Origin of the sequence: Citrobacter sp. JUb117 (assembly GCF_024809055.1) — a bacterium.
Lineage (GTDB): Bacteria > Pseudomonadota > Gammaproteobacteria > Enterobacterales > Enterobacteriaceae > Citrobacter > Citrobacter gillenii.
In genome coordinates, this window is the sequence record NZ_JANUFB010000004.1 from 173014 (window position 1) to 230684 (window position 57671).

The window sequence follows — 57671 nt, forward strand, 5'->3', positions numbered from 1 at the left end:
AAATAGCGAACATCGGGATCACCTGGCAGGTCCAGATGGCGGCGACGAATAAGACAAACGGGAAATGGCGGCGATTAAACAACTGAAGAAAGCGTGTTTCCTGCGGTGCTTCTTCGTCGAACACCACCGGCTCGCCGAACAGCTTGATCATCATCGCGTCACACTCTTTTACCCGCCCTTTACGCAGTAGCCATCGCGGTGACTCGGGAAGATCGAAACGACCAATGAGGATCAATATACAGGGGATCACCGCACTCCCCAACATCCAGCGCCATCCCCCCTCGACATCATACAGCCAGTAGCCGACCAGATCGGCGCAGGTCGCACCGACATACCACATGGCAGCGATAAAACCGATGGAAAAGGCGCGCTGTCGGGTATTGGAGAACTCGGTGATCATGGAAGTGGCTATCGGATAATCTGCGCCGATGACCACCCCGATCAACACCCGCATCACCAGCAGCTCTACGGGAGAAGAAACAAACATCGTCGCCGCCGATATCACGCCAATGGCGATGATATCGATGATGAACATTTTGCGCCGCCCGACTTTATCGGAGATGTAGCCAAACAGCGACGTGCCGACAAACAGCCCGGCCAGCGTCCCGGCACCTAACAGACCAATCCACTCCGCATCCAGCTTCAATGCCGGCGTGAGCTGCTCCAGCGCAACGCCAATCATCACCAGCACATAGCCATCCAGAAACGGTCCACCGCTTCCCCACAGCATTATTCGCCGGTGAATGGAGGTGAATTTGATGTCATCAAAGTTCCTGGGCTGCTGCATGGTGATGTCCTGTTTTATTTAACTTAATGCCTGATGGCGCTGCGCTTATCAGGCCTACGTACTGTGCCTGTAGGCCGGATAAGGCGAAGCCGCCATCCGGCACCAGGTTTAGCCGTAGCGGAACTCCACACCAAAGGTGCCGCGTGGGTATTCCCATTTCTCCAGCGCCGTATCGAGTCCGAGAATTCGACAAGTGCCGCATTCCAGGCAACCGGCGTAATCAAAGCGCACGCTGCCGTCATCCTGTTTTTTGTACAAGCCGGCCGGGCAGGCTTTGATCAGCACCTCCAGCACCTGTTTATCGGGCTGAGTTTTCAGAATGATGTGCGGGCTTTCTTCATCGACATTGAATTTATTGACGCCCAGTTTGACGTCTACATTGACGGGAGAAGTCATAATACGGTCACTCCTTTAAGGCCATCCTTCATCAGGTTGATGAAGCCCACTTTCTTCGCATGACGCAGCAATGTTTTACGCATCAGGACCGGCGCTGAACCATCCACGGTAAACAGGTCGCGGGCGATATTCACTACCATTTCTGGATAGGCGGTAAACATGCGGGGATTATCGAGGAACGCAGGCAGCTTCTGATACATGCGCATATCGCGCATCGGGCCGTCGTCCAAATGCTGGTGATATTCGGCAAGCGCTTGCTTGCTAAAGTCGTCACGCTTCATGGCTGAAAGTACCGTTTTAGCGGCCGCTTCGCCTGCCGAGATAGCCAAATCCATACCGCGAATGGTGAAGCCAAGGTTCATACACATTCCGGCAGCATCACCAGCAATCAGTACACCGTCGCCCACCAGTTCCGGCTGCATATTCATCCCGGCTTCCGGCACTACGTGAGCGGCATATTCCACCAGCTTGCCACCAGCAATCAGTGGGGCAACGGCCGGGTGCTGTTTGAAATCTTCCAGCATTTGCGGGACCGATTTTTTCGCGTCCTTCAGGTGATGAAGGCCGCATACCAGCCCTAAAGAAACAGTGGTTTCATTAGTATAGAGGAAGCCACCGCCCATCAGGCCGTCAGTTGGCGACCCAGCAAACAGACAGGCTGCGCCTTCGTTACCCTGCAGATGAAAGCGGTCTTCAATCACCGATTTCGGCAATTCAATAAGCTCCTTCACACCAACGGCCACATGTGCCGCGTCAACGCGCTTGGCCATACCCAACTTTTCTGCCAGAAGAGAATTCACGCCGTCAGCGAGGATCACCACTTTTGCTTCAAGAATATCGCCATCGGCCTCCACACCCACGACCTTGCCATCACGCTGGACGACATTATCCACGCGGATACCGGTAATCAGCTGGGCGCCCGCCTCTTCAGCCTGCTCCATCAGCCAGGCGTCAAATTTACTGCGCAATACGGAATAAGAAACCTGCGACGCCGCCGCCTCTTCTCCGTTGCAATAATCCATCGTCATCGCCCCTTTTTCAGTCATAAAGGCGAGTTTTTCGTGGGTGATCATGCGTTCAATGGGAGCATGCTCAGCAAAGCCGGGGATGATACGCTCCAAGCTGTGCGCATACATGCGCCCACCGGTGACATTCTTCGCGCCAGCAGAATTGCCGCGCTCGATAACCAGCACCTGTGCACCTTCACGAGCGAGCACCAGCGCCGCAACCGAGCCGGCCAGCCCTGCACCCACGATGATGGCATCAAAGATATCTTCGGACATATACAACTCCTCTCAGCGGCAGAGTACTTTCGTACTCTGCCCGGAATGGTTTAGCGCGCTAATGCGGCCGTCAGCGCAGGCAGGATCTTCAGCGCATCGCCAACGATGCCAAAGTCGGCGTACTGGAAAATTGGGGCATTCTTATCTTTGTTGATGGCAAAAATCGTCTGTGCGCCGTTCGCGCCAACCATGTGCTGGATCTGCCCGGAGATCCCCACCGCCAGGTACAGGTCGGGCTTGAGCATCAAGTTGGAGATCCCAACGTAGCGTTCGTGCTCCATCCACTTCTCGTTTTCAGCCACCGGACGGGAGCAAGCCAGCTCAGCGCCCATGGCCTGGCACAGCGCTTCCGCCAGCGAGATATTCTCTTTGCTGCCAATACCGCGCCCCACGCTGACCACCAGTCGCGCTTTGTCGAGATCGACGCTGTTGCTCTTGCGCGCTTGCGTGGCGGTACGGGTGACCGCGACGGCCGGAGCCTGCCACTGCACCTCATGCTTCTCACCGATGCGGGATGCCTCTGGCTGCATCGCGTCAAACGTTCCGCTGCTGAGCGTGATCACCGCAAATGGCGAGGCGATGGTTTCCGCCCCCATTGCCAGACCGCCATACACCATATGTTTGACCGCCACATTGCCGTCCTGCAACGTCACCGAGCTGGCATCGTTAGACACCGCAGCCGACAAACGAAAGCCCAGCTTTGCTGCCAGCAGTTTGCCGCGACGAGTATTCGGCAGCAGTACCGCGCCACCTTCACTGTGCTGACGAATGGTCTGGGCCATCACATCCGCATAATCTTCGATCATACGGTCATCGGGTTTACCGCTGAGCAGCCAGACATGGTTGGCGCCCAGCTGGATTGCTGCCGCACTGTCAGCCTCGCTCAGTACGAACGTGTTGATTGACTCACCTAAAGCCTGCGCACCCTTCATCAGCTCCGGCAGACGAGAAGGGGTATCGCTGAATACCCAGACACTGGAAAACTTGTTCATAACATCCCCTGATAATTAAATGATTTTGCGCAGGTTCTCGACAAACTCGGCAATCTGTTCTTCACCGTCACCTTCAATCACAACGCGCTGACGCTCGCGTTGCTTCGGTGCAGCAACCTGTTGGGCGGAATACACATCCACGCTATTTAGCGCAATATCCGCTGGCGACCAGACCTGAACCGGTTTTTTCGCCGCGCCAAGAATGGCTTTCATGGAAGGGATTTGTGGGGTATTGATGTCGGTAGAGACCGCAATCACCGCTGGCAGCGGGATGCTCAGAGTTTCAATTTCATCTTCCAGCTCGCGTTCTACCGTGAGGGTGTTATCCGCCAGTGAGAGGATCTTGCTCACACCGTTAATCGCCGGGATATTCAATGCTTCGCCCACCAGCAGACCGACCTGCTGGGCATAAAGATCGGAAGATCCATCACCGCAGATAATCAGATCAAAACCGGATTTTTGTGCCGCGGCAGCCAGTGCTGTCGCCGTCTGCTGAGGCAGCGCCTGTTCGAATTGATCGTCAATCACCACGATCAGCTCATCCGGACCGCGAGAAAGCACATCTTTGCGCCCTTTAGCATTGGTCAACGCTTTGCCACCCACGCTCAGTGCAACAACCTGAACCTCTCCCAGCTGCTGTTTTAACTGGCAAGCAGCCTCAATCGCATTCAGGTCGTACTGACTGATTTTGGCATCAGCCTTGCTGAGATCCAGCGAACCATCAGCATTATTAATCGCAATATCCTGTTCGTCAGGCACGCATTTGTAGCAAGTAATTATCTTCATTGCATCTCCAGAAATCATGAAGGAAACGTTATTCATATCGGCTGTGTTAAATACAGATATCACGCTCTTTAATTCGGAAATAAAACATTAATCACCAATATTGAAAATGTCACACATTCATATTCGTAACTTTCAATAGTGTTATGCATCTCAACAATATTGAAAATCACCTGTCAAACATGAAAGTTTTCAATATTGTTTGCTGGTTCAACAATATTGAAAGACAACGACTTATAAAACTTAAAAAATCAACATCAAGATACTGATTTAAAACAATAAATAACAAAAAATCCAACAAAGTAGCCAGCATAAAAAAGTGTGACACACATAACAGAACCACCGCTAACGAATACCCATTATGAGTTACTCACAGAGGCGCCCCAGAGGTTAAATAGTTATCAACAAATTATTAATAATAAATATACAAAACAGCACGATCGGGAACGCTAAATAAATTTCGTTTTCACACTGGAATTCACTTATGAAAAATGAAAAGAAGAAATCGGGAATAGAACCAAAGGTTTTTTTCCCGCCATTAATAATTGTCGGAATACTTTGTTGGCTAACAGTAAGAGATCTTGATGCCGCGAATGTGGTTATTAATGCGGTATTCAGTTACGTCACCAATGTCTGGGGCTGGGCATTTGAATGGTACATGGTGATCATGCTGTTCGGCTGGTTCTGGTTGGTCTTTGGCCCGTATGCCAAAAAGAAATTAGGTGATGAAAAACCGGAGTTTAGCACCACCAGCTGGATATTTATGATGTTCGCCTCCTGTACATCGGCTGCCGTGCTGTTCTGGGGTTCAATAGAGATTTACTACTATATCTCCACCCCACCCTTTGCTCTCGCGCCTAACTCCACCGGCGCGAAAGAACTCGGTCTGGCGTACAGCCTGTTCCACTGGGGGCCGCTGCCGTGGGCAACCTATAGCTTCCTTTCTGTGGCCTTCGCCTACTTCTTCTTTGTGCGCAAGATGGACGTCATCCGTCCCAGCTCCACACTGGTACCGTTAGTTGGCGAGAAACACGCTAAAGGGTTATTCGGCACCATCGTCGATAACTTCTATCTGGTCGCGCTGATCTTCGCGATGGGGACCAGCCTCGGTCTGGCTACACCGCTGGTGACCGAGTGTATCCAGTATCTGTTCGGCATTCCGCATACCCTGCAATTAGACGCCATCATCATTACCTGCTGGATCATTCTGAACGCCATTTGCGTGGCCTGTGGTCTGCAAAAAGGGGTGAAGATCGCCAGCGACATTCGTAGCTACCTGAGTTTCCTGATGCTGGGCTGGGTGTTTATCGTCAGCGGTGCCAGCTTCATCATGAACTACTTCACCGACTCCGTCGGCATGCTGATGATGTATTTACCGCGCATGCTGTTCTATACCGACGCTATCGGTAAAGGCGGCTTCCCGCAGGGCTGGACTGTCTTCTACTGGGCATGGTGGGTGATTTACGCCATCCAGATGAGCATCTTCCTCGCCCGTATTTCTCGCGGCCGTACCGTACGTGAACTGTGCTTCGGCATGGTACTGGGTCTGACTGCTTCCACCTGGATCCTGTGGACGGTCCTTGGCAGCAACACGCTGCTGTTGATGGATAAAAATATTGTCAACATCCCACAACTGATTGAGCAACACGGCGTGGCGCGCGCCATCATCGAAACCTGGGCCGCATTGCCGTTCAGCACCGCCACCATGTGGGGATTCTTTATCCTCTGCTTTATTGCCACCGTCACGCTGATTAACGCCTGCTCTTACACCCTGGCGATGTCCACCTGCCGCGAAGTTCGCGACGGTGAAGAACCGCCGCTGTTAATCCGTATCGGCTGGTCGGTACTGGTCGGCGTCATCGGTATTGTTCTGCTGGCGCTGGGCGGACTGAAGCCCATCCAGACGGCGATTATTGCCGGAGGATGCCCGCTGTTCTTCGTCAACATTATGGTCACGCTGTCCTTTATTAAAGACGCCAAAGTGCACTGGAAAGACAAGTAAGTTTAATTAACCCATTACTGAAGAGGCTTGAAGATGGATTTCAATTTGAATGACGAGCAGGAACTGTTTGTCGCAGGTATTCGTGAACTGATGGCCAGTGAGAACTGGGAAGCTTACTTTGCCGAGTGCGATCGTGACAGCGTCTACCCAGAACGTTTTGTAAAAGCGCTGGCGGATATGGGCATCGACAGCCTGCTGATCCCGGAAGAACACGGCGGTCTGGAAGCCGGTTTCGTCACCGTTGCCGCGGTGTGGATGGAATTAGGTCGCCTTGGCGCACCGACTTACGTGCTGTATCAATTGCCGGGAGGTTTTAACACTTTCCTGCGTGAAGGCACCCAGGAACAAATTGATAAAATCATGGCGTTCCAGGGCACCGGTAAGCAGATGTGGAACTCCGCTATCACAGAACCGGGAGCTGGATCGGATGTTGGCAGTCTGAAAACCACTTATACACGCAAAGATGGTAAGGTTTATCTTAATGGCAGTAAGTGCTTTATCACCAGTAGCGCCTATACCCCGTATATCGTGGTGATGGCTCGTGATGGTGCATCGCCGGATAAACCGATTTACACCGAGTGGTTTGTTGACATGACGAAAGCCGGTATCAAAGTCAATAAGCTGGAGAAACTCGGCCTGCGCATGGACAGTTGCTGTGAAATTACCTTTGATGACGTCGAACTGGATGAAAAAGACATGTTCGGTCGGGAAGGTAATGGCTTTAACCGCGTGAAAGAAGAGTTTGACCACGAACGTTTCCTCGTCGCCCTGACCAACTACGGTACAGCAATGTGCGCCTTTGAAGATGCGGCGCGCTACGCCAATCAACGCGTCCAGTTTGGCGAAGCAATTGGTCGTTTCCAGCTCATTCAGGAGAAGTTTGCGCATATGGCGATCAAACTGAACTCCATGAAAAACATGCTGCTGGAAGCCGCGTGGAAAGCAGATAACGGCACCATTACCTCGGGTGATGCAGCAATGTGCAAATACTTCTGCGCTAACGCCGCGTTTGAGGTCGTGGACACCTCCATGCAGGTACTCGGCGGTGTGGGTATTGCGGGCAATCATCGCATCACGCGCTTCTGGCGTGACCTGCGTGTTGACCGTGTTTCCGGTGGCTCTGATGAAATGCAGATCCTGACGTTGGGTCGTGCGGTACTCAAGCAATACCGCTAAGTGGGATGCCGGATGGCGCTTCGCCTATCCGGCCTACAACTAACTGCCAGGAGTTACATTATGGACCATTTACCAATGCCTGCATTTGGGCCGCTTGCCGGCGTACGCGTTGTCTTTTCAGGGATCGAAATCGCCGGGCCGTTCGCCGGACAGATGTTTGCCGAATGGGGCGCTGAGGTTATCTGGATTGAAAACGTCGCCTGGGCCGATACCATCCGCGTGCAACCCAACTACCCGCAGCTGTCACGCCGCAACCTGCACGCCCTGTCACTCAATATTTTCAAAGATGAAGGCCGGGAAGCGTTTCTGAAGCTCATGGAAACCACCGACATTTTCATTGAAGCCAGTAAAGGTCCGGCCTTTGCCCGCCGCGGTATTACCGATGAGGTTTTATGGGAGCATAACCCGAAGCTGGTTATCGCTCACCTCTCCGGCTTCGGCCAGTATGGCACCGATGAGTACACCAACCTCCCGGCGTACAATACCATCGCCCAGGCGTTCAGCGGTTATCTGATTCAAAACGGTGACGTTGACCAGCCGATGCCAGCCTTCCCGTACACCGCCGATTACTTCTCCGGCATGACAGCCACCACGGCAGCCCTGGCTGCTCTGTATAAAGTGCGCGAAACGGGTAAAGGCGAAAGTATCGATATTGCCATGTACGAAGTCATGCTGCGTATGGGCCAGTACTTCATGATGGATTACTTCAACGGCGGTGAAGTTTGCCCGCGCATGACCAAAGGTAAAGACCCCTACTACGCCGGTTGCGGCCTGTATAAATGCGCCGACGGCTACATCGTGATGGAGCTGGTTGGCATTACGCAAATCAACGAATGCTTTAAGGATATTGGTCTGGCGCACATTCTCGGAACGCCAGAAGTTCCGGAAGGCACACAGCTCATCCATCGTGTTGAGTGCCCGTACGGCCCGTTAGTCGAAGAGAAACTGGATGCCTGGCTGGCAGAACACACTATTGCAGACGTTCAGGCGCGCTTTGCCGAACTGAATATCGCCTGCGCGAAAGTACTGACGATCCCGGAACTGGAAGACAACCCGCAGTACGTAGCCCGTGAATCCATTACCCAGTGGCAAACGATGGACGGTCGCACCTGTAAAGGCCCCAACATCATGCCGAAATTCAAAAATAACCCAGGGAAAATCTGGCGTGGCATGCCGTCACACGGCATGGATACCGCCGCCATTCTGAAAAATATCGGTTACAGCGAAGCAGACATTAATGAGCTGGTCGGCAAAGGTCTGGCCAGGGTTGAGGATTAAACGCGATGCGCTGACCGGCTTTGCGGGTTAGCGCTCACGCCTGATTTCAGTGGATAAGGTAAAATGGATATCGTTGGCAGACAAAACTTACGTCAGATGTGGGACGACCTGGCCGGGGTGTACGGAGATAAAGCAGCACTTATTTTCGAATCCTGCGAAGGAAACGTTCGGCAGTTTAGCTATGCCTCGCTTAATGAAGAGATTAACCGTACGGCGAACCTTTTTCATTCATTGGGCATACGCAAAGGCGATAAGGTCGCATTACATCTGGACAACTGCCCGGAGTTCATTTTTTGCTGGTTTGGGCTGGCAAAAATTGGCGCCGTGATGGTACCGATTAACGCCCGCTTGCTGGGGGAAGAAAGCGCCTGGATCCTGCAAAACAGCCAGGTCAGCCTGCTGGTCACCAGCGCTCAGTTTTATCCAATGTACCGCCAGATAAAACGGGAAAATACCACCCCGCTTAATCACATTTGTCTCATCGGAGAGCAGGTTCCGGCTGACGATGGCGTGAGCCATTTTTCTCAGCTCAAGGACCAGCAGCCGACAACGCTGTGCTATACACCACCGTTATCCACTGATGACACGGCAGAAATTCTGTTTACCTCAGGCACCACCTCGCGTCCCAAAGGGGTGGTGATTACCCACTATAACCTGCGTTTTGCCGGTTACTACTCCGCCTGGCAGTGCGCCCTGCGCGATGACGACGTCTACCTGACGGTCATGCCCGCTTTCCATATTGACTGCCAGTGTACGGCAGCCATGGCGGCTTTTTCCGCAGGCAGTACCTTTGTGCTGATAGAGAAATACAGCGCCCGGGCCTTCTGGGACCAGGTACGTAAATATCAGGCGACGGTGACGGAATGCATTCCGATGATGATCCGCACCCTGATGGTACAGCCCGCAAGCCCGACTGACAGGCAGCACAAGCTGCGCGAAGTGATGTTCTACCTCAATTTATCGGTGCAGGAAAAAGATGATTTTATCACGCGCTTTGGCGTTAGGCTGCTGACCTCCTACGGCATGACGGAAACCATCGTCGGTATTATTGGTGACCGCCCCGGTGACCAACGGCGCTGGCCTTCCATTGGCCGCGTGGGCTTTAGCTATGAAGCCGAAATCCGCGACGATCATAATCAGCCGTTACCTGCCGGAGAGATTGGCGAAATCTGCATTAAAGGCGTGCCGGGTAAAACGATATTTAAAGAGTACTACGCACAGCCACAGGCCACGGCCAACGCGCTGGAGCCGGACGGCTGGTTGCATACCGGTGATTCCGGCTACCGGGATGAAGACGGCTTTTTCTATTTCGTTGACCGGCGCTGCAACATGATTAAACGCGGTGGGGAAAATGTTTCCTGCGTCGAGCTGGAAAATATAATCGCTGCTCACCCTAAAATTCAGGACATTGTCATTGTCGGTATTAAAGACGCTATCCGCGATGAGGCGATTAAAGCCTTTATCGTATTGAATGAGGGCGAAACATTAAGCGAAGCGGAATTTTTCAGTTTCTGCGAAGGCAATATGGCGAAGTTTAAGGTTCCCTCGTTTTTGGAGATAAGAACCGACCTGCCGCGTAATTGTTCCGGAAAAATAATCAAAAAAAATCTGAAATAAATCCTCCGCCAGGAATGCCTCCTGTCGGCAAATCTATTTTTTGGAGATGAGCTATGAGTGAATCATTACATCTGACCCGTAACGGCCCGATTCTGGAAATTACATTAGACAGGCCCAAAGCGAATGCCATTGACGCCAAAACCAGTTTTGCCATGGGTGAGGCTTTTCTTCATTTCCGCGATGACCCGGAATTGCGCGTGGCGATTATCACCGGCGGCGGCGAGAAATTCTTTTCTGCGGGCTGGGACCTAAAAGCGGCAGCAGAAGGTGAAGCGCCGGATGCCGATTTTGGTCCCGGCGGTTTTGCCGGTTTAACGGAAATATTTGATCTCGACAAGCCGGTCATCGCCGCAGTAAACGGCTATGCCTTCGGCGGCGGATTCGAGCTAGCGCTGGCGGCAGATTTTATCATCTGTGCGGAAAACGCCAGCTTTGCGCTACCGGAAGCCAAGCTTGGTATCGTGCCAGACAGCGGCGGCGTGCTGCGTCTGCCGAAGCTGCTGCCGCCTGCTATCGTCAACGAAATGGTGATGACCGGCAGACGAATGAGCGCCGAAGAAGCACTGCGCTGGGGGATTGTGAACCGCGTCGTCAGCCAGGTTGAACTGATGGACAGCGCCCGCGAACTGGCGCAGCAGCTGGTGAATAGCGCCCCGTTGGCCATCGCCGCGCTGAAAGAGATTTACCGCGCGACCAGCGAAATGCCGGTAGAAGAAGGCTACCGCTACATCCGCAGCGGCGTGCTGAAGCATTACCCATCCGTACTGCACTCTGAGGATGCGCTCGAAGGACCGCAGGCATTTGCTGAAAAACGCGATCCGGTGTGGAAAGGTCGTTAATGTGCTGAGGCCGGATGGCGCTTTGCTTATCCGGCCTACAAAAAATGCACACTCGTAGGCCGCGTTATCCGGCAAAAACAACTGAGGAATATCGTGAGTTATTATGCGTTTGAAGGCCTGATCCCGGTGGTACACCCACAGGCGTATGTCCATCCTAGCGCAGTGCTGATTGGCGATGTGATCGTCGGTGCTGGCGTATATATCGGTCCTCTTGCCTCGCTGCGCGGCGACTATGGCCGCCTGATCCTTGAAGCAGGCTCGAATCTTCAGGATGGTTGCATCATGCACGGCTACTGTGACACCGACACCATCGTGCATGAGAATGGACACATCGGACATGGTGCAATCCTGCACGGCTGCGTCATTGGCCGGGACGCGCTGGTTGGCATGAACAGCGTCATAATGGACGGCGCAACAATTGGCGAAGAGAGCATTGTCGCCGCCATGAGCTTTGTTAAAGCCGGATTTACCGGCGAGGCAAGGCAAATGCTGGTCGGTTCACCTGCCCGCGTGCTGCGAGAGGTGACAGACCAGGAGCTGCACTGGAAGCGGCTGAACACCAAAGAGTATCAGGATCTCGCGGTTCGCTGTCGGGTAGGGTTACGCGAAACACAGCCGTTAACGCAGATTGATAAAAACCGCCCGCGTCTGAAAGGCACGACGGATGTGAAGCCCAAATCAGCACAGTAATTGATGCCGGATGCGCTCACGCTTATCCGGCCTACGAGTCAATTACCGTTTATGCCGCCATCAGGCAAACTTACAATTAGCGACGCATACTTTTTGACAGCATCATCTGCCATTTCTGCTCGCGATTAAGCTCTGTTGGCGGTACAGCCGACATACGCGGCATTTTCCCTACGCTCACTTTTTTATCCTGCAAATTGTGATTCAATCTGCTGTAGAGATGAGAATCAATACTCACGACTTTCACCAGACGCTGGCACTGACAGCCCCGGCCTGCAATCTGGTTAGGGATCATCTTAACTTCACAAACAATTTCTCCCACTTCAGACAGAATATAGGAGAGCGTATTAATTGCTTTGCAGTGTTCAATATTAAAATGGAGGGAGATTTCTTTTGCCGTGACCCAACGATCTTCAGCCCTGATCCAATCGGCAATTAACAAATAAAGCGGTCTTTCAACATATTCTTCACACATAAGCACACCATTTCACAAATTAAAAATCTGGCTACGGCCTGTCTGGATAAATAAAAACAAAGCCCTATTAAAATTGTGTATATGAGAGATAGTATGCGACTTGAATGTTGATTAGTGTGAGCAACATCTTGCTTATTACATTGAAAATGTGGTTATCACAGCGCTATTTGCCTGTAATGACCTTAATAGATAAAAAAAACGGTTTCTTTACAGAAACCGTTTCTTATTTAATTGCAGACCCGACCCGCTCAGAAGCGGGTGGGTCATTGTCGATTACTTCGCGATCTGTGCGTGCATTTCCTGAACGGAGGTCACCTTCTCGGTAGCATCCGCATTCAGCGCCATCGCCGTGGCGAAACCGCCGTTCAGCGTGGTGTCATAATGAACTTTGTACTGCAGCGCGCTGCGGCGAATCAGCTTGGAGTCTTCAATCGCCTGACGACCTTCAGTGGTGTTGATGATATAGGTATATTCGCCATTCTTGATACGGTCCTGAATATGCGGACGACCTTCATGCACCTTGTTTACCAGACGCGGGTTGATACCGGCTTCCCCCAGTACAATTGCCGTACCGTGGGTTGCGTCCAGCTCGAAACCAAACTTCAGCAGCTTCGCCGCCAGGTCAACGACGCGCTCTTTATCGCCTTCACGCACGGAGAGCAGTGCGCGGCCCTGTTTCTTCATGGTGGAGCTGCTGCCCAGCTGCGCCTTGGCGAATGCTTCCGCAAAGGTGCGACCTACGCCCATCACTTCGCCGGTAGAGCGCATTTCTGGCCCTAACAGGGGGTCAACGCCCGGGAACTTGTTAAACGGCAGCACCACTTCCTTCACCGAGTAGTACGGCGGGATAATTTCCTTGGTGACGCCCTGCTGTGCCAGCGTTTGACCGACCATCACGCGCGCTGCCACTTTTGCAAGCGCAACACCGGTGGCTTTGGAGACAAACGGTACGGTACGCGCCGCACGCGGGTTGACTTCAATCAGGTAAACTTCGTTGTTCTTCACCGCAAACTGGACGTTCATCAAACCACGAACCTGCAGTTCGAAGGCCAGTTTCTGCACCTGCTGGCGCATCACGTCCTGAATTTCCTGGCTCAGCGTGTAGGCTGGCAGGGAACACGCGGAGTCACCGGAGTGAACGCCCGCCTGCTCAATGTGCTCCATGATGCCGCCAATCAGCACCCTTTCGCCGTCGCAGATAGCGTCCACGTCCACTTCTACTGCGTCATCCAGGAAGCGGTCCAGCAGCACCGGCGCGTCGTTGGAGACGCTGACCGCGGTCTGGAAGTAGCGACGCAGGTCGGCTTCGTCGTACACAATTTCCATTGCCCGACCGCCAAGCACGTAGGACGGGCGCACCACCAGCGGGTAGCCAATCTCTTTTGCCTTCTCGACCGCCATTTCAATGGCGGTGACGGTGGCGTTGGCCGGTTGTTTTAGCTTCAGACGGTCAACCGCCTGCTGGAAACGCTCACGGTCTTCAGCGCGGTCAATCGCGTCCGGGCTGGTGCCGATAACCGGCACGCCTGCGGCTTCCAGCGCACGCGCCAGCTTCAGCGGAGTCTGCCCGCCGTACTGCACGATAACGCCTTTCGGCTTCTCGATACGCACGATTTCCAGCACGTCTTCGAACGTTACCGGTTCAAAGTACAGACGGTCGGAGGTGTCGTAGTCGGTAGAAACCGTTTCCGGGTTACAGTTGACCATAATGGTCTCGTAACCGTCTTCGCGCAGCGCCAGCGACGCGTGTACGCAGCAGTAATCGAATTCGATACCCTGACCGATACGGTTCGGACCACCGCCCAGCACCATAATTTTGTCGCGATCCTGAGTCGGGTTCGCTTCGCACTCTTCTTCATAGGTGGAGTACATGTAGGCAGTGTCGGTGGAGAATTCTGCGGCGCAGGTATCCACACGTTTATAAACCGGGTGCAGCTTATACTGTTCGCGCAGTTTGCGGATTTCCGCTTCGCGCACGCCAGCCAGTTTTGCCAGACGCGCATCGGCAAAGCCTTTACGCTTGAGCTGGCGCAGGAAATCAGCGTCGAGGCCGTTAATCCCCAGCTCTGCAACTTTTTCTTCCAGACGCACCAGTTCTTCAATCTGTACCAGGAACCAGCGGTCAATGTTGGTCAGGTTGAAGACGCCATCAACGGACAGACCAGCACGGAACGCATCGGCGATGTACCAGATACGCTCAGCGCCTGCATCTTTCAGCTCGCGACGAATTTTGGTCAGCGCTTCCGGGTCATCCAGGCTCACTTTCGGGTCGAAACCGGTGGCGCCCACTTCCAGACCGCGCAGCGCTTTTTGCAGCGATTCCTGCTGTGTGCGGCCAATCGCCATCACTTCGCCGACGGACTTCATCTGCGTCGTCAGACGGTCGTTAGCACCGGCAAACTTCTCGAAGTTAAAGCGCGGGATCTTAGTCACAACGTAGTCGATAGACGGTTCGAACGACGCTGGAGTACGGCCGCCGGTGATGTCGTTCATCAGCTCATCGAGGGTATAACCGACCGCCAGTTTCGCCGCCACTTTGGCAATCGGGAAACCGGTCGCTTTCGAGGCCAGCGCCGAGGAGCGGGAAACGCGTGGGTTCATTTCAATGACAATCAGGCGGCCGTTTTTCGGGTTCACCGCAAACTGCACGTTAGACCCGCCGGTTTCTACGCCGATTTCACGCAGTACCGCCATCGAGGCGTTACGCATGATTTGATATTCTTTGTCGGTCAGCGTCTGGGCAGGTGCCACGGTAATGGAGTCACCGGTATGAATGCCCATGGCGTCGAAGTTTTCGATGGAGCAGACAATAATGCAGTTATCATTTTTGTCACGTACCACTTCCATCTCGTACTCTTTCCAGCCAATCAGCGATTCATCAATCAGCAGCTCTTTCGTTGGGGAAAGATCCAGACCGCGTTCGCAAATCTCTTCAAACTCTTCGCGGTTATAGGCAATACCGCCGCCGGTACCGCCCATGGTGAAGGACGGGCGGATGATGCACGGGAAGCCGACGTCAGCGGCAACCGCCAGCGCTTCTTCCATGGTGTGGGCGATACCAGAACGCGCGGTGTCGAGACCGATTTTCTTCATTGCGATGTCGAAGCGACGGCGATCCTCTGCTTTATCAATCGCATCGGCGGTGGCACCGATCATGGTCACACCGAACTCTTCAAGTACGCCCTGACGCTCAAGCTCCAGCGCGCAGTTCAGCGCCGTCTGGCCGCCCATGGTAGGCAGTACCGCATCCGGGCGCTCTTTTTCGATAATTTTGCGTACCACTTCCCAGTGAATTGGCTCGATGTAAGTGGCATCGGCCATTTCCGGGTCGGTCATGATAGTCGCCGGGTTGGAGTTGACCAGAATAACGCGGTAACCCTCTTCACGCAGGGCTTTACACGCCTGCGCGCCGGAATAGTCAAACTCACACGCCTGGCCGATAACAATCGGACCCGCGCCCAGAATCAGGATACTTTTTATGTCTGTACGTTTTGGCATGGCTCTTTTAACTCCTGATTATTTCGCGGACTGACGGTATTGCTCAATTAACTCGATAAAGTGGTCGAACAGCGGCGCAGCATCGTGCGGCCCCGGGCTCGCTTCAGGGTGGCCCTGGAAGCTAAACGCCGGCTTATCGGTGCGATGGATACCCTGTAGGGTGCCATCGAACAATGATTTGTGTGTGACGCGCAAGGTAGCAGGCATCGAGGCTTCATCCACCGCAAAACCGTGGTTCTGCGCGGTAATCATCACGGTGTTGTTATCGATATCTTTCACCGGATGGTTGCCGCCGTGGTGGCCAAACTTCATCTTGATGGTCTTCGCACCGCTCGCCAGCGCCAGCAGTTGATGGCCGAGACAGATGCCAAACACCGGAATATCGGTTTCGAGGAATTTCTGAATCGCGGCAATCGCGTAGTCACACGGTGCCGGGTCGCCAGGACCGTTGGACAGGAAGATACCGTCCGGACTCATCTTTAATACGTCTTCTGCGGAGGTCTGCGCAGGCACAACCGTCAGGCGGCAGCCGCGATCCACCAGCATACGCAGAATGTTGCGTTTCGCGCCGAAATCGTAGGCAACCACGTGGAACGGGAGTTCTTCAGCGGATTTTGCTTCCGGCAGGTCGCCTTCCAGCGTCCAGCTTCCCTGGGTCCAGCCATACGGTTCTGCCGTAGTGACTTCTTTCGCCAGATCCATGCCGTTCAGGCCCGGGAAGGCTTTCGCTTTTTCCAGCGCCAGCTGTGCATCCAGGTTATCCCCTGCGATGATGCAGCCGTTCTGAGCGCCTTTCTCGCGCAGCAGACGGGTCAGCTTACGGGTATCAATATCGGCAATCGCCACTATGTTATGGCGCTTCAGGTAAGAAGAGAGGTCTTCGGTATTGCGGTAATTGCTGGCAATCAGCGGCAGGTCGCGGATGACCAGACCTTGCGCATGTACCTGAGAAGATTCTGCATCGGCTTCATTGGTGCCGACATTGCCGATATGAGGATAAGTAAGGGTGACGATTTGGCGGGAATAGGAAGGATCAGTGAGGATTTCTTGATAACCGGTCATTGAAGTATTGAAAACGACTTCCCCAACCGCCGAACCTGTTGCCCCTATGGCCCGACCGTGAAACTGGGTTCCGTCTTCCAGAACCAATAGCGCTGACTTAATCAAAACACCCTCCAGAGAATATTCACTCACTTTATTTGCATATTAATTCATTAACACAGTATGAATCAATGCAAATTTGCTTACCTATGGATTTCTGGCAAACGGCGGCATTCTAGAGACAGCCCGGGGAAAAGTCTACCCAAAAGGGGATTTTTTATTATTATTTTACGCCACTGGGACAAATCATGTGATTTAACAGGCAAAAAGATCAGCTAAGTAACGGTAGAAAACGCTTGCGGGAGGTCAAGAATGTAAAAATGAATCATGACAGACAAAAAAGTGGACCATTTGGTCAAAATTTACATTGAGGCAACAAAAACACATTACAAAACATCTTAAAATAAGTATTTTAATTGAAAATTATAAAAACAATGGAAAAATAAAAGGGCAATAAAATATTGCCCTATGTAATCAATAAATTATGATTACCATAACCACATCACGAAGGGTAATAAAACCTTATAAACTGCCTAAATCAAGCACATCTTTCATATCAAAAAGACCGTTTGATTTACCTTTCAACCACATCGCCGATCTTACCGCACCGTTGGCAAACGTCATGCGGCTGGACGCTTTGTGCGTAATCTCGATACGTTCGCCAATATCGGCGAACATCGCCGTATGTTCCCCGACGATGTCACCAGCACGCACCGTGGCAAAACCGATAGTGCCAGGCACACGTTCACCGGTGTAACCTTCACGCGAGTAGACAGCACAGTCCTTTAAATCTTTGTCCAGCGCCCCGGCAATCGCCTCCCCCATCGCCAGCGCCGTCCCTGACGGTGCGTCGACTTTATGACGGTGGTGCGCTTCAATAATTTCGATGTCGGTATAGTCGCCCATCACCTTCGCCGCTTTCTCCAGCAGTTTAAGCATCACGTTCACGCCAACACTAAAGTTGGCGGCAAACACAATGCCGATATCCTGCGAGGCATCGCGAATGGCCTGCTTACCGGCATCATCAAACCCGGTCGTGCCAATCACCATGCCTTTTGCATGCTGCCGACAAAATGCCAGATGCGTCAGCGTGCCTTCCGGGCGGGTAAAATCGATAAAGACATCGAAATCGTCTTTTACCGCTTCGAGGCTGCTCTGAACGGTTACGCCAGATTTTCCAACGCCCGCCAGCTCACCAGCATCGCTGCCCAGTAAAGAGGAGCCGTCACGCTCTAGTGCCGCCCCCAGTTGTACTCCTTCCATCGCCATCGCAGCCTGAATTAACTGCCGTCCCATGCGGCCACCGGCGCCTGCAATGGCGACGCGGATTTGTGCATCATGCATAGCTATTCTCTTTTGTTAAAATTGCGTAAATCGTTTTCAGAGTAACCAGCCCGCGACAGGGTCGCCAGCCGAAAACGTCCATAATTAGAAATTAATGATAAACAGAGAGGAATATCAGTAAAAGACATGATTCACCCCGCAGGATGAATCATTGCCGCAGTCGGGGAAAGAAGTCAAACTCGCTCAGAATGGCGACAGACGATAAGAAAAGCACTTTAAAACCCAACGGTAGGTAGCCAATTCGCGTGACCGTTTCTGCCAGCCCATTTTCAGGCCGCTAGAGTATAGCTCACCACCATCTGCCCTTTTTTCAGCTTAACCTGTGTAATGATCACCTCACCCAACTCGGATAAACGGGCCACGTGCGTACCGCCACAAGGATATCCCGGTAGGTCACCAAAACCGACCTGGCGTAAGCCACCGTCAAAGGTAATTCGGCGCGCAAGATTGTCGGTCTGCCATTGGCCAATTTTCGCCATCAGTTGTGCCGCTTCCGGCAAAGTGCTGCCCTCGCCTGTCGCAAAAGTAATGCGCCCTTCATTCGGCCAATGGTGCGCTTTAACCGGTCGCCAACCAAATATTTCACCGGCCTGACCAATCATGTGCCCGGCTGAGTGCAGACGGGCGTGAAGATGGCGGACAGCAGCATCAATATGCAGCGTCGTTTCGCCAGGCGGCAGCGGTTGCGCCACAATATGCACCACCTCTTCACCGCGCGTCATCACGCCTTCAACCGGGACGCCACCGATCGCGCCACTGTCCGAGGGTTGTCCGCCGCCCTGTGGATGAAACAGCGTGCTATCGAGCGTAATCGCAAAGCACCCATCGGGTTCTGCCGTGCAGTGTGTGATCGTCGCATGGCCTCGGGTGTCATCGCTGGTGTAATAAAGACGTTCAGTCATGGTTGTTCTCCTCTTGATGAGCAGAGTATATTCACTTTACCAGCACCGATAATCCCATCAACATTCAATGCATCTTTGCCCGGTACGCACAAATGAATCCCAACCTGCTTCCTGACCTTGCCACCTTTGTGTTGATTGTCGACCAGGGGAGTTTCTCCGCCGCCGCCAAAATATCCGGCGCAACGCCTTCCGCTATCAGCCGCAGCGTCTCGCGGCTTGAGCAGGCATTAGGCAGCAAACTGCTGCACCGCACCACCCGTAAGCTGGCGCTAAGCGAGACCGGGAAGATGGTTTATGAACACGCGCAAGAGATGCTAAACGCCGCGCAAATGGCGGTAGACTCCGGCAGCAGCCGCCAGACCATTGCCCAGGGGAAGCTAACGGTCAGCGTGCCAAAGGCGGTCGGGCGTTTTGTTATTCACCCTTTAATGGCGGAGTTTTTCACCCGCTTCCCGGACGTGGATGTCTGTCTGAGGCTGGAAGACCGCTATATGGACTTGATTGATGATGGCGTGGATCTGGCACTGCGCATCAGTCAGTCGCCGTCGCCGGGTTTGTACGGCAAGCCGCTGATGCCGGTCAGTCACGTTATCTGCGCCACACCGGAATATTTGCGCCAGCACGGTACGCCCGATACCCCACAAGCCCTGCGCGATCATAGCTGTATTAGCCTTGGCGAAACGCCCGCTGATTCGCGCTGGAAGTTTCGCCGTGGGGATAAAATTGAAACTCTGCAAACTCATGGGCGTTATGCTGCCAACCATACCGGCGTGCGGCTGGACGCGGTAAAGCATCATCTGGGGATTGGCAGCCTGCCGCTGTTTACCGCCCGTGAAACGCTTGCCAGCGGCGAGATTGTCCAGGTATTACCGGAGTGGGAGTTTATCAGCGATTACAGCGGCGATCTGTGGCTCTTATGGACACGCAACCAACATATGCCCGCCAGAATGCGGGCCATGATTGATTACCTTAGCGAGAAATTGCCTCAATCTGGCCGTTGATTATGGCGCGCGTGACAGCACCTCAGCGACCCACTGGCGGAAGCCGTCAACATCCAGCGCCAGCGCGACCTGCGCGTTGGCGGGCTGCCCAAGGCGACCCTCGATATCCACTACCGTCGTTCCCGAGGTGTATTCCCCCTGGGTTTCCACCGCCACAAAGCAGGGCTGGAGCGTGAACAGATCCGGGCGGACCAGCCAGGCAATGGCGCAGAGATCGTGCATACGCAGACCGGTATTCATGCTGCCGCTACGATAATGACTGAACAGCGCGTGCAGCATTTTCCCCGTCTGATTAAGTGCGGGTAATGTTGCCAGGTACTCTGGTGCCAGCATGGCCTGGTTGGTGACATCCAGCCCGCACATGACTATCTCCAGCCCACTGCGAAAGACCTTCGCCGCCGCTTCGGGATCGACAGCAATATTAAACTCCGCATTGGGCGTAAAGTTACCGCGCCCGGCTGAACCGCCCATCATCACCAGGCGGCGAATATTGAATACGCATTCAGGATAGTGGGTAAGCAACAGAGCAATATTGGTCAACGGGCCAATTGCCACCAGCGTAACGGGCTGCGGGGCATGCATCAGCGCATCTCGAATTGCCTGGAAGGCGGGTTTCGCCAGCGGCTGCCGATTGTGTTCGACAAAATCATACCCTGCCATACCGGACTCACCGTGCACTGAAGCCGCATCACGCAGCGGCCGCACCAGCGGCATAGCTGCCCCCTGCGCCAACGGAATATCCGCATTCCAAAAGTGCAGCAACTGCAACGCATTACGGGTCGTTTTTTCCACCGACACGTTGCCTGCCACCGTCGTCATCAGTTGCAGATCCAGCTCGGGGGAAAACAGTGCAGCGGCAATCGCCGCCGCATCATCAATGCCGGGATCGGTATCAAGAATGATCGGTAAGCGCATGGTTTCTCCAAAAAAAATGCCAGACGTTAAGTCTGGCATCTTCTCATAATCATGACGCGAAAGAGTTACTCTACTTCACGAACATCCACACGCAGCTCTTTCGGCACTTCGAAAACGATGTTCTCTTCACGGCCTTCCAGTGGGATAGCATCCCCACCGCCGAGCTCCTGCAGACGGACAATCACGTTCTGTACCAGAATATCCGGCGCAGAAGCACCGGCCGTCACGCCGACGCACGCCGCATCTTTCACCCAGGCTTCCTGGATATCGGTCGCATCGTCAATCAGATACGCGGCCTTGCCCATACGCTGGGCCAATTCTGCCAGACGGTTGGAGTTAGACGAGTTTTTCGAGCCGACAACCAGTACCACATCCGCTTGCTCCGCCAACGCACGAACCGCTTCCTGACGGTTGGTGGTGGCATAGCAGATATCGTCTTTGCGCGGCCCAACAATTTTTGGGAAGCGTTGACGCAGGGCATCGATCACATCAGAGGTGTCATCAACCGAGAGCGTAGTCTGGGTCATGAAGGAGAGCTTACCTTCATTTTTGACATTCAACGTCAGGACGTCTTCCGGCGATTCCACCAGGTACATCCCCCCCTGCGGGTTGCTGTACTGGCCCATCGTACCCTCAACCTCCGGGTGTCCGGCGTGACCAATCAGAATCGACTCTTCGCCACGGCGGCTGGCGCGCGCGACTTCCATATGCACTTTGGTCACCAGCGGGCAGGTGGCATCAAAGACCGTCAGATCGCGGCCTTTGGCTTCGTTACGCACGGCCTGAGACACGCCGTGGGCGGAGAAAATCAGGATCGCACCGTCCGGTACTTCACTGATTTGCTCAATAAAAATAGCGCCGCGCTCGCGCAGGCTATCCACCACATAGCGGTTATGCACCACTTCATGACGGACATAAATCGGCGCGCCGTAGATAGCCAGCGCGTTTTCCACAATGCTGATAGCGCGGTCTACGCCAGCGCAAAATCCGCGCGGGTTAGCCAACAGGATCTGCATTTTACGCCTCCAGTGCCGGTTCGACTTCCAGCACTTCAATATCAAAATGAACGGTATGCCCAGCCAGCGGATGGTTGAAGTCAACCGTGATGGAATCACCGTTGATTTCGCGGATCACGCCAGGCATCTCACTGCCGTCCATTGCGGTAAAGAGCATGATAGCGCCAATTTCTGGCTCACCCGCGTCCATAAACTCCCGACGCGAGAAATACTGAATGAGGTCCGGGCTTGATACGCCAAAAGCAGCATCAGGCTCCAGAGCAAAAGTGGTTTTATCGCCCTCTTTTAACCCCAGCAGGTGTTGTTCCAGTCCTTCAGACAGAGAACCGTCGCCCAGGCGAAACAGCGCAGGCTTGCCGTTGCTGCGGGTTGACTCTGCGGTGGAGCCATCGTCGAGCTTTAAGGTGAAGTGCACCAGCACCGCACTGTTACTCTGTACTGATTTAGACATGCAGGTTGCTCTTTAAAAGTGCTGCCGCCTGTTTGCCCGGTGGCACTACGCTTACCGGGCCTACAAGATTCGCAGTAGAGTGTAGGCCGGATAAGCATAGCGCCATCCGGCATATTTTTATGCGGCTTTTTTCTCTTTCGCCGGTAAGAAGCCTTCCAGCACAATCAACGCCGCACCGATACAAATCGCCGTATCGGCAAGGTTGAAGGTGGCGAAATGCCAGTCACCGACGTAAAAGTCAATCATATCCACGACGAAGCCATGCCACAGGCGGTCAAACAGGTTGCCCAGTGCACCGCCAATGATTAACGCATACGCGATGTTATTCAGCTTCTGCGTCGCCTTCGAGCGATACATCATCACCATTAGAATGACGCAAATACCGATCGCGATACCGGCAAAGAACCACCGCTGCCAGCCACCGCTGTCAGCCAGGAAGCTAAACGCCGCGCCATAGTTACGCGCATAGTGCAGATTCAGTGACGGGAACAGCGACACCGTATCCCCCAGAGCAAAATTCTGGAGGATCAGGTACTTGCTGCCCAAATCAATAATCAGCACGACTACCACCAGCCACAGCCAGCGGAGTCCTGTTGAACAAAGAGGCTGACTCATCAGGCAAACTTACGTTGTTCGCCATCACCGGCGATGTTGCTGACACAGCGTCCGCAGATTTCTGCGTGTTCCGCCACCTGACCCACGTCGGTCGTGTAATGCCAGCAGCGCGGGCATTTCTCGCCTTCGGCTTTGCTCAGAGCAATTTTCAAGCCTTTGAGCAGTTCGCTCTGCTGAGCATCGGCCGGTGCTGCAGCATAGTCCGCAACGGTCGCACCCGAGGTCAACAGAACAAAGCGTAACTCTTCGCCCAGCGCTGTCAGCTTGGCAGCCAGTTCAGGTTCAGCGTACAGGGTCACTGCCGCTTCCAGAGAACCGCCCACTTTCTTGTCTGCACGTGCCTGCTCGATGACCTTGTTCACTTCGCCACGCACTTTCAGCAGCTCGTCCCAGAACGTATCGTTCATCGCTTCGGTATCGGCCAGGCCAAACAGCCCCTGATACCACTCACCGGTGAAGACGTATTTTTCACGATCGCCCGGCAGGTAGCCCCAGATTTCATCTGCGGTGAAGGACATGATCGGCGCCATCCAACGCACCAGCGCTTCAGCAATATGGAACAGCGCGGTCTGGCAGCTACGACGCGCCACGCTGTCCGCTTTCGCGGTGTATTGACGGTCTTTGATGATGTCAAGGTAGAACGAACCCATTTCGACGGAGCAGAAACGCATCAGGCGCTGTACCACTTCGTGGAAGTCATAGGCTTCGTAGGCTTTGAGGATCTCGTCCTGCGCCGCTTGCGCACAGCCCACAGCCCACCGGTCCAGAACAACCATCTCTTCCGGTTTCACCATGTCTTTCACCGGATCAAACCCGTTCAGGTTTGCCAGCAGGAAGCGCGCGGTGTTACGGATACGGCGATAGCTGTCGGCAGCACGTTTCAGGATTTCGTCAGAAACGGCCATTTCACCGGTATAGTCGGTAGACGCCACCCACAGGCGCAGAATATCCGCACCCAGCTTGTTCATCACGTCCTGCGGAGAAACGGTGTTACCGATGGACTTGGACATCTTGCGGCCCTGACCATCAACGGTAAAACCGTGGGTCAGTACCTGACGGTACGGCGCTTTGCCCTTCATCGCAGTGGAGATCATCAGCGAAGACATGAACCAGCCACGATGCTGGTCAGAGCCTTCCAGATACATATCTGCCGCATGCCCCGAAAACTCAGGACGCACGTCGACGACGGATGAGTGGGTAGAACCAGAGTCGAACCATACGTCCAGGGTATCCGGTACTTTGACGTACTGATCGGCTTCATCACCGAGGATATCTTTGGGATCGAGATCCCACCACGCCTGGATACCGTCAACTTCAACGCGTTTAGCCACTTCTTCCATCAGTTCGATGGCGCGCGGATGCAGCTCTTCAGTGTCTTTGTGGACAAACAGAGACATCGGCACACCCCACGTACGCTGACGGGAGATACACCAGTCAGGGCGGTTGGCGACCATCGATTCAATACGCGCCTGGCCCCAATCGGGGATCCACTGCACGCCTTTGATCTCTTTCAGCGACTGCGCACGCAGGCCTTTCTGATCCATGCTGACAAACCACTGCGGGGTGGCACGGAAGATGATCGGTGACTTGTGACGCCAGCAGCACGGATAGCTGTGCTGCATCTTCTCAACGTGCAGCAGTGCACTTTTTTCAGTCAGCAGCGCCACGACAACATCGTTCGCTTTGAAGACGTTAACCCCATCCAGGGTCGGGTACGTACCCGGCAGATAGGTACCATCTGGCCCTACCGGGTTTGCGACTTCCAGGCCGTATTTCTGACCAATCACATAGTCATCCGGACCGTGGCCAGGCGCGGTGTGTACCGCACCGGTACCGGCATCCAGCGTCACGTGATCGCCCAGGATCGCCGGAACATCAAAGCCCATGAACGGATGGGTAAAGCGCAGCAGTTCCAGCTCAGCGCCTTTTACCGTGCCCAGAATGGTGTAATCCGCCGCGCCGAGACGCTGCATCACACTTTCGACCAGATCTTTTGCCAGAATCACGGCCTGACCGTCAATCTGCACCAGTGCATAGTCAAAATCAGGGGCCAGAGAAATCGCACGGTTAGCCGGCAGGGTCCACGGGGTGGTGGTCCAGATAACCAGAGAGATCGGGCCATTCACGTCAGAAACGCCAAATTTCGCTTTCACCGCATCCTGATCGGCGGCGTGGAACGCAACGTCGATAGACGGGGAGGTTTTGTCGTAATACTCAACTTCCGCTTCCGCCAGCGCGGAACGGCAGTCTACACACCAGTGCACCGGCTTCGCGCCTTTATGCAGATGGCCGTTACCGATGATTTTTCCCAGCGCGCGAATGATGTTGGCTTCGGTTTTGAAGTCCATCGTCAGGTACGGCTTCTGCCAGTCACCCAGCACGCCCAGACGGATAAAGTCTTTACGCTGACCGTCAACCTGCGTTGCGGCGTATTCGCGGCACTTGGCGCGGAACTCTGCGGCAGTGAACTTTTCACCCGGCTTGCCGAACTCCTGCTCTACTTTCAGTTCGATAGGCAGGCCGTGGCAGTCCCAGCCAGGGATATAAGGGGAGTCGTAACCGGAAAGCCCTTTGGACTTCACGATAATGTCTTTCAGAATCTTGTTAACGGAGTGACCAATATGAATGCTGCCATTCGCATAAGGAGGGCCATCATGCAGAATAAAGGTTTTTTTGCCTTTTTTAGCCGCACGAATGATGCCGTACAGGTCATCATCGGTCCAACGCGCCAGCATTCCCGGTTCACGCTTGGCGAGATCGCCGCGCATCGGGAACCCTGTTTCCGGCAAATTCAAGGTTGATTTAAAGTCACTCATCAGATTCTCGGTTCCGTATTTAAAACTCGTATAGGCGTTAAGCCGGTTTTGATAGCCCATAAAATTCGCGGGCAGTTAACTCATCACGCGCAATCTGCGCTTTTAGTTCATCCAGCGAGGCAAATCGCTGCTCGTTGCGTATTTTTTTACGCAGCACGACATCTATATGGCGACCGTAGAGGTCCATTACAACGTCCAGTAGATGCACTTCTAACTGCTGGCGTACACCGGCCACCGTTGGGCGGGTTCCGATATTCGCGACACCGGGTAAAGGCGTTTCGCCCAAGCCCATCACCTCAACCGCGTACACCCCTTTAACTGGAGAAACCTGGCGACGAAGCGGTAAATTCGCCGTGGGGAACCCGATGGTCCGCCCTAACTCGTCGCCGTGTACCACCCGTCCTGATATGGTAAACGGATGGCCCAGTAAGCTTTCGGCTAACAGCAGATTATCTTCTGCTAGCGCCTGGCGCACAGCAGTGCTGCTGATTCGCACCCCGCCCTCACAGAAGGTCTGGGTGCTGGTGATATCAAAGCCATACTCCGCGCCCGCTTCCTGTAATAACAAGAAATCGCCCGCGCGGCTAGCGCCAAAGCGGAAATCATCACCTACGGCAAGAAATTGTACGCCAAGGCGCTTCACCAACAGGTCGCTGATAAAGTTCTGCGCCGTTAATGCGGCAAAACGCCGGTCAAAACGCACGCACAGCACGTAATCAACACCACATTCCGCCAGATAACGCAGCTTTTCCCGCAGGCGGGTCAGTCGCGCAGGTGACTTTTCAGTCGCAAACAGCTCCAGCGGCTGCGGCTCGAAAATCATCACCATGACCGGTAAATTTCGTTTGCGCCCTTCTTCCTGTAAGCCCTGCAACAACGCGCGATGACCACGGTGCACGCCGTCGAAATTACCAATAGTCAGCACACACCCATGCGGGGCCTGACTGAGATTATGTATGCCTCGTATCAGCTTCATGTCTGGCTCAAAACAGTGAAAATCGTGAAAGTATACCCTGTACAGCGGTCAAGGTTAACCGGCGATTGGTTCTGCGAAACAGAAAGAAGATTGTTTTCATTGTTATGAAACAAAATGCGGTCCTCCGCTGACCAATCAATTCAACTTTTCTCGTGGAAAAGCTGTATTCACAGCACGCAAGCTGGTAGAATCCTGCGCCATCACTACGCAACGAGTGCTGCAATTTAAACGGCGCTTATTTGCACAAATCCATTGACAAAAGAAGGCTAAAAGGGCATATTCCTCGGCCTTTGAATTGTCCATATAGAACACATTTGGGAGTTGGACCTTGGCTAATATCAAATCAGCTAAGAAGCGTGCCGTTCAGTCTGAAAAGGCCCGCAAGCACAACGCTAGCCGTCGCTCTATGATGCGTACTTTCATCAAGAAAGTATACGCAGCTATTGAAGCTGGCGACAAAGCTACTGCACTGAAAGCATTTAACGAAATGCAACCAATCGTGGATCGTCAGGCTGCTAAAGGTCTGATCCACAAAAACAAAGCTGCACGTCATAAAGCAAACCTGACTGCACAGATCAACAAACTGGCTTAATCGCCTGCTTGCTGTCGCTTTGTGAAAAAACCCGCGTAAGCGGGTTTTTTTATGTCTGTTTACTTACTCCCCGGCGCAAACAATGCCGAGTAGTTAGCATTGCAAATACGCTGCACCGCCGGATGCTGGATCATCCTCTCCGCAAAAATGGCATGGTACTCCTCCATCACATTCTCCACGCGTCCAATCTCAATGATGGAATCATCAGCGTAGAAATTGTTCGAATAGAGCGTAGGGGCGACGAAAATAGCATTGTGCGTAGCGCCAAAGGCTTTCATCAAGGCGGCATCGTCAAACTCCCCGAGGATCTCAACGTTCAGTCCCTGCGAGTTAATCCAGTTCAGCAGCTTGCGTCCGAGCATTGAGCGACGTCCTGGTATCAGCAGGCGACGCTCCTCAAGGCAGGCTGGAAACGGCTTCTCCGGCAGCGGATTGGTGCACCAGAAACTCACGCAACACTCGCCGATTTTTACCGAGAACAGCCCTTCCTGCTGCGTTGAGTCGATTGGGCAGTCGGAGATAATCATATCCAGCTTGTGCTGGCTGAGCTGCTCCAGCAGCATCTCATGCGTGGATTCAAAGCAGCGTAGATGGATTTGTTCATCGTCAACGACGGCAGCGTCGAGCACGCTACTGACCAGCTGTTTAGATAACGCATCCGCCACGCCCACATCGAACAGCAAGTTAGACTCTTTGCGGTAGTTCACGATATCCAGCATCTCCTGGCTTAAAGTGAACATTTTGTCCGCATAACGAAAAACTAATTCGCCTAGCTCACTAGGCTCCAGCCCTCGCCCCTTACGCTTAAACAACTTCCCCTGTAAGCGCTCCTCCAGCGCTTTGATCTGCCCGGTAATGGTTTGCGGTGTCAGATAAAGCGCTTCTGCGGCCCCCACCACCGAACCTTCTTTATACACATGCCAGAAGTAATACAGGTGGTTGTAATTTATATGAGACATACTCTCTCCCTGAAAATTGTCACCAAAGGGTTATCGGCTCAGGCTGACGCGTTTAACCGGGTACGCAGCCAGCTATAACCGATCACCGCCGATAGCAGAGAACCAATCAGGATCCCCAGTTTCGCCCAGTTAATCAGCTCCGGATCAACGTTACCAAACGCCAGGCTGGCGATGAAAATAGACATCGTAAAGCCAATCCCGCAAAGAATACCCACCGCCATGATTTGCTGGAAGTTCGTGCCTTCAGGCAGCTGCGCCACCTTGAGGCGTAATGCCAGCCAGCAGAACAGGCTAATCCCCAGCGGTTTACCGATAAGCAGGCCGGCGATAATCCCTAGCGGCAGGATGGAGGTCAATCCGTCCATCGTCACACCCTGCAGTGGAACCCCCGCATTGGCGAAGGCAAACAACGGCAGAATCAAATAGGCCACCCACGGATGCAGCACATGCTCCAGACGTTTCGCCGGAGAACGGCCATGCTTTTCCTTCAACGGGATGAAGAAACCGACAATCACACCCGCCAGCGTCGCATGCACCCCTGACTTCAGCACTGCGGTCCATAGCACGACGCCCACCAGGATATAAATACCGGTACGTCTGACACCACACAGGTTCAACGCCGCCAGAATAAGAATCGCTAATGCGGCAACCCCCAACGACAGCAGAGAGAGATCGCTGGTATAGAACAGTGCGATGATCACAATCGCGCCAAGATCGTCAATAATCGCCAACGCCATGAGAAAGATTTTCAGCGCCAGCGGAACACGGCTGCCCAGCAGCGCCAGTACGCCGAGCGCAAAAGCGATATCCGTTGCCGCCGGGATCGCCCATCCTTCACGTGTGATGGGGTCGGCATAGTTGAATGCCAGATACAACAGCGCCGGGACAATCATCCCGCCAATCGCGGCAATCACCGGAAATGCCGCCTGGCGTAAACTGGCCAGAGATCCCTGCATCAGCTCACGCTTAACTTCCAGACCAATCAGCAGGAAAAACACCGCCATTAAGGCGTCGTTGATCCACAGCAGCATATTTTTATTGATCTCAAGCGCGCCGACCCGCAGTTGAACCGGGGTCTCCAGAAAGTCGTGGTACCATCCACTGGTTACGCCGATATTGGCCATCAACATTGCTACTACCGCAGCGATGATCAAAATAATGCCTCCCGAGGCATCGCTACTAAAAAAACGATGTAGATGTTTCACTTTTATTCTCTCTATTGGGTGAATACTTCGTAATTACTATCTTACTCCGCATAACTCATCGTTAATATTAGATTATTTATGATAAATAGATCGGTTTTTACGATCTAACAATCTGGGGATTGTTTCGTTCCTGTTCAGGACGGATCCGAAAAAATAAAAAAGCCTGAGACTCTTCAGTCCCAGGCTTTTTATCAAATTTATGGCGGTAAATTAACGCGTCAGGTCGTCAAAGAATTTCTTTACGCCGTCGAAGAAGCTTTTAGAACGCGGGCTGTTTTGTTCCCCCGTCGGGCCACCAAAACTGTCCTGCAGATCTTTCAGCAACTGTTTCTGCTTGTCGTTCAAACCAACCGGGGTTTCAACTACCACGCGACACAGCAGATCGCCCTGAGCACCACCGCGTACCGACTTAACGCCTTTACCACGCATACGGAAAAGTTTACCGGTTTGCGTTTCGCCAGGGACTTTTAACTTCACGCGGCCATCCAGCGTCGGGACTTCAATCTCGCCGCCCAGCGCAGCCATCGCAAAGTTGATCGGCACTTCACAGTACAGGTTATTTCCTTCACGTTCGAAAATCGGGTGCTGTTTCACCTGCACCTGAACGTACAAATCGCCTGACGGTGCGCCATGCTCACCCGCTTCGCCTTCACCAGATAAACGAATACGGTCACCGGTATCAACCCCTGCCGGGATTTTAACGGACAGTGTTTTGCTCTTCTCTACGCGGCCATGCCCGTGACATTTGTTGCACGGATCTTTAATCAGCGTACCGCGGCCCTGACAGTGTGGACAGGTCTGCTGTACGGCAAAGAAACCCTGACGCATCTGCACCTGACCGGAACCGTGACAGGTCGGACAGGTCTGCGGCTGAGTCCCGGATTTCGCGCCGCTGCCGTGGCAAACGTCACACTCTTCCAGCGTAGGAATACGGATCTCTTTGGTGACGCCACGCACGGCTTCTTCCAGAGTGAGATCCATGTTGTAACGTAAATCCGCACCACGTGAGGCGCGCTGACGGCCACGACCACCGCCAAAGATATCGCCAAACACGTCACCAAAGATATCGCTGAAGTCAGCACCGCCGCCGAAACCGCCACCGCCGCCCATACCGCCTTGCTCAAACGCAGCATGACCGTACTGATCGTAAGCCGCGCGTTTTTGCGCGTCGGTCAGGATCTCGTAGGCTTCTTTGATCTCTTTGAATTTGGCTTCGGCCTCTTTATCACCCTGGTTACGGTCCGGGTGAAATTTCATGGCCAGGCGCTTATAGGCCTTTTTGATTTCACGCTCTTCCGCTGTTTTGGAAACGCCCAAAATCTCGTAATAGTCTTGCTTAGCCATCTCTTTTTATCTGCCCCTAACATGCGTGCACGGGCGGAGAGGAAACCTCTTCGCCCGTGCCAGTGTTTTACCCGTTCAAAGGGCGATTATTTTTTGTCTTTCACTTCTTCAAACTCAGCGTCGACAACATCGTCATCTTTCGCGTTGTTCGCGGAAGCATCAGCTGAACCCGCCTGCTGCTGTGCATGCTGCTGCTGAGCGATTTCCATCAGTTTCTGGGAAACCTGTGCCAGCGCCTGCATTTTCGCTTCGATATCTGCTTTGTCTTCGCCTTTCAAAGACGTTTCCAGCGCAGTCAGAGCGGACTCGATAGCAGTTTTGTCGTCAGCCGGCAGTTTATCGCCTGCTTCTTCAACCTGCTTGCGAGTGCTGTGCAGCAGATGGTCACCCTGGTTACGGGTCTGGACCAGCTCTTCAAACTTACGGTCAGATTCTGCGTTCGCTTCTGCTTCGCGAACCATTTTCTGAATTTCTTCTTCGTTCAGACCAGAAGACGCCTTGATGGTGATCTTCTGCTCTTTACCGCTGTTTTTATCTTTCGCAGAAACGTGCAGGATACCGTCAGCATCGATATCGAAGGTCACTTCGATCTGCGGCATACCGCGCGGTGCCGGGCTGATACCATCCAGGTTAAACTGACCCAGATCTTTGTTATCAGCAGCACGTTTACGTTCACCCTGCAGCACATGGATGGTTACCGCAGACTGGTTGTCTTCAGCGGTAGAGAACACCTGGCTGTGCTTGGTCGGGATAGTGGTGTTTTTCGCGATCAGCGGAGTCATCACGCCGCCCATGGTTTCGATACCCAGAGACAGCGGGGTAACGTCCAGCAGCAGTACGTCTTTAACATCACCGGTCAATACACCACCCTGAACAGCAGCACCGATTGCCACAGCTTCGTCCGGGTTAACGTCTTTACGCGGTTCTTTACCGAAGAACTCAGCAACTTTCTTCTGTACCATCGGCATACGAGTCTGACCACCGACCAGGATAACATCCTGAACGTCAGAAACAGACAGACCAGCATCCTGCAGAGCAACTTTCAGCGGCTCGATAGAACGGTTAACCAAGTCTTCTACCAGGCTTTCCAGTTTCGCACGAGTCACTTTGATGTTCATGTGTTTCGGACCAGACGCATCTGCAGTGATGTACGGCAGGTTAACGTCGGTCTGCTGCGCAGAAGACAGCTCAATTTTCGCTTTCTCTGCGGCTTCTTTCAGGCGCTGCATTGCCAGCGGGTCGTTACGCAGGTCAATGCCCTGATCTTTCTTAAATTCATCAACGAGATAGTTGATCATGCGGCTATCGAAGTCTTCACCACCGAGGTGGGTATCACCGTTGGTTGCCAGAACTTCGAAGGTTTTTTCACCGTCAACTTCGTCGATTTCGATAATAGAGATATCGAAAGTACCACCACCGAGGTCGTAGACCGCGATAGTACGGTTGCCGACTTCTTTGTCCAGACCGTAAGCCAGTGCGGCAGCGGTCGGTTCGTTGATGATACGTTTGACTTCCAGACCTGCGATACGGCCGGCGTCTTTCGTTGCCTGACGCTGAGCATCGTTGAAGTATGCAGGTACGGTGATAACAGCTTCAGTTACCGGTTCGCCCAGGTAATCTTCAGCCGTTTTCTTCATTTTTTTCAGCACTTCAGCAGAGATCTGCGGCGGTGCCAGTTTCTGACCTTTTACGTCAATCCATGCATCACCGTTGTCAGCACCGATGATTTTGTACGGCATGATGGCTTCATCACGCTGTACTTCTTCGTCCTGGAAGCGGCGGCCAATCAGGCGTTTAATCGCAAACAGGGTGTTTTGCGGGTTTGTCACTGCCTGACGTTTAGCCGGCTGACCAACCAGAGTTTCACCATCCTGGGTATAAGCAATGATAGAAGGCGTGGTGCGATCGCCCTCGGCGTTCTCCAGCACACGTGCAGTAGTGCCATCCATAATCGCTACACAAGAGTTGGTAGTACCCAGGTCGATACCAATAATTTTACCCATCTAAACGTCTCCACTAAAAATTCTGTCATCAGGTGGTTGTGAATCTGTAATAAGGGCGAAACGTGCGGTTTCAACTACCCTGAATCGTTTTTTTTCAGACTCACCACTGCGGTTGTCTACAAGATGGGGTCGTAACCCACGTCATCAAGGGGGGCATGCAAATTTTTTTTAGCCCGATCGTAATAAAATGAGAGATAACGGGCAGAAAAACAGGAAAGTAAATAGTCACCACCCCAAAATAATTCATAAAACCAATATTAAAAATACCAGTCATTCACTTGAAAATTGTAATAAAAAGAAAAGATTACCTGCATGAACCGTTTTTCCAACGGCGGTATTATGGTCACTCGTCACTCACTTTTGAACCCGTCAAAGAGAAATTTCATGAAATCCCTGTTTACCCTTCCCACCAGCCTGTTGATAGGCCTGCTGCTGAGCAGCGCTGCACAGGCTAACGATCATAAAGTTCTGGGAATGATTGCCATGCCCAGAAATGCAAGCAACGATCTCACGCTAAGAATCCCTGTTTGTCGTGTCGTGAAGCGTATTCAACTGACGGCAGACCGTGGTGATATCACACTAAATGGCGCTTCCGTTTATTTTAAAGCCGCGCGCATGTCCAGCCAGAGCCTGAATGTTCCTTCCTCCATCAAAGAGGGGAAAACCACCAACTGGATTAACATCAATAGCGACAACGACAACAAACGCTGTGTGTCTAAAATCACCTTCTCTGGCCAGTCAGTAAACTCCTCCGACATGGCGACCTTAAAAGTCATTGGTGATGACTAACCCCCTGACTTCTCGGCCATGATATTCAGTACTGGGGAAAAAAATTCGTTTTCCCCTCATCAGATCATAGACAGCCCCCTCTCCCCTGATTATCATGCCGCGCCCCGAAGTCCGTGATCGTTTTTCGGGGAAATTATTTCACCATTCAATCAATGATGATTTTGAGGAATTATGGGCAACACTAAGTTGGCTAATCCGGCACCGCTGGGCCTGATGGGCTTCGGCATGACCACCATTTTGCTTAACCTGCATAACGCGGGTTTCTTCGCCCTTGACGGTATTATCCTGGCGATGGGACTGTTCTACGGCGGTATCGCGCAAATTTTTGCCGGTCTGCTGGAGTACAAAAAAGGCAATACCTTCGGCTTAACCGCCTTCACCTCTTACGGCTCGTTCTGGCTGACGCTGGTCGCGATCCTGTTAATGCCGAAAATGGGCCTGACAGAAGCACCGAACGTGCAGTTCCTGGGCGTGTATTTGGGTCTGTGGGGCGTGTTCACCCTGTTCATGTTCTTCGGCACACTGAAAGCAAACCGCGCGCTGCAGTTTGTCTTCCTGAGCCTGACCGTGCTGTTCGCCCTGCTGGCTGTGGGCAATATTGCAGGTAACGAAGCGATTATTCATGTTGCTGGCTGGATTGGCTTAGTGTGTGGCGCAAGCGCCATTTACCTGGCGATGGGTGAAGTGCTGAACGAACAGTTTGGCCGCACCATCCTGCCAATTGGTGAAATGCACTAATTCTGTCTGTATCCCCCCGCAAGGGGGGATAATCCTTACAGACGCTGTAATTCTCCCTCAGCATCCGTATCACGATGATAAATATCCTGCCGTAGCCAAATCCCCAGCCCTAAACCCACCAGCGAAAGCGCCAGCACATACCAGGCCGGAGCCATCGGCGACACACTCATCAACATCGTGACCGCGATTGGCGTCAAACCACCGAAAATGGCATACGAGACGTTATAGGAAAAAGAAATACCGGTAAAACGGACTTCCGCCGGGAACGCCCGTACCATCACGTAAGGCACCGCGCCAACCACGCCAACGCACAGCCCAACCAGACCGTACAACAGGAACAGGTGCTCAGGATGACTGCCGATCAGGTGATAGAAAAACCAGCTGGAACAGGCCAGCAGCAGGCTACCGACAATAAAGGTTTTGCTGGCACCCACTCTGTCGACCACGAATCCCGCCAGCAAGCACCCGATGCACAGCATAATGGTGGCCACGCTGTTGGCCTGTAACGTCAGCGCAGGTGCAAAACCATACTGTTTTTGCAGCCAGACGGGCGACATCAGGATCACCACCACAATCCCAGCTGAGAGCAGCCAGGTCAGTAGCATCGACACCGCCACTGCTTTTTTATGCTTGCTGACGACCGACTTCACCGGCAGTTCCTGCGCCAACGCTTTGCGCTGCTGCATCTCGAGAAAGATCGGCGTCTCCTGCAACCAGCGGCGCAAATACATTGCCACCAGCCCAAACGCACCTCCCAGCAAGAAAGGTATACGCCAGCCGTACTCATGTACCGCCTGCTGCGTCAGGCTGGTATTCACCAACGTGGCCACCACCGAGCCCAGAAGGATCCCCACCGTTAACCCGGCGGTCAGCGTTCCACAGGCAATGCCGATACGGCGCTCCGGCACGTGTTCGGCAACAAATACCCACGCCCCCGGCACTTCTCCTCCAATGGCGGCACCTTGCAGAATACGCATCAGCAACAGCAACAGCGGGGCCAGGATCCCCATCGAGGAATACGTCGGCAGCAGACCTATCGCCAGCGTCGGTATCGCCATCAGTAAAATGCTCAGAGTGAACATTTTTTTGCGCCCGACCAGATCGCCAAAATGCGCCATGATGATGCCGCCTAACGGGCGCGCCAGATAGCCCGCGGCAAAAATACCGAAGGTTTGTACCTGACGTAGCCATTCGGGAATGTCCGCGGGGAAGAACAGCTCACCCACAACGGCGGCAAAGAAGACAAAGATAATAAAATCATAAAACTCGAGCGCCCCACCGAGAGCAGCGAGCGAAAGGGTTTTATAATCCTGGCGATTCAGCGGTCGAGAATGTTGTGACATAGCAAACCATGCGTCAGTGGAGTGATTGAAGGTGTTTAGCGATACGTGTAAATCAAAAATTACTATATCGTAAACAATTCAATACTCCACCGGCATTGCGCTTTATGTCACGAAAAGGCTACTTTCAGGCATTTGTATCGCGTATCGCGCTTTTAGGCCGAAAAGATGCTACCACTTCCGGGGCGGTTTCCACATACGGCCCATCCAGCAGCTGTATACAATATGGTACACTTGCAAAAATACCCGCCACAATAACGTTACCGTCGGCGTCTTTCACCCCTTCCAGCGTTTCTTTGATCGATTTCGGCTGGCCAGGCAGGTTGAGGATCAGTGCCTGCTTGCGAATAACCCCAACCTGACGGGAGAGGATCGCCGTCGGCACAAAGTGCAGGCTAATCTGGCGCATTTGTTCACCAAAGCCGGGCATCTGCCTGTCGGCTACCGCCATCGTAGCATCTGGGGTTACATCACGACGCGCTGGGCCGGTGCCGCCGGTGGTCAGCACCAGGTGACAGCCCATTTCATCAACCAGTTCACACAATGTTTGTTCAATGATCGCCTGCTCATCCGGGATCAACCGGGTTTGCAGTTCAAAAGGCGTTGTCAGGGCGGACGCTAGCCACTCTTCAAGTGCGGGAATACCCTTATCCTGATAAACACCGCTGGAGGCACGGTCAGAAATAGAAACTAAGCCAATGCGTAAAGTATTCATGATTATTCCGTTTAAACAGTCTCGTTAAACAGAATGATACACTGCGAAGGGAAGGACAGACAGATTTCAGAAGAGGTAGCGTGACCCCCGTCAGGGCCACGCGCAAATGATTACAGCAGATCGCCGATCATTTTTTCCAGTTTGCCCTGGTCTACAGCAAACTTACGGATACCGTCCGCCAGTTTGTCTACAGCCATCGGGTCCTGGTTGTGCTGCCACAGGAACTCAGCTTCAGTGATACGTGCAGGACGCGCTTTCACTTCGCCAGAGAAGGACAGTTTACGTTCGAGCGCGCCTTCGCTTTCAGCCAGCTCTTTCAGCAGTGCCGGGGCAATAGTCAGACGATCGCAGCCCGCCAGCTCAATGATTTCGCCAATGTTACGGAAGCTCGCGCCCATCACCACGGTTTCGTAACCGTGCTGTTTGTAGTACTCATAGATTTCCGTGACGGAAACCACACCCGGATCTTCTGCCGGTGCGTACTCTTTCTTATCGGTGTTGGCTTTGTACCAGTCCAGAATACGGCCAACGAACGGAGAAATCAGGTAAACGCCTGCTTCTGCACATGCACGCGCCTGCGCGAAGGAGAACAGCAGAGTCAGGTTACAGTTGATGCCTTCTTTTTCCAGCTGCTCCGCGGCACGGATACCCTGCCAGGTAGAAGCCAGTTTGATCAGAATGCGATCGTTGCTGATGCCAGCATCGTTGTACATTTTGATCAGACGTTTCGCTTTCGCGATAGACGCTTCGGTGTCGTAGGACAGGCGCGCGTCAACTTCAGTAGAGATACGACCCGGGACCAGTTTCAGGATCTCCAGGCCGATGTTTACCGCCAGTTTGTCCGTCGCGTCGACGACCTGCTGCGCGCGGTCGTTGCTCTGCTGCTTAGCCCAGGCCACAGCGTCATCAATCAGCTTGCGGTATTCCGGGATCTGCGCTGCGTTAAGAATGAGAGAAGGGTTAGTTGTGGCATCCTGAGGCTGATACAGCTTCATTGCCGCGATGTCTCCGGTGTCGGCCACTACAGTGGTGAACTGACGAAGGGAGGTCAATTTGTCCGTCATGATAGCGTTTCTCTTTAAACAGCGTGTTAGGGGGATGTAACCGATCTTTCCTGATGATAGCACGACGCACTCTCAGCGCAACCGCCGGGAGTGCCTCACCTGCCGTTCAGCCCTGATTACGCATCTCAGAGCCTATAGTGCGCAATTAAAGAGTCGACCTGATGTTATGGTAAACTCCCGCTATCAATCTCATTACAAGGTTTATACTGTTCGATAATTGGTAGCGCTTACATCAGGATATTAGCGCGTGCCGGCATCAACAAGAGGGATGTTAATGCCTGATTTTTTCGCATTTATTAATGAAATACTGTGGGGCTCGGTGATGATCTATCTCCTGCTGGGCGCAGGATTTTGGTTCACTTACCGTACCGGTTTCGTCCAGTTCCGCTACGTTCGCCAGTTTGGCAAAAGTCTTAAAAATAGCATCAACCCACAACCTGGGGGTTTAACCTCATTTCAGGCTCTGTGTACCAGCCTCGCCGCCCGTATCGGCAGCGGGAACCTGGCAGGCGTAGCCCTGGCTATCGCGGCTGGGGGGGCGGGTGCCGTCTTCTGGATGTGGGTCTCGGCGGTGATCGGCATGGCAACTTCATTTGCCGAATGCTCACTCGCCCAACTGTATAAAGAACGCGACAGTAAAGGCCAGTTTCGCGGCGGACCCGCGTGGTATATGGCGCGCGGGCTGGGCATGCGCTGGATGGGCGTTCTGTTCGCCATCTTTTTACTCATTGCCTATGGCTTAGTTTTTAACAGCATCCAGGCGAACTCGGTCTCGCGTGCGCTGGAGTTTGCTTTCGACATCCCGCCCCTCGTATCCGGGATCTCGCTGGCAGTGCTGTCTTTGCTCGTCATCGTCGGCGGTATTAAAGGCGTTGCCCGCCTGATGCAATGGATCGTGCCCTTAATGGCCCTGCTGTGGGTCGGCTGCAGCATCGTCATCTGCCTGTGGCATATCGGACAGATCCCTGAGGTCATCGTCACTATTGTGAAAAGCGCGTTTGGCTGGCAGGAAGCCGCCGCCGGCGCCGCCGGGTATACGCTAAGCCAGGCCATTGCCAGCGGCTTTCAACGCGGTATGTTTTCTAATGAAGCGGGCCTGGGTTCAACGCCTAACGCCGCGGCCGCGGCCGCGTCATGGCCTCCGCATCCCGCCGCACAAGGCATTGTGCAGATGATTGGCGTGCTGGGCGATACGTTGGTTATCTGTACGGCCAGCGCAATGATTATTCTGCTGGCAGGCAATGGCACCACGTACGTTCCAATGGAAGGTATTCAACTGGTCCAGAAGGCCATGGTAACGCTCACGGGGGAATGGGGTGCCGGGTTCGTTGCGCTGATTGTGGTTCTGTTCGCCTTCAGCTCTATTGTCGCTAACTACATTTATGCAGAAAATAATCTGATCTTTCTGAAACTGGACACCATTCGCATCATCTGGATTTTGCGTATTACCACCGTCTGCACCGTGATCGGCGGAACACTACTCCACTTTCCGCTCGTGTGGCAGCTCGCCGACATTATTATGGCCTGCATGGCCATCACGAATCTGACGGCGATTTTGCTGCTTTCCCCGGTTGTTCATACTCTTGCCAGCGACTACCTGCGCCAGCGAAAACTCGGCGTGCGACCGGAATTTGATCCGCAGCGTTATCCTGATATCAGACAACAGCTTGCACCTGATACCTGGGATGAGCCGCCGCGCAGCTAGCGCGGCAATCGCAACCATCGATCAATTCTGTCGTTTTTTTTGCTACAGTCGCAGTAAATCTCCCGCAAGGACTGGATATGCTGATTCTGATTTCACCTGCAAAAACGCTCGACTACCAAAGTCCACTGGCCACCACGCGCCATACGCTGCCCGAGCTGCTGGACCATTCCCAGCAGCTTATCCACGAAGCGCGTCAGCTGTCTGCACCGCAAATAGGTAAGCTGATGGGGATAAGCGACAAGCTGGCGGACCTGAACGCCACCCGTTTCCACGACTGGCAACCTGACTTCACGCCCGATAATGCGCGTCAGGCCATCCTGGCGTTTAAAGGCGACGTCTACACTGGGCTGCAGGCAGACACCTTCAGCGAGGCCGATTTTGATTTCGCCCAACGGCATTTACGCATGTTGTCCGGGTTGTACGGCGTGCTGCGCCCGCTGGATCTGATGCAGCCTTACCGCCTCGAGATGGGCATTCGCCTTGCCAACACCAAAGGCAAAGATCTCTACCAGTTCTGGGGGGACATCATCACTGACAAGCTGAACGAAGCGCTGGAAGCACAAGGCGACAACGTGGTGATTAACCTCGCCTCGGATGAGTATTTTAAGTCCGTGAAACCGAAAAAACTGAACGCGGAGCTGATCAAACCGGTCTTCCTCGACGAGAAAAATGGCAAATTCAAAGTGATCAGTTTCTATGCTAAAAAAGCGCGCGGTCTGATGAGCCGCTATATCATTGAAAACCGCTTAACCCAGCCAGAACAGCTGACCGCCTTTAACAGCGAGGGCTATTTCTTTGATGAAGAAGCTTCCGATAAAGGCGAGTTGGTGTTTAAACGTCACGAGCACTAGTGTACATGCCGGATGGCGGCTAACGCCTTATCCGGCCTACGACACAAAACGAATGCCCGTAGGCCGGATAAGACGCGCTAGCGTCACCATCCGGCACAACAATTATCCGCGGGTCATCATCAGTTGACGCAGCGCGGCAAAATCAGCCGGTAGATGATGCGACAGCAGCGGCAAGTCCGCACGCTCCGCCAGCTCTTTTGGTAGATCCAGCGTCACATCAAGGATCTGTTCAACGCTTTCTTTAAACTTCGCCGGGTGCGCGGTCCCAAGGAACAGGCCATATTCGCCTGGGTTCAGTTGATCACGCAGCGCGCGGTACGCCACCGCCGCGTGCGGCTCTGAGGTGTAGCCAATCGCCTGCAGCTCACGCATCGTTTCCTCAGTGGTCGCATCGTCAACGGCCGCATAGCCCAGTTCGTTCAGACGCCAGATTTTACGACGGAACAGCTCTTCCACGCGCGGCCAGTTGTTCGGCTGGCTGACATCCATGGCATTCGATAAGGTCGCCTGGGTGGCTTTCGGCGCCCACTCGCCTTCTTCAAGGAAACGCGGAACCGTATCGTTGACATTGGTTGCCGCGATAAAACGCTTCACCGGCAAACCGAGTGATTTTGCCAGCAGTCCAGCGGTCAGATCGCCAAAGTTGCCGCTCGGTACAGAAACCACCAGCTGATTGCGCGCCTCCTGCGGCAGTTGCGCCACGGCCTCAAAGTAGTAGCAGATTTGCGCCAGCAACCGGCTGATGTTGATCGAGTTAGCCGAATTTAATCCCAGCGCCACCTTCAGTTCTTCGTCATCAAACGCCTGTTTCACCAGCGCCTGGCAGGCATCAAAATCACCGTCAATGGCGACAGTTTCAATGTTTCCACCCAGCGTACAGAACAGTTTTTCCTGTAACGGGCTGATCTTACCGTTAGGATAGAGGATCACCACGCGCACATTTTTCAGGCCATAAAAGGCATGCGCGACCGCCGCCCCGGTATCGCCGGACGTGGCCGTCAGGATGGTTACCGGCTTGTCGCCGCTGATGTGCGTCAGCATCTGCGCCATAAAGCGCCCGCCAAAGTCTTTAAAGGCCAGCGTCGGGCCGTGGAACAGCTCCAGACAACCGACATCCCCCGTCACCTGAGCAACCGGCGCAGGGAATGCAAACGCCGCGCGCACGCGATCTGCGAGGACGTCATTCGCTATTTCATCACCAATAAAGGCGGACAGGATCTTTGCGCTACGGCTGACAAAATCCAACTTCAGCATTTCATCGATTTCGGTCAGGCTAAATTCCGGCAGATCGTGCGGAAAAAATAACCCCTGTTTTCTACCCAACCCTTGGGTGACGGCCTGCGCGAAACTGACCTGCTCGTTATGATCTTTTAGATTGTAGAGTTTCATTTATTTTCCCAGTACCCGTGCGCCCGCCGTGTCCAGCCGGCAAATATGAACAAAGCCTTCCTGATTTTGCAGGTAATTTTTACCCAGCCAGTCTGCAACCCGCTGCGCCGTCTCCGGTTTATCGCACAGAGCAAACAGCGTCGGTCCAGAACCGGAAATACCACTGGCCACCGCGCCGATTTCCGCCACCGCCTGACGCGCCTGGCTGAAGCCGGGCAGCAAGCGGGTGCGATATGGCTCGGCAATCACATCTTTCATCAGCTTTGCCGCTAACCCTGGCTGACGGGAATAGCAAGCATGAATGAAGCCCGCCAGATGTCGCCCGTGGGCGATACAGTCCTGGCGACGGTATTGCGCCGGTAAAATCGCCCGCGCTTCAGCCGTTGAAACCTTAATTCCCGGATAGGCCAGCACCCACAACCACTCATCAAAGCCTGGCACCTGTTGGCTGATAATGCCGTTTTCCTCAATCATCAACTGCATACCGCCCAAAAAGCAAGGCGCCACATTATCGTAGTGAACACTGCCGGAGATACGCCCTTCCAGCTCACCCATGATCGCCAGCAGGCGGGTGTCGTTGAGCGGTTTACCGCAGTGCTCATTCATTGCCACCAGCGCGGCCACAACAGAACAGGCGCTGGAGCCTAAGCCGGAGCCAATCGGCATATTTTTTTCCAGCGTCATCGTCACCGGAACGGCTTTCCCCAGCTCCTGACAAAATCGCTCCCAGCACTGGTAGACGATATTTTCCCGCGGCTCTGACGGCAGTTTGCTCGCAAAGCGCCCCAGGTTGTTGAGGCTAAAGCTGTCAGCGGCTTCCACAGAGACAACATCACCTAACAAAGAACCATCAACGGGCGTAACCGCCGCCCCGAGCACATCAAACCCGACGCTCATATTGGCACTGGAAGCCGGGGCATAAACTCTCACCATGTTAAACTCCTAACTTCCATGAAAGGGTGCGTAGCAGATCGGCAAAGACGCCCGCCGCCGTGACATCATTACCTGCACCGTAACCACGCAGTACCAGCGGTAATGGCTGGTAGTAGTGACTGTAGAACGCCAGCGCGTTTTCGCCATTTTTCACTTTATACAGCGGATCGTTGCCATCCACTTCGGCGATTTTCACCCGACACACACCGTCTTCTTCGATATTGCCAACATAGCGCATGACTTTCCCCTCATCACGGGCTTTCGCCACGCGCGCGGCAAACGCATCATCAAGCTGCGACAGCTTAGCCATAAACGCAGAGACATCGCCAGAATCATCAAAATCTTGCGGTAACACCGGCTCAATAACGATATCGCTAAGCTCCAGCTCGCGACCGGTTTCGCGGGCGAGGATCAGCAGTTTGCGCGCCACATCCGTCCCGGAAAGGTCATCGCGTGGATCGGGCTCGGTATAGCCCATTTCGCGTGCCAGCGTGGTGGCTTGCGAGAAGCTCATGCCTTCATCCAGCTTGCCAAAAATAAACGACAGCGAACCGGACAGAATCCCCGAGAAGCGTTGCAGTTCATCACCTGCACTGAGCAGGTTTTGCAGGTTTTCGATAACCGGTAATCCCGCGCCAACGTTGGTGTCATAGAGGAATTTACGTCGGGACTTCGCGGCGGCAAAACGTAGCTGATGGTAGTAATCCATCGACGAGGTATTCGCCTTTTTATTCGGCGTCACGACGTGGAAGCCTTCGCGCAGGAAGTCCGCATACTGATCTGCCACGGCCTGACTTGACGTACAGTCCACAATCACCGGGTTAAGCAGATGGTATTCTTTCACCAGGCGAATTAAGCGACCGAGGTTGAAAGGTTCCTTGGCTTCCGCCAGCTCCGCCTGCCAGTTTTCCAGATTCAGACCGTGAACATGGGTCAGCAGGGCCTTCGAATTCGCCACCCCGCAAACGCGTAAATCAATATGCTTGCTCTTCAGCCAGGTTTGTTGCCGCTTAAGCTGTTCAAGCAGCGCAGACCCGACGCCACCGACGCCTATGACAAAGACTTCTATCACCTGATCGGTATTGAACAGCATCTGATGCGTCACGCGCACGCCGGTGGTGGCATCATCATTGTTCACCACCACCGAAATAGAGCGCTCAGACGAGCCCTGGGCGATAGCCACGATATTGATGTTGGCACGCGCCAGCGCGGCAAAGAATTTTGCGGAGATACCGCGCAGTGTACGCATACCGTCGCCAACTACTGAGATGATCGCCAGGCGCTCAGTGACCGCCAGCGGCTCCAGCAGTCCTTCTTTCAACTCGAGGTAGAATTCATCCTGCATCGCACGCTGTGCACGCGCACAGTCGCCCTGCGGGACGCAGAAGCTGATGCTGTATTCAGAAGACGACTGGGTGATCAGTACCACCGAAATCCCTGCGCGAGACATCGCGGCAAACACGCGGGCCGCCATGCCGACCATCCCTTTCATTCCCGGACCCGACACGCTGAACATCGCCATATTGTTGAGATTCGAAATGCCTTTTACCGGCAGATCATCTTCATCGCGGCTGGCGCCAATCAGCGTACCCGGCGCTTGCGGGTTACCGGTATTTTTAATCAGGCAAGGGATCTGGAACTGGGCAATCGGGGTAATGGTGCGCGGGTGAAGCACTTTGGCGCCGAAATAAGACAGCTCCATCGCTTCCTGATAAGACATTGACTTCAGCAGTCTGGCATCGGGGACCTGACGCGGGTCGCAGGTATACACGCCGTCAACGTCCGTCCAGATCTCACAGCAGTCTGCACGCAAACAGGCAGCCAGCACGGCGGCGGAGTAATCAGAGCCGTTACGTCCCAGCACCACCAGCTCACCTTTTTCATTCCCGGCGGTAAAGCCTGCCATCAACACCATATGGTCTGCCGGAATACGGCTGGCGGCAATTCGACGCGTAGACTCGGTAATATCAACGGTCGATTCGAGGTAATGGCCCACCGCTAACAGTTTCTCAACCGGATCAATAACCGTCACTTTGTGGCCACGTGCTTCCAGCAGCCCGGCCATAATTGCGATCGACATTTTTTCACCACGGCAGATAAGCGCGGCGTTGATGCTGTCCGGGCACTGTCCCAGCAGGCTGATGCCGTGCAGGACATGCTTAATTTGGGCAAATTCTTGTTCAACAAAGGCTTTGAGTTGCGCCAGCGGGAAACCGGGCTGAACCGCGGCAAGACCGACCAAAAGCTCAGAGAAAATACGTTCGGCGTCGCTGATATTGGCTAAAGCATCCTGGCCACCGATGGTCTTCTCAATCATCGCCACCAGATGGTTAGTGATTTTTGCCGGGGCAGAGAGGACGGTCGCAACCTGCCCCTGCCTGGCATTGCTTTCCAGAATATCGGCAACCCGCAGAAAGCGCTCTGCATTTGCCACTGATGTACCGCCAAACTTCAACACTCGCATGGTTTACCTCGTTGCCTCTGGTCGAAAAAAAAGCCCGCACTATTTAGGTGCGGGCTTTTTTCTGTGTTTCCTGTACGCGTCAGCCCGCACCGTTACCTGTGGTAATGGTGATGGTTGTAGTAATGGTGGTGCCGATGCGTTTCATGATGTTGTGTGCTCTGTAATTATTATCTGTCTGTGCTCTATTCTTTTAGGGTTAAAGTATCTCGTGACCTAAGTCAATAAATTTCTAAATTGATCACGTTCCGAAACTTGTTCACGAGTCACTGCTTACCGTTTTACTTTCAACCAATACGGCGCGTCAGGCACGCTTGAAGTCAGAATAAAAAACCCACAAAGAATAGATTGGCAATATTTTATTTTGTGATATTTTTTTCAATATCATGTAAAAAACGGTGCAACATTGCCGTGTCTCGCTGTCCTAACAGGCCCATTCGTTGTTGCAACCAGTCCGTGAGTTTGATGTCATCGGCAACATCCAGCGTGGTCAATAAACGTAAAACACGCGTCCGTAATGCCTGGAGCTGAAGCTCATCCGTCACCTCAGCGGTTTTAGCGGGCTGTTGTATTAAACCGGCTAATTGATAGCAATACACCATCACCGCCTGCCCCAAATTCAGTGAAGGATAGTCAGCCACCATCGGTACGCCGGTCAACACGTCTGCCAGCGCCAGTTCTTCATTCGTCAGGCCAGAATCCTCACGGCCAAAAACCAGCGCAGCGTGATCCATCCACGCCGATTTTTCCTCCAGCAACGGAACCAATTCGACCGGAGTAGCGTAATAATGAAACTTTGCGCGACTGCGCGCCGTGGTAGCAACGGTAAAATCCACGTCGTGCAGCGCCTCGGCTAACGTTGTAAAAACGTTAATATTATCAATAATGTCACCCGAACCGTGGGCCACCCAGCGCGTGGCCGGTTCCAGGTGTGCCTGACTGTCAACGATCCGCAACTCGGTGAATCCCATGGTTTTCATCGCACGGGCTGCCGCACCAATATTTTCCGCTCTGGCAGGGGCCACCAGAATAATTGTTAAACGCATTTTGCTACTCTTTTTGGTCAGTTTGCCGATAATAATGTGATGCACATCAACATATTACGCAGCGCGAATTTACATATTTTTAACAGAGATCACTGAAAAAGCATTTTACATTAAGTAAAAAATGCTAAACTGTTTCGTACCTGTACTATTGCTTTTTATGTTAACAGAAGTTGCATATCCTTCTGTTTATTCATGATAATTTAATTTAAAATGGATCTCATTCGTAGGATTCATTACATTTATTAGTTAGCACGTGCAACTAGTTGTATTATTGCAATTTTGTGATGAAAGCTAACATTTGGATACGATGATTTCATCAAACTGTTAACGTGCTACAATTGAACTTGATATATGTCAACGAAGCGTAGTTTTATTGGGTGTCCGGTACGTCTTAGCCTGTTATGTTGCTGTTAAAATGGTTAGGATGACAGCCGTTTTTGACACTGTCGGGTCCAGAGGGAAAGTGCCCACGACCAAGCTAATGATGTTGTTGACGTTGATGGAAAGTGCATCAAGAACGCAATTACGTACTTTAGTCATGTTACGCCGATCATGTTAATTTACGACATGCATCAGGCAGGTCAGGGACTTTTGTACTTCCTGTTTCGATTTAGTTGGCAATTTAGGTAGCAAACATGCAGACCCCGCACATTCTTATCGTTGAAGACGAGTTAGTAACACGTAACACGTTGAAAAGCATTTTCGAAGCGGAAGGCTATGATGTATTCGAGGCGACAGATGGCGCGGAAATGCATCAGATCCTCTCTGAATATGACATCAACCTTGTGATTATGGATATCAATCTGCCAGGTAAAAACGGTCTTCTGTTAGCGCGCGAACTCCGCGAACAAGCTAACGTTGCGCTGATGTTCCTGACGGGCCGCGATAACGAAGTCGATAAAATTCTCGGCCTCGAAATCGGCGCGGATGATTACATCACCAAACCGTTTAACCCGCGTGAACTGACTATCCGTGCTCGTAACTTGCTGTCCCGTACCATGAACCTGGGCACGGTCAGCGAAGAACGTCGTAGCGTCGAAAGCTACAAGTTCAATGGTTGGGAACTGGACATCAACAGCCGTTCTCTGATCGGTCCTGACGGCGAGCAGTATAAACTGCCACGCAGCGAATTCCGTGCCATGCTTCACTTCTGTGAGAATCCGGGCAAGATCCAGTCTCGCGCAGAACTGCTGAAAAAAATGACCGGTCGCGAACTGAAGCCGCATGACCGTACCGTTGACGTGACTATCCGTCGTATTCGTAAGCATTTCGAATCTACGCCGGATACGCCAGAAATCATCGCCACCATTCACGGTGAAGGCTATCGTTTCTGCGGCGACCTGCAGGATTAATCTCATCCTTGCGGGAACAAAAACGGCGCGTAAAGCGCCGTTTTTCATTTTATCTCCACCCTACTTCCACAAACGAAATTCATCGTTTTCCACGGGTTGCGTCTCTTTTGCTTTGGGCCGAGCCAGTGCGTGCCAGTCAAGATGACGCGTCAGGAACATAATCCCGCACAGTGCCAATAACAGCACGCCGGTTCCCAGTAGCAAAGAACTGTCCTGCGAACGCAGTAACACCCACATCACCCCGTCCAGTGCCAACAGCGCCAGGGTGAACAGAATACTGTTACGCCACCCTTGTAATACCGCCTGTAAATACACGCCGTTCATCAGGGCACCAATCAGGCTGGCAATAATCCACGCCGCGGTAAAACCAATATGTTCTGACAGTGCCAGCAACAGCAGATAAAACATCACCAGCGATAACCCTACCAACAGATACTGCATGGGGTGCAGGCGCAGACTGGTCATACTCTCAAGCACAAAGAAAGACATAAAAGTCAGTACGATCAGTAAGATGGCATACTTCGTTGCTCTGTCGGTCAGCTGATATTGATCGGCCGGTGTAGCTACCGCCACGCTAAACGCTGGCATTCCCTGCCAGCCAATTTTTTCCCCATCAAAACGATCACCGAGGTTATTGGCAAACCAGCTGCTTTGCCATTGGGCCGTAAACCCTGATGCACTAACTTCACGCTTCGTGGGCAAAAAATCCCCCAGAAAATTGGGATGCGGCCAGTTACTGGTTAGGGTCATTTCGCTGTTACGTCCAATGGGGACAACGGAAAAATCCCCGGTACCGTTCAGATTAAGCGACAGCGCCAGACTAAGGTTTTGCTTCGTCCATTCCGCATCCGGCAGCGGAATGTGGATCCCCTGCGCACGCCCATCAAGCCCCGTTCCCGGCTCAACGGCCAGCGACGTCCCGTTAATCTGCGGCACTTTCACCACGCCAATCCCGCGTGCGTCGCCGACGCCAACCACAATAAACGGTTTCCCTAACGTTATATTAGGGTGATGCAATTCACTCAGCCGTTCCGCATTGAACTCCGCGTTCAACGACACATCGTTATGCCAGACCTGGCCCTCATAAATGCCGACTTTACGTCCTTCAACATTTTGATTGCCCTCAACCATCAACGACTCCGGCAGCCAGAAATGGATATAGCTGCGCTTTTGCGAGACTTCTTTACCGTCTTCCAGCGAGGTATAAAGTTCGGTCACGGGGATAGCAATTAGCGGCCCAACTAACTTCTGCGGCCCACTGGTACTCTGCCGGATAGCATCTTCGACCTCATTACGGTAATCCGATCGCTCAACGATTATCTGCCTGACCATCGTCAGAGGAATTAACAGCAACAGCATGGCGCCACCTAAGGTGACGATTTTCCAGAATAGGGGGGATTTCAACATAGCGTTCTCCTTTGCAATGACGACAAGGTAGAACGGCTATGTGCGCAGAATTTGAAGTTATGTGAAGTGACGGTGAAGTGTGAACGACGCCTGTACCCCGCCTTCGGGGCGATTACTCAGCGTCACATCGCCGTCAAACAGACGGGCGACTTCGCTGACAAACGCCAGCCCCAGACCGCTGCTCTTGTGACCATTCTTGCGGGGCAGTGAATAAAATCGTTCAAAAATGCGCGGTAACGCAAAATCAGGGATCCCGCTGCCGCAGTCCGTCACCTGCAATGAGACCTTTTCTCCTTGCTGCTGCGCACTCAGGACAATGGTCCCCTGTTCAGGGGTAAAGTCGATGGCGTTATCCAGCAGATTACCCATGGCCTGCTCCAGCAGCGCAGGTTCAGCCGCAACCACCCATGATGAGGGCACAATGTTGAGCGTGATATGTTTAGCAGCCAACTGGACGCTACGCGACTCGCGCAACTGAGCAAACAGTACATCAACCGCAACGGGCGTAAACGCAACATCCTGCCGGTTTTCCAGCCGCGCCTGGCGCAACAGGGTTTCGACCAGTGCCTGCATACGCGCATTTTGCGTCAGAATATTTTCGGTAAAACGTGCCACCACGTCAGGTGGCGGCCCTTCACGTAAAATCTCCGCCGCGCCACGAATAGCCGCCAGCGGGCTTTTCAGTTCATGGGTTAAGGCATACACATACTGCTCAATGTAATTCTTACCCTCCAGCTTCAGGCGCATACTTTCCAGCGCCTGCGCCAGTTTTCGCAATTCACTGCTGCCTAAATCCGGTAACGCGACGGGCCGATTCTCCGTCACCGAGTCAGCATAGCGCGCCAGGCGGGCAATAGAGCGGTTGATCCACCATACCATTCCCACGCCAATCACTAATGCGATCCCCAGCAACACCGCGCTCGCCCACAGCATCCGCCGCTCGCTGCGTTTAATTACCGGTGCCATTGCCGCATTGGGCTTCCCGACGCTAAGCACCCCAATAATGCGCTCACCGTCGATAATCGGTGCCGCAACGTACATCACCGAGCTTTCCGGGTCAGCCGGATTTTGCAGCGTACTGCGCGCACCATATTGCCCGCGCAGCGTTAACCACACGTCGTTCCAGCGGGAATAATCTTCCCCTACTGCTTTATTGGCGGAATCAAACAACACCTTGCCCTGAGCATCAGTCATGTAGACGTGATACTCATTGCGCACTTTGTTAATGCCGCTGATGTTGGCACGAAAAGGGCGGTTATGCAGTTGCGAGAAGGCCTGCGCCAACTTGCCGTTGGCAGCAGAGCCAGAGAGTACGTCGTCGCGTGCCAGCGCCGCTAACAGCGTGGCGGTGTCAATCAGCGTGCCTTCGGTGGCCCGGCGTACGCCAGGTTTAATCTCCTGCACAAAAATAGACAGAACAAACCAGGCGGCAACGGCGACAATCAAAAAGTAGCCCAGCAGCAGTCGCATGCCAATGCGCATCAGGCGTTCCTCAGGCTGTATCCCATCCCGCGATGCGTGTTAATCGGCGAGAGATCCGGATTAATAGCCCGCAGTTTGGCGCGCAGTGTTTTGATGTGCGTGTCCACCGTTCTGTCGTAGGTATCCTGCGCATCGGCCCAAACTAAATCCATCAGTTGCTGGCGCGAGTAGATACGCCCCGGCGACATCAGCAAGGTTTTCAGCAACAGGAACTCATAGCGCGTCAGGTTTAACGGACAGCCAAACCACGCAATCTGCGCGGCGGGTTCATTGAGTTCAAAATTGCCAAAACGCGCTGCCGATGGCGGTGCTGCAAATTTCCTCACCCGCCGCAGCAGCGTGCGCACTCGGGCGCACACCTCGCGCGGCGAGAAGGGTTTGGCGACGTAATCATCCGCGCCGATCTCCAGACCTAACAGGCGGTCCACTTCATCGCTGCGGGCGGTCAGAAAAAGAACCGGCAGCGCCGGGTGGCGCTCCAGCAGACGTCGGCACAGTTCAAAACCGCTGATATCAGGCAGTCCGACGTCGAGGATTATCGCATCCGGGCATCGCTGACGCGCGCTTTCCAGCACCGGCAGTCCACGCTCAAACGCTTCCACGCTAAAACCTTCCTGTTGCAGCATGTAGATAAGCGTATCCGCGATACCCTGCTCATCCTCAACCAACCAGATCAACGCCTGTTGCATTTTGCTTCCTTGTTACTGCCGCCACGGCATGATGGGCACCGCGCTGATGGCATTTTTCGGCGAACCGTCGACAACCTTGTCGGAATAGGCCAGATACGCCAGCGTGTTGCGTTTTTCATCATAAAAACGCACCACCTGTAATGATTTAAACACCAGCGACGTCCGTTTCTTAAAGACGACTTCGCCCTGCGCTTTACCGTTCTTGATTCTGTCACTCAGCTCAACCGGCCCCACTTGCTGGCAGGAAATGGCGGCATCGGAGGTATCTTCAGCCAGCCCTAACCCGCCCTTAATGCCACCGGTTTTTGCGCGGCTAACATAGCAGGTCACATTGGTTACATCGGGATCGTCAAACGCTTCGACGACGATTTTATGATCCGGCCCAAACATTTTAAATACCGTATCGACAGAACCAATCTGCTCCGCATGGGCCACCTGCGCCAACAACAGCAAAATTGAGGAAATGACTAAGCTCTTATATTTCATATTGTTACCATTTTTAAAAGTTGCCCTGAGCAATTATTCAACATTCTAAAATAAAATGTATACAGATCACAGGATTACAATAATCACGCTTTCGTATGTCCGAAAACAGCATTTATGAGCAAAAAAAACACTGAATGCTAAAACAGCAAAAAATGCTATTATCCTCTTACCTGACGTCAGGTACTCGCTGTTGAAAGGATGAGGATATTTTATGGATCAGGCTGGCATTATTCGCGACCTATTAATCTGGCTGGAAGGTCATCTGGATCAGCCTCTGTCGCTTGACAATGTGGCGGCAAAAGCAGGCTATTCCAAGTGGCATCTGCAGAGAATGTTTAAGGACGTGACGGGCCACGCTATTGGTGCCTACATCCGCGCCCGTCGTTTATCGAAGTCCGCTGTGGCGCTACGCCTGACTGCGCGTCCGATTCTGGATATTGCCCTGCAATACCGTTTTGACTCTCAACAGACGTTTACCCGTGCGTTCAAAAAACAATTCGCTCAGACGCCTGCACTGTACCGCCGCTCGCCGGAATGGAGCGCTTTTGGTATTCGCCCACCGATGCGACTCGGGGAATTTGCGATGCCAGCGCATCAGTTCGTGACGCTGGAAGACACGCAGTTGCTCGGCACCACGCAAAGCTACTCTTGCTCGCTGGAACAGATTTCCGACTTCCGTCATGAAATGCGTATTCAGTTCTGGCGCGACTTCCTGAGCCAGGCTCCTGCCATTCCGCCGGTGCTGTACGGACTCAACGAAACGCGTCCGAGTTTTGAAAAAGATGACGAGCAGGAAGTCTTCTATACCACCGCACTCACACCGGAACAGGCCAGCGGCTATGTACCGTCCGCGCAGCCAATCCTGTTGCAGGGCGGCGAATATGTCATGTTTACCTATGAAGGCCTGGGAACGGGCGTGCAGGAATTTATTCTGACAGTGTATGGCACCTGTATGCCAATGCTGAACCTGACCCGTCGTAAAGGTCAGGATATAGAGCGATACTACCCGGCAGAAGATGCCAAAGCAGGCGATCGCCCTATTAACCTACGCTGCGAATTCCTGATTCCTATTCGCCGTTAACGCTGTAGCTCATCCAACGCAGGGGCGTCCAGATGCGAGATATCCCCTGCCGTTTCGACCACCCAACCCGGCGCAAGCCATAAACTTTCCTGATAATCGACGCGGGAAATCGAGCAGTTGCGCAGACGCAGCCGACGCTCAGCCCAAGCGGGCAGTCCCAGAATCGTACTCACCAGGCAACCCAGCGCAATACCGTGGCTTACCAGCAATGGGCGGCTCCCTTGCGGCAGTTCCAGACAAGATGCCAGCGCGGCGTTAACACGATCGGCCAGTTCCTGCATGGATTCCCCATCCGGAATACGACCATCAACCGTGCCGTTGACTAACTGGCGACGCCAGCCCTCTTCCTCTGGCGTCAGAGAGTCGATGTGGCGCTTTTCCAGCACCCCCATATTCAGCTCGCGCAGGCGGGCGTCGAAGGTGATATCACAGCCACACGCCTGGGCGATGATTTCTGCGGTGCGTCGTGTACGACCTAAATCGCTACTGATGACGTGAGTAATGCCAAGCGAGCGGGCGCGTTCGCCAACCTGCATAGCTTGCTGTTCACCTTTAGCGGTCAGCGGGCTGTCTGACTGGCCTTGAATACGTCGCTCGGCGTTCCACTGCGTTTCACCGTGGCGAACAAGGTATACCTGTAACATGCGTTTTTTCCGTTATACTGCGATGCGATGAATTTTCAAACTGAGCTTAATTATGCACAAGGTTATCTCTGCGACCACCAATCCTGCCAAAATTCAGGCAATTCTTCGGGCATTTGAAGAGATTTTCGGTGAAGGATCCTGCCATATTGAACCCGTCGCCGTCGAGAGCGGTGTGCCGGAACAACCTTTTGGAAGTCAGGAAACGCGCACTGGCGCACGAAATCGCATAGATAACGCACGCCGCCTGCATCCGCAGGCCGATTTCTGGGTGGCCATTGAAGCTGGCATTGACGATGACGCGACCTTCAGCTGGGTGGTGATTGATAATGGCGTTCAGCGCGGTGAAGCGCGTTCCGCTACGCTGCCGCTGCCGGCGGTGATTCTCGACAGAGTCCGTCAGGGAGAAGCGCTCGGTCCGGTGATGTCACAGTACACAGGCATTGACGAGATAGGCCGTAAAGAAGGGGCGATTGGCGTGTTTACCGCCGGGAAGTTAACCCGTGCCAGCGTCTATCACCAGGCGGTGATCCTGGCGCTCAGCCCGTTCCATAACGCGGTGTATCGGTAATTATTTGCGCTACGTTATAGGCCTGATAAGCACTGCGCCATCAGGCAATTCAATCTTTTCCGAGCAGCACCTGTTCCAGCCACTGACGCAGCTCGACCGGCGCAGTTTTGAGGCTATTGGACCCACGCGTTATGGTCGCAATACCGGCCCCAAGCTCGTTTTTCAACTCGCGTTGGCTCATCTCGCCGCGCAGCAGTTCTTCAATAATGCGCACGCGAGTCCCCAGCGCTTCGCGCTCATCAGGCGTTAACATCAAATTGAGCAATGGCTGGTGTAAATCTTGCTCATAAGCGTGTTTAAGCAGGTCGACAAAACGTAACCACTCCTGGTGACGCTGTTCTGCCATCTCTGCTGAATAGGGTGATTGCTGAGTCATAAGATATCGCCATCGTTGCGGGGGAGGCGCGATTGCCTCCCCCTTTGTACTCTTTAACGAGTACGATAGCATAACACACTCACCACGATCAGTAACGGCGTTGCCATTCTGCGTCGTTCATCAATTCCGGCTTATCACCGAGGAAGTAACGATAGTAGGCATCGTAAGCCAGCACGTTTTTCACGTACCCACGGGTCTCGGAGAACGGGATGCTTTCTACAAAGGCCACCGCGTCAATGCGCCCTGCACTGTTGCCAAGCCAGGTACGAACGCGACCCGGTCCGGCGTTATAGGCTGCTGAAGCAAAGATGCGGTTATTGCCAAACTGTTGATACACATACTGTAAATAGCTGGTGCCGATGTTGATATTGGTCTCAGGATCCAACAGCTGATTAGGACTGCTGTAACCCGGAATCGAGAACATCTTCACTGTATGCGTCGCCGTACCCGGCATAATTTGCATCAACCCGCTGGCACCCACCGGCGATTTTACCTTCGGGTTCCAGGCACTTTCCTGACGGGCAATGGCCATCGCGTAGCTTGGCTGAATGTCTTTCCCGCTGGTGTAACGGGTAAACAGATCTTTGTAGGCCAGCGGGAAACGCTCTTCCAGATGATCCCAGAGTTTGCCAGCGATCGTGGCCTGCACGCTCAGATCCCACCAGTGGTTGTTAAACGCATAACGCGCCAGCTGCGCCTGCTCAGACTTGGTGCGGCTGGTGACCAGATTCGCCCACTCGCTGCGCGCGGTGTTGTCCATGTTCCAGTACATCAACTCACGTACGCGCGCCATCTCCGGTCCCTGCGTCAGGGCAGCGTCAACATCCGCAGGCGCTTTGTCGATTTTCAGCGTGTATTCTTCACCAAGGCGCTGTGCCGCCACCATCGGATAGAAGCCACGCTGCTGCATCAGCGCATGCAGGATCTCTTTCGCTTCGGCGTCACGTCCACGCTCCAGCAGCAGATCCGCCTGCCAGTAACGCCATTCATCTTTTTCCTTCGCGTCCATCGGCAGGCGCGCCAGCCAGGTATTCAGCCCTCGACGATCGCCAGTTCCCAGCGCCATCCGCACGCGGCGCTCCACAAGCGTGGTGGATTGTGAGCGCATAATCGCGTCATCGCGCCATTTGGCCTGCTCGTCAGTAACGTCGTTGCCCATCAGACGCCAGGCGACGATATCGCGCAGCTCCTGAGTTTGATCGTCATTTAACTGCTGCGCCTGCGCCAATGAAGGGATCATCAAACGTGCATTTTCCGCGTCCTGACGCGCTACGCTGGCAAACGCCACCGCCGCCATCTGACGGGTAAAATCCGTAGCGCCGGTGGTGCGCGCAAACGTCATCACCGAATTAGGGTTATTTGCCAGTGCAATAATCGCTGAAGCAATGGTCTGATAATCCGCTGGCATTTGTCCGGCCAGCGCGGTAACCAGTCCGGTATTACCCGCCTTCATCGCCAGGCGAATACGTTCAAGATACGCTAACGGATCCTGAGTCCCCGATGCCCGCCATACGCCGAATAATTTGTCACAGGCGTTAGGCTGACTCTTCCCGGTCAGCCAAAGATCTTTTGCACCTTGCCAGGCTTCTTCGGCCTGCCCGGTACTCCATTTCGCATAGTAGTAATTACATTGCGCTTCGGTGGTGCCGGGCTTATCCGGGCTGAATGCTAACAACCCTCGCCAGTCTTCCCGACGTGCCAGTTCGTTCACGAAGCGCGATTGCAACGTGCGTGCAGGCGGCAGCGTTGGATTAGCGCGCACAAAATTGGTGACGGTAACGGTGGGCTGATTCATCAGATCGTCAGTAATCTGGCGATATTCAAGGTAGGGATACAGAGGGTAGCTTTTCAGGCCCGGCATCATCTGCTCGACGACGTCCATCTGCCGGTTATCCCAGGCCTGCTTAATTTGTGCATAGCGATTGCGCTGTTCATCCAGAGAATCCGCTCGCGCCACTTGACTGACCGTCAGCAGACATACGCTGGCTGCCAGCAGGCGCCAGGCTACGTGTTTGGCTTTGTCCACAAGCTCTTCCTCTTATCGTGTTACGACTGTGCAGCATCATGCCGCTTAATAGATTCATGCTAATCAGACATTGCAGAAAGTGCCACGTTCCGGACACTTTTTTACTTTTGTTGCGAGTGAGATCTGCTGGCTGGGATTGAGCAATGAAAAAGGCTACACTTCGCCTTTGATAACTATTCATCACCCTACTCAAAATCATTCTGGCTGCATCAAGGCGGCAAGAGAGAAAATCCCTGCGAGCATAGATGGCTATGTGACCAGGGTTTTCGAATGCAGCCAACACAGAGGCAGCCTGAAGGATGAAGAGTATATAAAAGAGGCGAAGTCCAACGTGGCTCAATTCGTTTATACCATGCATCGTGTCGGCAAAGTCGTTCCGCCGAAACGTCATATTCTTAAAAACATCTCTCTGAGCTTCTTCCCGGGTGCCAAAATCGGTGTACTCGGTCTGAACGGCGCGGGTAAATCCACCCTGCTGCGCATCATGGCCGGTATTGATACCGACATCGAGGGCGAAGCTCGTCCACAGCCGGGCCTCAAGATCGGTTACCTGCCTCAGGAGCCGAAGCTGAATCCGGAACATACCGTGCGTGAGTCCGTTGAAGAAGCGGTCGCCGACGTGGTTAACGCCCTGAAAGGCCTGGATGAAGTGTACGCGAAGTACGCCGAGCCGGATGCCGACTTCGATAAGCTTGCCGCACAGCAGGGTAAATTCGAAGAAATCATTCAGGCACACGACGGCCACAACCTGAACGTACAGCTGGAGCGCGCAGCTGACGCACTCCGTCTGCCGGACTGGGATGCCAAAATTGAGAAGCTGTCCGGGGGTGAACGCCGCCGCGTCGCGCTGTGCCGCCTGCTGCTGGAAAAACCAGACATGCTGCTGCTCGACGAACCGACCAACCACCTGGATGCAGAATCCGTGGCATGGCTGGAACGCTTCCTGCACGACTTCGAAGGGACCGTGGTGGCAATTACCCACGACCGTTACTTCCTCGATAACGTGGCTGGCTGGATCCTGGAGCTTGACCGTGGTGAAGGTATTCCGTGGGAAGGTAACTACTCTTCCTGGCTGGAGCAGAAAGATCAGCGTCTGGCGCAGGAAGCCTCTCAGGAAGCGGCTCGCCGTAAATCCATTGAGAAAGAGCTGGAGTGGGTACGCCAGGGTGCAAAAGGCCGTCAGTCGAAGGGTAAAGCCCGTCTGGCACGCTTTGAAGAGCTCAACAATACCGAATACCAGAAGCGTAACGAAACCAACGAACTGTTTATCCCACCAGGACCTCGTCTGGGCGATAAAGTCGTTGAGGTTACCAACCTGCGTAAATCCTACGGCGACCGCGTCCTGATCGACGACCTGAGCTTCTCGGTACCGAAAGGCGCTATCGTCGGGATCATCGGTCCGAACGGCGCGGGTAAATCCACCCTGTTCCGCATGCTCTCCGGTGAAGAACAGCCAGATAGCGGCACCATTGAACT

53 protein-coding genes and 1 other annotated feature (2 of these 54 only partly in view) are annotated in these 57671 nt (G+C 53.4%); of the genes, 16 read left to right on the forward strand and 37 right to left on the reverse strand.

The genetic code is table 11. The annotated features are described in order from the left end of the window. From M2374_RS10785 to M2374_RS10805, 5 genes are all read right to left on the reverse strand, one after another. A protein-coding gene (locus M2374_RS10785) for an MFS transporter (RefSeq protein WP_117342332.1) crosses the window boundary here: on the reverse strand, positions 1-787 show its 5' portion. The gene continues 557 nt to the left of window position 1, outside the view; only the first 787 of its 1344 coding nucleotides appear in the window; the start codon lies at positions 785-787; the stop codon falls past the left edge of the window. A 108-nt stretch (positions 788-895) separates the two neighbouring features. After that, the gene (fixX, locus tag M2374_RS10790; RefSeq protein WP_096758345.1) at positions 896-1183 is read right to left on the reverse strand and encodes a ferredoxin-like protein FixX; all 288 of its coding nucleotides are present in this window, start codon (positions 1181-1183) and stop codon (positions 896-898) included. After that, positions 1180-2466: an FAD-dependent oxidoreductase gene (locus tag M2374_RS10795; RefSeq protein WP_259154785.1), complete on the reverse strand. Its 1287-nt coding sequence runs from the start codon at positions 2464-2466 to the stop codon at positions 1180-1182. Before M2374_RS10795 ends, fixX begins: the two co-directional genes overlap by 4 nt. 50 nt (positions 2467-2516) lie before the next feature. Further along, a complete protein-coding gene (locus M2374_RS10800; protein ID WP_115259489.1) occupies positions 2517-3458 on the reverse strand; it encodes an electron transfer flavoprotein subunit alpha/FixB family protein in 942 nt (313 codons plus the stop codon). A gap of 15 nt (positions 3459-3473) precedes the next feature. Further along, positions 3474-4244 (reverse strand): electron transfer flavoprotein FixA, encoded by a 771-nt coding sequence (locus tag M2374_RS10805; RefSeq protein ID WP_153880715.1) that lies wholly within the window; start codon positions 4242-4244, stop codon positions 3474-3476. Positions 4245-4725: 481 nt separating this feature from the next. On the opposite strand from M2374_RS10805, the gene caiT reads away from it, so the two are divergent. The 6 genes from caiT to caiE all read left to right on the forward strand — a co-directional run bounded on the left by caiT (position 4726) and on the right by caiE (position 11843). Further along, entirely contained in the window at positions 4726-6243 is a 1518-nt protein-coding gene (caiT, locus tag M2374_RS10810; protein ID WP_096758349.1) for an L-carnitine/gamma-butyrobetaine antiporter, read from the forward strand. Between the two features lie 33 nt (positions 6244-6276). After that, positions 6277-7419 (forward strand): crotonobetainyl-CoA dehydrogenase, encoded by a 1143-nt coding sequence (gene caiA / locus M2374_RS10815; protein WP_096758350.1) that lies wholly within the window; start codon positions 6277-6279, stop codon positions 7417-7419. A 60-nt stretch (positions 7420-7479) separates the two neighbouring features. After that, positions 7480-8697 (forward strand): L-carnitine CoA-transferase, encoded by a 1218-nt coding sequence (caiB, locus tag M2374_RS10820; RefSeq protein ID WP_115259491.1) that lies wholly within the window; start codon positions 7480-7482, stop codon positions 8695-8697. Between the two features lie 63 nt (positions 8698-8760). After that, on the forward strand, positions 8761-10314 hold the full coding sequence (gene caiC / locus M2374_RS10825; RefSeq protein ID WP_115259492.1) for a crotonobetaine/carnitine-CoA ligase: 1554 nt from the start codon (positions 8761-8763) through the stop codon (positions 10312-10314). A 53-nt stretch (positions 10315-10367) separates the two neighbouring features. Continuing rightward, positions 10368-11153 (forward strand): crotonobetainyl-CoA hydratase, encoded by a 786-nt coding sequence (caiD, locus tag M2374_RS10830; RefSeq protein WP_115259493.1) that lies wholly within the window; start codon positions 10368-10370, stop codon positions 11151-11153. Positions 11154-11246: 93 nt separating this feature from the next. Continuing rightward, complete coding sequence (gene caiE / locus M2374_RS10835; RefSeq protein ID WP_117342338.1) at positions 11247-11843, forward strand: carnitine operon protein CaiE; 597 nt, start codon at positions 11247-11249, stop codon at positions 11841-11843. Between the two features lie 76 nt (positions 11844-11919). Here the strand turns inward: caiE and caiF are convergent, their stop codons facing one another. From caiF to M2374_RS10860, 5 genes are all read right to left on the reverse strand, one after another. Further along, positions 11920-12315, reverse strand: coding sequence for a carnitine metabolism transcriptional regulator CaiF (caiF, locus tag M2374_RS10840; protein ID WP_096758355.1), 396 nt, complete (start codon positions 12313-12315; stop codon positions 11920-11922). Positions 12316-12588: 273 nt separating this feature from the next. Beyond that, the gene (carB, locus tag M2374_RS10845; protein WP_117342339.1) at positions 12589-15813 is read right to left on the reverse strand and encodes a carbamoyl-phosphate synthase large subunit; all 3225 of its coding nucleotides are present in this window, start codon (positions 15811-15813) and stop codon (positions 12589-12591) included. Between the two features lie 18 nt (positions 15814-15831). Then, the gene (carA, locus tag M2374_RS10850; protein ID WP_115259495.1) at positions 15832-16980 is read right to left on the reverse strand and encodes a glutamine-hydrolyzing carbamoyl-phosphate synthase small subunit; all 1149 of its coding nucleotides are present in this window, start codon (positions 16978-16980) and stop codon (positions 15832-15834) included. A gap of 456 nt (positions 16981-17436) precedes the next feature. Continuing rightward, positions 17437-18258, reverse strand: coding sequence for a 4-hydroxy-tetrahydrodipicolinate reductase (dapB, locus tag M2374_RS10855; protein ID WP_181688483.1), 822 nt, complete (start codon positions 18256-18258; stop codon positions 17437-17439). 269 nt (positions 18259-18527) lie between these two features. Then, positions 18528-19160 carry an alanyl-tRNA editing protein gene (locus M2374_RS10860; protein WP_181688484.1) on the reverse strand — a complete coding sequence of 211 codons (633 nt, stop codon included), beginning with the start codon at positions 19158-19160 and terminating at the stop codon, positions 18528-18530. A gap of 92 nt (positions 19161-19252) precedes the next feature. Between M2374_RS10860 and M2374_RS10865 the strand changes: the two genes are divergently transcribed. Further along, positions 19253-20161 (forward strand): LysR family transcriptional regulator, encoded by a 909-nt coding sequence (locus tag M2374_RS10865; RefSeq protein WP_135912612.1) that lies wholly within the window; start codon positions 19253-19255, stop codon positions 20159-20161. Here M2374_RS10865 and rihC read toward each other — a convergent pair whose 3' ends face one another. From rihC to M2374_RS10900, 7 genes are all read right to left on the reverse strand, one after another. After that, positions 20162-21076 (reverse strand): ribonucleoside hydrolase RihC, encoded by a 915-nt coding sequence (rihC, locus tag M2374_RS10870; RefSeq protein ID WP_096759472.1) that lies wholly within the window; start codon positions 21074-21076, stop codon positions 20162-20164. It lies immediately after the preceding gene. Positions 21077-21141: 65 nt separating this feature from the next. Then, the gene (ispH, locus tag M2374_RS10875) at positions 21142-22092 is read right to left on the reverse strand and encodes a 4-hydroxy-3-methylbut-2-enyl diphosphate reductase (RefSeq protein ID WP_115259499.1); all 951 of its coding nucleotides are present in this window, start codon (positions 22090-22092) and stop codon (positions 21142-21144) included. A 1-nt stretch (position 22093) separates the two neighbouring features. Next, positions 22094-22543: an FKBP-type peptidyl-prolyl cis-trans isomerase gene (gene fkpB / locus M2374_RS10880; protein ID WP_115259500.1), complete on the reverse strand. Its 450-nt coding sequence runs from the start codon at positions 22541-22543 to the stop codon at positions 22094-22096. Between the two features lie 117 nt (positions 22544-22660). Next, a complete protein-coding gene (gene lspA / locus M2374_RS10885) occupies positions 22661-23158 on the reverse strand; it encodes a signal peptidase II (protein ID WP_096758363.1) in 498 nt (165 codons plus the stop codon). Next, the gene (ileS, locus tag M2374_RS10890; RefSeq protein ID WP_117342342.1) at positions 23158-25974 is read right to left on the reverse strand and encodes an isoleucine--tRNA ligase; all 2817 of its coding nucleotides are present in this window, start codon (positions 25972-25974) and stop codon (positions 23158-23160) included. Before ileS ends, lspA begins: the two co-directional genes overlap by 1 nt. A 37-nt stretch (positions 25975-26011) precedes the next feature. Beyond that, the gene (gene ribF, locus M2374_RS10895; RefSeq protein ID WP_181688485.1) at positions 26012-26950 is read right to left on the reverse strand and encodes a bifunctional riboflavin kinase/FAD synthetase; all 939 of its coding nucleotides are present in this window, start codon (positions 26948-26950) and stop codon (positions 26012-26014) included. A gap of 7 nt (positions 26951-26957) precedes the next feature. Then, positions 26958-27173 carry a DUF2575 family protein gene (locus M2374_RS10900; protein ID WP_096758366.1) on the reverse strand — a complete coding sequence of 72 codons (216 nt, stop codon included), beginning with the start codon at positions 27171-27173 and terminating at the stop codon, positions 26958-26960. Positions 27174-27278: 105 nt separating this feature from the next. Between M2374_RS10900 and rpsT the strand changes: the two genes are divergently transcribed. Beyond that, positions 27279-27542, forward strand: coding sequence for a 30S ribosomal protein S20 (rpsT, locus tag M2374_RS10905; protein WP_003018940.1), 264 nt, complete (start codon positions 27279-27281; stop codon positions 27540-27542). A gap of 59 nt (positions 27543-27601) precedes the next feature. Here rpsT and nhaR read toward each other — a convergent pair whose 3' ends face one another. The 4 genes from nhaR to dnaK form a co-directional block, all read right to left on the reverse strand. Beyond that, entirely contained in the window at positions 27602-28501 is a 900-nt protein-coding gene (gene nhaR / locus M2374_RS10910) for a transcriptional activator NhaR (protein WP_115259503.1), read from the reverse strand. 38 nt (positions 28502-28539) lie between these two features. Then, positions 28540-29706 (reverse strand): Na+/H+ antiporter NhaA, encoded by a 1167-nt coding sequence (gene nhaA, locus M2374_RS10915; RefSeq protein WP_115259504.1) that lies wholly within the window; start codon positions 29704-29706, stop codon positions 28540-28542. Between the two features lie 210 nt (positions 29707-29916). Then, positions 29917-31050 (reverse strand): molecular chaperone DnaJ, encoded by a 1134-nt coding sequence (dnaJ, locus tag M2374_RS10920; protein WP_115259505.1) that lies wholly within the window; start codon positions 31048-31050, stop codon positions 29917-29919. 86 nt (positions 31051-31136) lie between these two features. Next, a complete protein-coding gene (gene dnaK / locus M2374_RS10925) occupies positions 31137-33053 on the reverse strand; it encodes a molecular chaperone DnaK (RefSeq protein WP_096758373.1) in 1917 nt (638 codons plus the stop codon). Between the two features lie 384 nt (positions 33054-33437). Between dnaK and M2374_RS10930 the strand changes: the two genes are divergently transcribed. After that, positions 33438-33842: a DUF2541 family protein gene (locus M2374_RS10930; protein WP_181688486.1), complete on the forward strand. Its 405-nt coding sequence runs from the start codon at positions 33438-33440 to the stop codon at positions 33840-33842. Positions 33843-34013: 171 nt separating this feature from the next. Next, on the forward strand, positions 34014-34580 hold the full coding sequence (gene satP, locus M2374_RS10935) for an acetate uptake transporter (protein WP_096758375.1): 567 nt from the start codon (positions 34014-34016) through the stop codon (positions 34578-34580). A gap of 35 nt (positions 34581-34615) precedes the next feature. On the opposite strand, the gene M2374_RS10940 is transcribed toward satP, so the two are convergent. The 3 genes from M2374_RS10940 to tal all read right to left on the reverse strand — a co-directional run bounded on the left by M2374_RS10940 (position 34616) and on the right by tal (position 37699). Then, positions 34616-35923: an MFS transporter gene (locus M2374_RS10940; RefSeq protein WP_137362035.1), complete on the reverse strand. Its 1308-nt coding sequence runs from the start codon at positions 35921-35923 to the stop codon at positions 34616-34618. 124 nt (positions 35924-36047) lie between these two features. Continuing rightward, on the reverse strand, positions 36048-36635 hold the full coding sequence (gene mog, locus M2374_RS10945) for a molybdopterin adenylyltransferase (RefSeq protein ID WP_117342344.1): 588 nt from the start codon (positions 36633-36635) through the stop codon (positions 36048-36050). A gap of 110 nt (positions 36636-36745) precedes the next feature. Beyond that, complete coding sequence (tal, locus tag M2374_RS10950; protein WP_096758378.1) at positions 36746-37699, reverse strand: transaldolase; 954 nt, start codon at positions 37697-37699, stop codon at positions 36746-36748. Between the two features lie 274 nt (positions 37700-37973). Here tal and M2374_RS10955 point away from each other — a divergent pair, with 274 nt between their 5' ends. Both M2374_RS10955 and yaaA read left to right on the forward strand, forming a co-directional pair. Further along, positions 37974-39404, forward strand: coding sequence for a sodium:alanine symporter family protein (locus tag M2374_RS10955; RefSeq protein WP_181688487.1), 1431 nt, complete (start codon positions 37974-37976; stop codon positions 39402-39404). Positions 39405-39481: 77 nt separating this feature from the next. Continuing rightward, the gene (yaaA, locus tag M2374_RS10960; protein WP_096758380.1) at positions 39482-40255 is read left to right on the forward strand and encodes a peroxide stress protein YaaA; all 774 of its coding nucleotides are present in this window, start codon (positions 39482-39484) and stop codon (positions 40253-40255) included. A 102-nt stretch (positions 40256-40357) separates the two neighbouring features. Here yaaA and thrC read toward each other — a convergent pair whose 3' ends face one another. From thrC to yjjY, 6 genes are all read right to left on the reverse strand, one after another. Then, entirely contained in the window at positions 40358-41644 is a 1287-nt protein-coding gene (thrC, locus tag M2374_RS10965) for a threonine synthase (RefSeq protein WP_096758381.1), read from the reverse strand. Further along, entirely contained in the window at positions 41645-42577 is a 933-nt protein-coding gene (gene thrB / locus M2374_RS10970) for a homoserine kinase (RefSeq protein WP_096758382.1), read from the reverse strand. 1 nt (position 42578) lies between these two features. Then, a complete protein-coding gene (gene thrA / locus M2374_RS10975; RefSeq protein ID WP_137362037.1) occupies positions 42579-45041 on the reverse strand; it encodes a bifunctional aspartate kinase/homoserine dehydrogenase I in 2463 nt (820 codons plus the stop codon). Between the two features lie 23 nt (positions 45042-45064). Continuing rightward, positions 45065-45191, reverse strand: a sequence feature (Thr leader region). After that, positions 45121-45186 carry a thr operon leader peptide gene (gene thrL / locus M2374_RS10980; RefSeq protein WP_096759473.1) on the reverse strand — a complete coding sequence of 22 codons (66 nt, stop codon included), beginning with the start codon at positions 45184-45186 and terminating at the stop codon, positions 45121-45123. Its footprint overlaps the feature before it by 66 nt. 206 nt (positions 45192-45397) lie before the next feature. Then, a complete protein-coding gene (locus tag M2374_RS10985; RefSeq protein ID WP_115259514.1) occupies positions 45398-46084 on the reverse strand; it encodes a tRNA/rRNA methyltransferase in 687 nt (228 codons plus the stop codon). Positions 46085-46483: 399 nt separating this feature from the next. Beyond that, a complete protein-coding gene (gene yjjY / locus M2374_RS10990; RefSeq protein WP_001541509.1) occupies positions 46484-46624 on the reverse strand; it encodes a protein YjjY in 141 nt (46 codons plus the stop codon). Between the two features lie 95 nt (positions 46625-46719). On the opposite strand from yjjY, the gene arcA reads away from it, so the two are divergent. Further along, positions 46720-47436: a two-component system response regulator ArcA gene (gene arcA, locus M2374_RS10995; RefSeq protein ID WP_001194359.1), complete on the forward strand. Its 717-nt coding sequence runs from the start codon at positions 46720-46722 to the stop codon at positions 47434-47436. Between the two features lie 60 nt (positions 47437-47496). Here the strand turns inward: arcA and creD are convergent, their stop codons facing one another. The 4 genes from creD to creA are packed head-to-tail and all read right to left on the reverse strand — an operon-like array spanning position 47497 to position 51500. Continuing rightward, complete coding sequence (gene creD / locus M2374_RS11000) at positions 47497-48843, reverse strand: cell envelope integrity protein CreD (protein WP_115259515.1); 1347 nt, start codon at positions 48841-48843, stop codon at positions 47497-47499. Positions 48844-48900: 57 nt separating this feature from the next. After that, the gene (creC, locus tag M2374_RS11005; RefSeq protein WP_117342346.1) at positions 48901-50325 is read right to left on the reverse strand and encodes a two-component system sensor histidine kinase CreC; all 1425 of its coding nucleotides are present in this window, start codon (positions 50323-50325) and stop codon (positions 48901-48903) included. Continuing rightward, positions 50325-51014 (reverse strand): two-component system response regulator CreB, encoded by a 690-nt coding sequence (gene creB / locus M2374_RS11010; RefSeq protein ID WP_096758387.1) that lies wholly within the window; start codon positions 51012-51014, stop codon positions 50325-50327. Before creB ends, creC begins: the two co-directional genes overlap by 1 nt. A 12-nt stretch (positions 51015-51026) precedes the next feature. After that, positions 51027-51500 (reverse strand): protein CreA, encoded by a 474-nt coding sequence (creA, locus tag M2374_RS11015; RefSeq protein ID WP_096758388.1) that lies wholly within the window; start codon positions 51498-51500, stop codon positions 51027-51029. Positions 51501-51711: 211 nt separating this feature from the next. Here creA and robA point away from each other — a divergent pair, with 211 nt between their 5' ends. Further along, on the forward strand, positions 51712-52581 hold the full coding sequence (gene robA / locus M2374_RS11020) for an MDR efflux pump AcrAB transcriptional activator RobA (protein ID WP_096758389.1): 870 nt from the start codon (positions 51712-51714) through the stop codon (positions 52579-52581). On the opposite strand, the gene gpmB is transcribed toward robA, so the two are convergent. Further along, entirely contained in the window at positions 52578-53225 is a 648-nt protein-coding gene (gene gpmB / locus M2374_RS11025; protein WP_096758390.1) for a 2,3-diphosphoglycerate-dependent phosphoglycerate mutase GpmB, read from the reverse strand. The genes robA and gpmB overlap by 4 nt on opposite strands. A gap of 52 nt (positions 53226-53277) precedes the next feature. On the opposite strand from gpmB, the gene yjjX reads away from it, so the two are divergent. Continuing rightward, positions 53278-53793 (forward strand): inosine/xanthosine triphosphatase, encoded by a 516-nt coding sequence (gene yjjX, locus M2374_RS11030; protein WP_096758391.1) that lies wholly within the window; start codon positions 53278-53280, stop codon positions 53791-53793. A gap of 49 nt (positions 53794-53842) precedes the next feature. Here the strand turns inward: yjjX and trpR are convergent, their stop codons facing one another. Continuing rightward, entirely contained in the window at positions 53843-54169 is a 327-nt protein-coding gene (gene trpR / locus M2374_RS11035) for a trp operon repressor (protein ID WP_096758392.1), read from the reverse strand. Between the two features lie 88 nt (positions 54170-54257). Further along, the gene (gene sltY, locus M2374_RS11040) at positions 54258-56195 is read right to left on the reverse strand and encodes a murein transglycosylase (protein WP_115259518.1); all 1938 of its coding nucleotides are present in this window, start codon (positions 56193-56195) and stop codon (positions 54258-54260) included. Between the two features lie 331 nt (positions 56196-56526). Here sltY and ettA point away from each other — a divergent pair, with 331 nt between their 5' ends. Further along, positions 56527-57671 carry the 5' portion of an energy-dependent translational throttle protein EttA gene (gene ettA / locus M2374_RS11045; RefSeq protein WP_096758394.1) on the forward strand. It continues 523 nt past the right edge of the window, so 1145 of the gene's 1668 nt are visible here — the first part of the coding sequence; the start codon lies at positions 56527-56529; its stop codon lies off the right edge, out of view.

Excerpts from the sequence above, each read along its gene's own strand:
- creD (WP_115259515.1), bottom strand. The coding sequence starts at position 48,843 with ATGTTGAAATCCCCCCTATTCTGGAAAATCGTCACCTTAGGTGGCGCC.
- creA (WP_096758388.1), bottom strand. The coding sequence starts at position 51,500 with ATGAAATATAAGAGCTTAGTCATTTCCTCAATTTTGCTGTTGTTGGCG.
- creC (WP_117342346.1), bottom strand. The coding sequence starts at position 50,325 with ATGCGCATTGGCATGCGACTGCTGCTGGGCTACTTTTTGATTGTCGCC.
- tal (WP_096758378.1), bottom strand. The coding sequence starts at position 37,699 with ATGACGGACAAATTGACCTCCCTTCGTCAGTTCACCACTGTAGTGGCC.
- dapB (WP_181688483.1), bottom strand. The coding sequence starts at position 18,258 with ATGCATGATGCACAAATCCGCGTCGCCATTGCAGGCGCCGGTGGCCGC.
- satP (WP_096758375.1), top strand. The coding sequence starts at position 34,014 with ATGGGCAACACTAAGTTGGCTAATCCGGCACCGCTGGGCCTGATGGGC.
- dnaK (WP_096758373.1), bottom strand. The coding sequence starts at position 33,053 with ATGGGTAAAATTATTGGTATCGACCTGGGTACTACCAACTCTTGTGTA.
- fkpB (WP_115259500.1), bottom strand. The coding sequence starts at position 22,543 with ATGTCTAAATCAGTACAGAGTAACAGTGCGGTGCTGGTGCACTTCACC.
- M2374_RS10800 (WP_115259489.1), bottom strand. The coding sequence starts at position 3,458 with ATGAACAAGTTTTCCAGTGTCTGGGTATTCAGCGATACCCCTTCTCGT.
- fixX (WP_096758345.1), bottom strand. The coding sequence starts at position 1,183 with ATGACTTCTCCCGTCAATGTAGACGTCAAACTGGGCGTCAATAAATTC.
- ispH (WP_115259499.1), bottom strand. The coding sequence starts at position 22,092 with ATGCAGATCCTGTTGGCTAACCCGCGCGGATTTTGCGCTGGCGTAGAC.
- carB (WP_117342339.1), bottom strand. The coding sequence starts at position 15,813 with ATGCCAAAACGTACAGACATAAAAAGTATCCTGATTCTGGGCGCGGGT.
- caiD (WP_115259493.1), top strand. The coding sequence starts at position 10,368 with ATGAGTGAATCATTACATCTGACCCGTAACGGCCCGATTCTGGAAATT.
- caiC (WP_115259492.1), top strand. The coding sequence starts at position 8,761 with ATGGATATCGTTGGCAGACAAAACTTACGTCAGATGTGGGACGACCTG.
- yaaA (WP_096758380.1), top strand. The coding sequence starts at position 39,482 with ATGCTGATTCTGATTTCACCTGCAAAAACGCTCGACTACCAAAGTCCA.
- M2374_RS10805 (WP_153880715.1), bottom strand. The coding sequence starts at position 4,244 with ATGAAGATAATTACTTGCTACAAATGCGTGCCTGACGAACAGGATATT.
- caiT (WP_096758349.1), top strand. The coding sequence starts at position 4,726 with ATGAAAAATGAAAAGAAGAAATCGGGAATAGAACCAAAGGTTTTTTTC.
- yjjX (WP_096758391.1), top strand. The coding sequence starts at position 53,278 with ATGCACAAGGTTATCTCTGCGACCACCAATCCTGCCAAAATTCAGGCA.
- M2374_RS10930 (WP_181688486.1), top strand. The coding sequence starts at position 33,438 with ATGAAATCCCTGTTTACCCTTCCCACCAGCCTGTTGATAGGCCTGCTG.
- ribF (WP_181688485.1), bottom strand. The coding sequence starts at position 26,950 with ATGAAGCTGATACGAGGCATACATAATCTCAGTCAGGCCCCGCATGGG.
- arcA (WP_001194359.1), top strand. The coding sequence starts at position 46,720 with ATGCAGACCCCGCACATTCTTATCGTTGAAGACGAGTTAGTAACACGT.
- M2374_RS10985 (WP_115259514.1), bottom strand. The coding sequence starts at position 46,084 with ATGCGTTTAACAATTATTCTGGTGGCCCCTGCCAGAGCGGAAAATATT.
- ileS (WP_117342342.1), bottom strand. The coding sequence starts at position 25,974 with ATGAGTGACTTTAAATCAACCTTGAATTTGCCGGAAACAGGGTTCCCG.
- nhaR (WP_115259503.1), bottom strand. The coding sequence starts at position 28,501 with ATGTCTCATATAAATTACAACCACCTGTATTACTTCTGGCATGTGTAT.
- caiB (WP_115259491.1), top strand. The coding sequence starts at position 7,480 with ATGGACCATTTACCAATGCCTGCATTTGGGCCGCTTGCCGGCGTACGC.
- caiA (WP_096758350.1), top strand. The coding sequence starts at position 6,277 with ATGGATTTCAATTTGAATGACGAGCAGGAACTGTTTGTCGCAGGTATT.
- M2374_RS10860 (WP_181688484.1), bottom strand. The coding sequence starts at position 19,160 with ATGACTGAACGTCTTTATTACACCAGCGATGACACCCGAGGCCATGCG.
- M2374_RS10865 (WP_135912612.1), top strand. The coding sequence starts at position 19,253 with ATGAATCCCAACCTGCTTCCTGACCTTGCCACCTTTGTGTTGATTGTC.
- M2374_RS10940 (WP_137362035.1), bottom strand. The coding sequence starts at position 35,923 with ATGTCACAACATTCTCGACCGCTGAATCGCCAGGATTATAAAACCCTT.
- yjjY (WP_001541509.1), bottom strand. The coding sequence starts at position 46,624 with ATGACTAAAGTACGTAATTGCGTTCTTGATGCACTTTCCATCAACGTC.
- rihC (WP_096759472.1), bottom strand. The coding sequence starts at position 21,076 with ATGCGCTTACCGATCATTCTTGATACCGATCCCGGCATTGATGATGCG.
- gpmB (WP_096758390.1), bottom strand. The coding sequence starts at position 53,225 with ATGTTACAGGTATACCTTGTTCGCCACGGTGAAACGCAGTGGAACGCC.
- thrA (WP_137362037.1), bottom strand. The coding sequence starts at position 45,041 with ATGCGAGTGTTGAAGTTTGGCGGTACATCAGTGGCAAATGCAGAGCGC.
- robA (WP_096758389.1), top strand. The coding sequence starts at position 51,712 with ATGGATCAGGCTGGCATTATTCGCGACCTATTAATCTGGCTGGAAGGT.
- thrC (WP_096758381.1), bottom strand. The coding sequence starts at position 41,644 with ATGAAACTCTACAATCTAAAAGATCATAACGAGCAGGTCAGTTTCGCG.
- lspA (WP_096758363.1), bottom strand. The coding sequence starts at position 23,158 with ATGAGTCAGCCTCTTTGTTCAACAGGACTCCGCTGGCTGTGGCTGGTG.
- caiF (WP_096758355.1), bottom strand. The coding sequence starts at position 12,315 with ATGTGTGAAGAATATGTTGAAAGACCGCTTTATTTGTTAATTGCCGAT.
- dnaJ (WP_115259505.1), bottom strand. The coding sequence starts at position 31,050 with ATGGCTAAGCAAGACTATTACGAGATTTTGGGCGTTTCCAAAACAGCG.
- M2374_RS10955 (WP_181688487.1), top strand. The coding sequence starts at position 37,974 with ATGCCTGATTTTTTCGCATTTATTAATGAAATACTGTGGGGCTCGGTG.
- mog (WP_117342344.1), bottom strand. The coding sequence starts at position 36,635 with ATGAATACTTTACGCATTGGCTTAGTTTCTATTTCTGACCGTGCCTCC.
- thrB (WP_096758382.1), bottom strand. The coding sequence starts at position 42,577 with ATGGTGAGAGTTTATGCCCCGGCTTCCAGTGCCAATATGAGCGTCGGG.
- creB (WP_096758387.1), bottom strand. The coding sequence starts at position 51,014 with ATGCAACAGGCGTTGATCTGGTTGGTTGAGGATGAGCAGGGTATCGCG.
- M2374_RS10795 (WP_259154785.1), bottom strand. The coding sequence starts at position 2,466 with ATGTCCGAAGATATCTTTGATGCCATCATCGTGGGTGCAGGGCTGGCC.
- trpR (WP_096758392.1), bottom strand. The coding sequence starts at position 54,169 with ATGACTCAGCAATCACCCTATTCAGCAGAGATGGCAGAACAGCGTCAC.